Consider the following 57,671-nt stretch of genomic DNA (forward strand, 5'->3'; position numbering starts at 1 on the left):
CGAACAAATAGTAGGACTCGCTGCAGTTGCAGTTACTGTCGGAGATGGATTTACTGTTACAGTTACCTGCGCTGTTGATGTACATCCTGCAGCACTCGTTCCGGTAACGGTGTAAGTAGTAGTTGAAGCCGGTGTTACTGTTACTGTTGTTCCGCTAAGTGCACCCGGATTCCAGGTGTACGTTGATGCACCAGAACCTGTGAGCGTTGTTGAACTTCCGGAACAAATAGTAGGACTTGCTGCAGTTGCTGTAACTGTTGGTGTTGGATTTACTGTTATAGTTATTGTTGCAGTATTGGTACAGCCGGCTCCTAAAGTTCCGGTGACTGTATAAGTTGTAGTTGAGCCGGGAGTAACAATTACACTTGTACCCGATAAACTTCCCGGCATCCATGTATAGGTAGTTGCACCTGCTGCAGTAAGTGTTGTTGAAGTGCCGGAACAGATCGTAGAACTCGATGCGCTCACAGTTACGTTCGGAGCAGCAGCCACAGTTACAGTCACCGGAACTCTGAACCAACCCGGACATGTTCCAACCCAATACGTTGTTGTTGATCCTAAAACAGGAGTGGTATAAGTAGATCCGGTTCCAAGCGGCGCACCTCCAACAGAATTTGCATACCAGTCGATAACATATCCTGCAGGTGGAGTACCGGTAATTGTTGCTGTAAGAGTTGTTGAAGTTCCTGTACAAATAGTAATGTTTGAAACTGAAATATTAAAATTAGTTATAGATGCATTGTTGGTACCTGGACAACCTTTAGTTGCACCATTCGGTGTGAATTCTGTAAGTGAAGCTGAATTTGTAGTTCCGTTATTTCCTCCATTGGAATTTCTTGTTGGTGCACCGGATGAAACAGCAATGTATCCGCCGCCGCCGCCGCCGCCAGGGCCTTCCGCCTGTGCTGTAGAGCCAGGAAAATTGATGATCTGGTTTCCACCATTTCCGCCATTGGTATTTATGGTAAGCGTATTTGCTACACCGCCAACCGCGTTAAGAATTATTGTTCCTCCTGCTCCACCGCCACCCGCTCCATCAATTCCTGTAACAAATCCACTTCCGGTTGATGAATTGCCTCCTGCAAGTCCATTTGATTGTGCCGTTCCGCTTCCACTGATAGTTCCATAAACCATAAGATAACACAATCCACCGCCATCACTTCCATTTCCACCACCAGCATCATTCTGATCTCCTGCTCCACCTCCACCTCCAAGAAAAATTCTTCCACCGGTATAATCAAGTGGCCTTCCTCCTAAACCTGTTGCCTGGTGATTTCTACTATCGCCACCCCATGCAATATTTCCTGGCGGTGTGACCGTTGCATCCTGGTTTGAACTTGAAAAAGAATATCCTCCTCTTCCACCACCGGCAGAATTTACAGAAGTGCGAAGTGACATTGTATTAATTGGTGGTTCAAGATTCCATGCCGTGGTCCATCCTACTCCGCTGAGATCAGGAATTCCATTTCCGCTCCAGTAGGCAGTTCCACTTGTAGAATTCGGTGCATTGGCTCCTCCGCCTCCGCCCGCATTATGCGCACATGCTCCACCACCTCCATTCGCCGGCGCACCGCGACCATATCTTCCACCGAAAACTGTGTATTCAGATCCGTAACCTGCAACACCTTCTCCCTTTGCCGCCCCAAGCGTACTATCAGTAGTAGAACATGTATTTGATCCATTTGCAGCAGCATTATCACTTCCAAGATTTCCACCGCGAAAACCTTTTCCATCGAGATTTATTGATCCTCCTGCATTGATTGTAACATTTCCCTGCACTTCCACAGCGAGCACACCACCTATTGTTCCATTCCAGTCATCTGCGGTAAGTGTTCCGCCGGCATTAATAGTAAGAGTAGTATATCTCGGAACACGGATCACCATTGGCTTTCTTGCTGTTCCTCCATTCGGAATATATTGATTGGAAGTTCCGCAATCAATAACAATAGTGGTTGCATTAGGAACGGAAACTACCTGCCGCAATTCGTACAATCCGGTGGCATAATAATCCACTGCCGGATTCACAATTTTTCCCCACGTCGTATCTGCCCCTCCGGATAATTGTGAATTGTCTTTGATGATCGTACCCTGCACCTGGTAAAGCATAATGAGGTCACCGGGTTGCAGTGGCAATGCGAAACGTCCATTTGCATTGAGGGCGCTGTTCGCAACTGTAATGGAAGTGCTGCCAGCAGGAATGAGCGCTGTAATGGCAGTATATTCATTCACCACGGTATTAGCCGCGGCTACTGTTTTGGGCCCGTGTATTCCCTGCTGCGAAAAAAGTGCAACAGAAAAGAATGCCGATAATACAAGCAGGATTGATCGCGATCGCAACATTGGTTATTTTGTTTGGTGTGCCAGCAACGGGGAGACTGGTGTTGCTGGCTTGTGAGCGGACACTAAAATACTGTAATTCGTTCAAAAATCATAATGAAAATAGGGGCAATAAAAAAATCTTCTGTCGAATGCGATCAGTCTTTGAAGGGATTTCTCGGCGTCCATTCCGAGGGTTGGAGATAATCGATGAACGGACGGATGACCTGGTTGGAAAGTCCGTTGCGGTGGCGAATGTAACAGACAAGATCATGTGCTTTTGCGCCGACGGTGGTTTTCATTTCCGAGGCTGTTCTTCCTAAAAATAATTCGGGGGAATGTGAAGTGATGGATTCATTCACAAAATCATAAAGGATCCGTTGATAAAGATGAAGTTCGTGATTGAGTGAATAATCGATACCAATAAAATGTGCTTCAATATGATCGGGCGTGTGAAAGGAAGAACGGAACGCGATCCATTTCCCTTTAAACCGGTAACCATAAAAACTGAACTGCAATGGAAAATCTTTTTTCATCTGTGGAAAATAATTTTCGGTGAGCGCAGCAAGGCGGAATTTAGCACGCTCATGCAGGTTGAAATACAAGCGATGGAATTCAGTTTTATTTTTTTCGATTTCCGTCGCACTCAGTTCCACCACTTCTATCGCTGAAGAATCTTTCATCACATCTTTTGCACGCTTCCTGTATTTTTTCGAGAACGCATTCATGTAATCCCCGAACGAATTCCATTCCCGGTTTATATCGACGATCATTTCCGGCTCTACCAGGAAACGGTGATAGCGTTTGCTTACAAGATGATCTGAAATGATTTTTTCATCGCGCGAAAAATAATCCTTTACAAGAATGGAAGAGATCTTCGCCGGGTAACGGTCGTTCTTCGTGATGATCTTCACCGTTTCTGCCAGCGCGAAGTAAACTTTTTCTGCATCGGCGCCGCTTTTCATTGCCACGCCATATTCTCCGCTGATGAAATTATTTCCATTGATAAGAATGCGGAAACCTTTTTCTTCCTTCGTTCTTCTCAGCCATTCTCCCCAATGTTTGGTTATACGCGGCGCTTTTATTTCCCCGTTGAGCGGCTGCAGGATATGAGCGATCTCTTCCACATCAAGATGAATGACCTGGAAATAAAAAACAGCAATGGCCTTTTTATTTTCGCGGATCATCACATAATAAAATGAAAGACTGGCCGGAGCGGTTCGTTCAAACGTGGAAAGAAATCCGTACGACATGAAAAAATTATTCCCGCCAACAATCGAATTCCATTCTTCGGGATCAAGATCTTCCACAGAAGAAAACAACTGCGCTTCATTGTCATCCTTCAGGACGAAAGATCCTGCTGCGTTCCGCTTTATCGTAGCGCCGGAAATTTTCATAGGAATTTTCTGCAGAACGAGGTGCGACAAAACAGCGAGCCGGAATGCAGGACAGAGAAACATATACCGAGTAGTCGCCGCATCATTCCGATTATTTTAAAACAAATGTTATTTCGCGAGGATACCTATCATCTTCATCAGGTCGGCATCCGGTTCCTGCAGGTGTTTCACCGCTTCTGCGAATGGAGTGAAAACAATTTTCCGGTTCACGATCCCTGTCATTACATTATTTTTTCCGCGAAGCAGCGCTTCTACCGATGCATAGCCCATTCGGCTCGCGTTCACGCGGTCCATGCACGTGGGCGATCCCCCGCGCTGCACGTGCCCAAGTATGGTTACGCGCACATCCATCTGCGGGAATTCTTTTCTCACCACTTTTTCCATTTCGAAAGCGCCACCCGCTTCATCTCCTTCCGCAACAATGATGATCTTCGAACTTTTATCCTGCCTGCTTTTCCGCAAACGATCCATTACAAGTCCGGTATCATTTTTCGTTTCAGGAATAAGAATTCCTTCTGCACCCGCGCCGATCCCACTGTACAGGGCAATGAGTCCCGCATCGCGGCCCATCACTTCCACAATGAAAAGACGATTGTGAGATTCAGCGGTGTCACGAATTTTATCGACTGCTTCAATGACGGTGTTGATCGCCGTGTCGAAACCAATCGTGTAATCCGTTCCCAAAAGATCGTTATCAATTGTTCCCGGACAACCGACAAATGGAATTTTACAAATAGAAGATAATGCAAGTGCGCCCCGAAAAGTTCCATCGCCGCCAATGACCACCACACCTTCTATTCCGTGTTTCTCCAATTGAATTTTTGCAAGTTGCCTTCCCTCCCCGGTCATGAATCTTTTGCTTCTCGCCGTTTTCAAAATGGTTCCTCCGCGCTGAATGATGTTCGCAACCGAACGTGTATTCATCTGAATAAAATCTCCGTCTATCATTCCTTCGAAACCAAAACGGATCCCGAAAACATTCAGACCTTCCGCAACCGCTGTGCGCACCACCGCACGCGTGCACGCATTCATTCCGGGCGCATCACCGCCTGATGTGAGAACTGCTATTGTTTTCATTTAGGTACGAATTATGAATCGATTCGAATATACGAATAGGAAAGCGATAAAAAAGTTGCTGAAAAAAAAATTGAAAACACGGAAGCTGTAATTGGAAGAGGAAATATTTATTCCACCTTTTTCTCTGTGAATTCAACGAGTTTGGAAAATGTAACTCCAAGCGTTTTGGCAATTTGATTCAAGCGCGCAACACCCACACTGATCTTTCCTTTCTCAATTCTGTTGATGTTTGTACGATGCATTTCGCATTCAAAAGCCAATTGATCCTGTGAAATACCCTGCTCTTCCCTAAACTTGCGGATTTGTTTACCGAGATTTTTTAGAAATTTCTTGTCTGCTGGCTTCACAAACATGAAATTCAGTTTCTCTAATAAACAGATGTAGCATATTTGCTACTATAAAAATTTTAATATCTTAGCCGAAGAGTGAAATCATCAGAATGTCCCCCGTTCGGGTGATTTTGTCCATTTGAATAAAATGAAGACTCGGCAAAAGGGAAAAGACCCTTGACCGATTGCCGGGTTCTCTAAATAATTTATTAAGAGCGCATTTCATGAATACCGGGTCGCTGCAAGATTTAACGAATAATATTTCTACTCCACCTAATGGTGTAACCTTTTTATTTACGCTACGCAAAAAAACCTCGTTCATAATATAAAACTCAATGAATTAATTTCTGAATGCTCTCCAACTCTAAAAAAAACTCAAATGAAAAATAAATTTTTCCTTCTGTTAATTGCTGCTATTTTCCCGATAATCGGAAATGCGCAACCTGCCTCCTGTGTTTTAGGAATTTCAAATTCCGCATCCGCATGTCTCAACGCACCCGTGACATTCACGAATGGAACTGCACCAATCACGTGCTTTCCATGCTACATCTGGAATTTTCCCGGAGGCACTCCTTCCTCTTTCATTGGCACAAATCCTCCTCCGGTAACTTATAGCTCTCCCGGAACTTATACCGTTATTCTTTACGGCGCGAATGCCGGCTGCGTAATTACGGATTCTGCCAATGATGTTACTACATCAACTATAGTGATTGAAGATACGTTGCAACCGGTTTTATCGATAACACCAAATCCTGCCTGCCCCAATGTGACCCTCACATTTCTCAACAACACAGTTGGTGATAATAATGTGATTGGCGCGGGTATCACTTCCACAACCTGGGATTTTGGTGACAACACCACCATTAGTCACGCAGGATATCAACCGGCATTCTTTCATTCCTATTCTTCACCAGGAATTTATTTCGTCACCCTATGTGTTACAAATTCATGCGGTACTGAATGTGTAACTCAACAAGTGAAAATAGACAGCGCTTCAGCCCATTTTACGTGGGATGCGAATTGCCGCGTTCATTTTTATGCTGATACAACCTGCGCACAATCGATTACTTCTTATTCCTGGAATTTTGGCGACCCACAATCTGGCCCGAACAATACCTCTTCATCTGCAGATCCGTATCACACCTTCACGCTCAATAACCATACCTACATTGTTTCGCTTACAATTACAACCAGTTACAATACCACGACTACTTATTCTGCAACAGTAATTCAACCCGGCCCGCCTGATGCTACAATTTCCGGATTTCAAACCAACAATTGCGGAAGCGGTTTTATCACTTACAATTCTCCCTGCCAGAATGGAATTGTTTATACGTGGACAGCAACAGGAGGAACGCCTGTCTTGAGTACTGGCTGCACAACGAATATTGACTGGACAAATCCTGCAGGAGGAATGCTTGTGCTTTCCGCTTTTGATTCGCTCACTGATTGCACGGGACATGACACAATTATTATTCCTCCTTGTTGCGATACGGCATCTTCTTTCGCGTTGATTTCCATTACAAACCGTACCGCTTCTTCCGTTCTGGCCGATCCGGTATTTGCATCTTATTTAAATGGATCTGCTCTTACCAGTTCGGGAGAGATCATTGTAAATGGCGTTTTTACTATTGATGTTCCCTTCTCTTTTTTACTTTGCCCGCTAATTGAAATGGGGCCAAATGCCGTAATAAATATTTTGCCGGGACAAACATTGACAATTGATAACAGCCAAACCAACATCAAGTGCGGGTATATGTGGGATGGAATTTATATTAATGGAACACTGGCAACGCTAAACGTGGTGAACAATTCTGTTCTTGCACAGGCGCGAAATGCAGTTGTTTCTATTGGCGGAGGAAAATATTTCATTGAGAAATCTTCGCTGAAAAATAACTACAAGGATATTATTGTTCAATCTTTCGGAGGTTATCATCCCGGTGTAGTGCGCAATACAACATTCACCATGCAGGGAACTTTTCTTCCGGCTATTCCTGCTTTGCCCTTCGGCCAGGACAAAACTGTGTGCGGCATTGAAATTAACGATAACGCAAATATTATTATTGGCGACGCCTCATCTTCTACTTATCAGAATAATTTTAATAATATTCTTGTTGGCGTGCGTTCCAGGAGTTCCGCTACCGTCGTTCAGAACTGTAAATTTTCTAATTTAACTGCAACTACATTGGAGGTATTGAACGTTCCCAATGCGGGAACCGGTGTTGTTGCAACAGGAAGCAAAGCCACGTACTATCAACCCTCGATCCTTGTTGGAGGGGCAACGAACATTCAGCGTTGTGTTTTTTCCAATATGAGAATTGGTGTTGACGCGGGCAACGATCTTAATGTAAGTGTGCTTAACAATACGATAAGCAACATTAGAATTTACGGCGTAACCGTTCATCAGAATCCTCAGAGGGGAATCGCAATTGAGCGCAACACGATTTCCAACGCATCGGTGACTTACGGTTTCAATACTGCGATTCTCGTTCTTGAAACGCAGGATGCGTTTGTAAACATAGACCGGAATCTTATTTTGCAAAGCAATCTACTTGCGCAACAAAACGGAACCGGAATCCGTGTGGCGCTGGTCTCACCCGGCAATGTGCAGTTAAATATTACAAACAATAATTCCATTAACCGTGTGAGAACAGGAATATGGCTGCAGAATCTTGTGGGCAAGGATATGGTTTTTGTAAAATCAAACACCATCAACTTCAGCAAACCAAACGCTTCTTATACCACGGTGCATTACGGAATTCGACTCGAAGGTTGTGCAACTATTCGCTGCGACACAAACCTTGTTCAAAAGAGTGGCGCGAATCCGAATTTAGCTATGCTCCAGAATTTGCGTGGCATCAGTATTGAAAACAGTCCGGTAACAATTGCCACTGATAATATTTTCCGAAGAATGGGAAGTGGAATTTTTGGATGGGAAATTTCTTCTGCGAGTACGCTCGCGTGCAATACTCTGGATCATTGCTACAATGGAGTTTTCTTTACAGGAAGCGCATCGACAAGTTTTGCATGTGATATTGGTGATCAGATTGTTGATCCACTTCATGTGCCTTCTGCGACAGGAAATACTTGGATGGGCACAGTTTCCACTGGTGACGATGTTGCAGGTGCTGTATCTCCGGGAATTTTTTGGAGATACAACACTTCCACATCTCCCGGAATTAGCGCAGGTGGAGTTACTCCTCAATTAGTTTCCTACAATGCCTGCAATACATTCTTTGCTCCTTTAGCACAGGTACAGCGCGATCAGCAAGTGGGTGCGGCATTGAGATCAGCGGCACAGACAAATACAAGTTCGGAAACGCATTACCAGTTGCATCGCTACGCATACAGGAAGCTTTCTCAAACTCCGTCTTGGTTGTATTTAAATACAACTGACGATTCCATCTATCAGAATTTTTACAACAGCTATAACCCGACGAACATCGGTACGTTCCGGCAAATTGAAATTGCTGCTGATACCGGGAATTATCAATTCGTAAGTAGTGCAAGTAATTTTTTGATGAGTTCAAACCCGATTGAAGATAACTTGAAAACTGTTTATGGAATTTATTCTGCAACATGGATGCATGGAATCTATTCATTTTCATCAGCAGATTCTGCTACACTTTTGAATATCGCTTTGCAAGATCCCGTTGCAGGAGGAACAGCCGTGTACAGTGCAAGAGTAATGCTTGATCTGCCTGTTGATTATTATGGACTAAGTACACAGCGGACTGCAAATGCAGATCAGCAAAATCCTGTTCTGAGCGATGATCTGAAAATCTATCCGAACCCGACCAACGAAATCGTTAATCTGGAGTATGGAATAGATGACGGACAGAATGCACAGGTGGAGATTTTTGACCTTACAGGTAATCTACTCCTCAGCAAGCAACTTGCGCCGCAGCAGGAAGTATATATGATCTCAACAGCGGAATTGGAATCGGGGGTTTATATGATCCGACTTGTTGTCAATGGGGAGTCAACAAAGTGTAAACGGCTTATCATTGTGAAATAACTTAACTTTGAGAAAGACGTATAAATAAACAAGTTTCGGCATTTTTCCAGAACATGCTTTTCAAAATGAGAAACGTATTTTTTTTGTCCTTGTTCTCTATGTTTCCGATGATAGCAGGGGGGCAGATTAATCTTGTACCCAATCCAAGCCTTGAGGACACTTTTCGCTGCCCTTCAGATAGCAATGTAATAAAAACAAAAAAATGGTTTAATCCGACCAATTATGGCACCCCTGATTTTTTTTATGTTGCAAATCAAGGAAATTCTATTTGTCTTGACCAAGCTCCAGCTCATTGGGGGGGGGGGGGCTATAACAACGCTTGGGGAAATCAAACTCCTCATTCAGGTTTAGCTTATGCAGGTATGGCTGTTTCCCAAGGGTCTGAACTTATGGAATCACCTTTAAGCGATAGCATGATAGCAGGTAAAAAATACGCTGTAAGTTTTTACGTGTCGGTTGGAGATTTATGGGGAAGCGGACTTGATCTTATTGGTGTTTCATTTCTTCCCGATAGCACCGTTGATTATACTGGTGCGGGTACACTTCCGGCAACTTTAACAAATGATGCAGGAAATCAGTCTGGAAATATTATTACCGATACTTTAGGATGGTCGTTGGTTGCGGACACATTTGTAGCAAATGGCGGAGAAAAGTATTTCATTTTGGGAAACATAGACGTTGCAAACACTCAATATTACAATTCACCCAATCCAACGGCAGTTTATTTTTATTTTGATGACTTTGATATTCACTGTGTCGATTGTAGTACATCGGTTCCAGTTATTCCAGACTATCCTGAAATTTCTCTCACTCCGAATCCGTCGAACGGAGAATTTATTCTGAAAGGAAATTTTCCATTAGGAAGTAAAATCGAATTTTATAATTTGTTAGGCCAGCGGCTTTCTGAAATTGAAATTGCAGAGGGAAATCAATCGTTACCAATTTCATTGCAACTTGCGCAGGGAGTTTATTTTTATGAAATAACTACAGGAGAGAAAAAGATGAAGAGTGGCAAAATAGTTATCGCTAAATAAAAATTTTATTTTCCAGGTTACCATTGAAAAATAATTGCAGTTGTATTATAACATAACCTTACCATTGAAACTTTTTCATTTTTTCGTTTTTTATTCTTCCTTTCTCAACTTATGCACCTTCTTCGTTCCGGCATACATTTCATATTTCATAAGTTTACATTCGAGCGGGCCATTGAACAACGCGATCTTTCTCGACGGGCGGAGTCCGATCACTTTAAGCGCTTCCATATTTGACGTGATGAGCCATGCTTCGTAACCGGAATATTTTTTCTTGAACGTATCGCCGATCTGTTTGTAAAAAACATCGGAATCGTCTTTGTCCATTCGTTCTCCATAAGGTGGATTCATAATAAGAACACCTCTTCCTTCCGGCGGATCCCATTCGAAAAAATCGGCATTGAATGTTTTCACAATATCCTCCACTTTTGCGAGATGAATATTCTCACGCGCCTTCCGTAATGTAGTTCTTGAAATTTCTATCCCGATGATATCCTGGATTTCACTCGATATCCTGTCGATCGCACTGTCCGTAATTTTTTCCCACAACACGCTATCAAAGTCATTCCATTTTTCAAAACCGAATTGTTTTCTGAAATATCCCGGCGGAATATTATTCGCAAACAGCGCCGCTTCAATAGGAATAGTTCCTGATCCGCACATGGGATCGATGAGACGCGAACGTTTATCCCAACCGGTGAGCTGAATGATGCCTGCAGCAAGAACTTCATTCATGGGCGCGCGTCCCGTGTCCCCGCGATACCCGCGCTTGTGCAGGGAATACCCCGAACTGTCGAGCGAAACATTCACTTCTTCTTTCGACACATGAATATTTATTCTCAGCGTTGGAAATTCTGTATCGACAGAAGGGCGTTTCCCGAATTTATCGCGGAACTGATCGACGATCGCATCTTTTGTTTTCTGCGAAATGAAAAAAGAATGATTGAAAATTTCCGTGTTGAGTGTTGTGTCCACCGCAAGCGTATCATCGGCAGTAAGCCATTGCGTCCAGTCGATCGCTTTTATTCCGTCGTAAAAATCTTTTTCATTCAGCGCAGTGAAAGCGGCAACCGGCCGGAGAATGCGAAGCGCCGTACGCAGCAGGTAATTCGCTTTGTACATCGTTCCTTTATCGCCCACAAAACTCACGGCGCGTTTATGCGCTTGAATTTCCCGCGCACCGATGTGCAATAATTCTTTGCTGAGAATTTCTTCAAGTCCCTGCATGGTCTTTGCTACCATTCTGAATTCGCCGGAAGTTTCACTCATATTATTTTATCTTATTACCAGCCACGCCACTGCAACTCCAATGAGAATGGTGAGAAATTTCAGGAAATTGAAACGATGATTTTCTGTCGACTCAAAAAGAATGGTCGTGGAAATGTGAAGAAAAATTCCAACGACAACAGCTGTGATGATCGTGAAATACGGCGTCATTTCTCCCTGCAGTTGTGTGCCTATAAAATGACTTACGGTCATTCCGAAAGGCGTCATCAGCGAAAATATTCCGAGAAAAAAGTACGAAGTGGTTTTCGAGTGCCCGAGATGCATCAGTAATCCCATGAATGCAATGGCGATCGGAATATTGTGCAGCACAATTCCCGTGAGAAATGGTGTGAATATTTTTGATCCCGGCGTTTCTGCACCGAGCGGCATTCCTTCGAGAAAAGCATGCAAACACAAACCAATAATAATTCCGAATGGTATGCGCGCCTGAGCATGTTCGTGCGTGTGCCCGTCATCCGCATGCACATGTCCGTGCTCGATGCCTTCGGAAAAATATTCGAGCAGCAACTGGATGAGAAAACCGGCGAGGATCCACATACCGATACTTTTCATTTGCGAAGCGTACAATTCCGGGATCAAATGCAGCATACTTATCGCGAAAAGAAATGCGCCGCTGAATGCGAGCAGCAATCGCATGGCGTTGCGCGGGACTTTCATCACCAGCAAAACCGATCCGCTCAGCGTTACGGATAGAAAAGCAATAATTCCGCTTGTCAATAATGTGGTGTTCATTTTTTTACTGCAACAATAATTAAACGATCAGATGAAACTTCGTCGAAAGGGCCGAGCGTATAATTTCCGAATAATCTGTCAATGGAAAAGCGGGGCTCCATCATTTTCCGGAGATCATTCAGCGAAAATAACTTTACCATTTCATGAAAGTAATGCACTTTGCCATGCTCCGAGATCACTATTTCCTTGACCACCCTGTTTCCCTCTATCTTTTTTTTCCAGGTGATGTGGGCATCATTCTCCGTAAGCACGCCGGAACAATTCTGTTTGAGTTCAGCTTTCACTTTCAGCGCGTTGAAAAAATCAAGAACAAAAATTCCTTCTGCGGCGAGTGATCTGTACACCGCATCCACAACACGCCGGTTGTCGTTGTCATTCTCAAAATAGCCGAAACTTGTGAAAAGATTCATCACGCAATTAAAATAATCTTTGCGGAAAGTTTCGCGCATATCGTGTTTAAAAAAATGCAATTCTTTATTTTCCAATTTTTTTGCTTCAGAAATATTTTCACCGGAAAGATCTACGCCGGTTACATCATAACCAAGCCGGTTGAGCACTGATGCGTGCCTTCCTTTTCCGCAGGCAAGATCAAGGATTTTTGCATGTGGAGCCGGCTGAATTGTCCTGCATAATTCACCGATGAATTTCTCCGCTTCCTCCGCATCGCGGTGCTTGTAAAGCAGGTGATACCAGTGGCTGTCGAACCAGTTTTCGTACCAGTTGTTTTTTTCAGGCGAATTCACAGCGCGAATGTACGTAAGAGTCGGGAGTACCTCGTGGCAGGGAAGGCCGGCCATAGAAGCAGGAACTTTCTAACTTTATCTCCGCTTTATGATTCGATTTTTTCCGAAAAAATTTTTCCGTTTACTGATCACGGCATTTATTTATATGCAGTGCGGGATTTTTCTTGGCGCCCAGGATTACAAATTTTCCCATCTTACGCTCGAGAACGGACTTTCTCAATCGGTAGTGAACTGCATTCTCCAGGACTCTCGCGGGTTCATGTGGTTCGGCACGCAGGAAGGATTGAACCGTTACGACGGTTATAATTTTCTTGTTTACAAACGCGATCCCGACAATAAAAATTCGCTTTCGAATAATTTCATCTATTCCATTTGCGAATCTTCGAACGGGGTCATCTGGATCGGCACGAATGGCGGCGGGCTCGATGCATTCGATCCTTACACGGAAAAATTCACGCATTATGTGAATGACCCGAAGAATCAGAATTCACTGAGCAATGATATTGTTCACGTAATTCACGAAACGAAAGACGGAAAAATATGGGCCGGAACCGAGAATGGACTGAATGCTTTTGATCCTTCCACAAAAAAATTCACACGCTACTTTTCCAATTTTTCCGGTGAAGGAACCATCAGCTCCGATAAAATTTATGACCTCGCCGAAGATGAAAAAGGAAATCTCTGGATCGGTACTTACGGGAAAAATATTTCCATGTTCGATGCTTCTTCGAATAGATTTTACAATTATGATCTTTCTGATGATGCACTCGGAAAACTTTATTCGGGACACATTCTTCTTGATGACAAAAGAAAACAGCAATGCCGCCAGGTGCGAAGCATGCTCATGTATGATAAAAAACACATGTGGATAGGCACGAATGGCGGCGGCGTACAGATCTTCAATACAGAAACACATTCTTACGAAAAAGCACTGATCCCTGATGGAACGCCGTTTACCATCTCCACGCTCCGCGTTCTTTCGATGGCCGGTGATGGCAATGGAAATATCTGGCTTGGAGCTTATGATAGTGGTGTTGACGTGTTCAATAAAAGCGATGGAACTTTTCAGCATTACACACCGAATGAAAATGATTTTTTTGCAGTAAAATCTTCCACCATCAAATGTGTTTTTGAAGATCGCGACGGAAATATGTGGCTCGGCACAAGCGGCGAAGGGTTGAATGTTTATTTCCGTTCCACTTCGCAGATAGGCCATATCCGGAAATCAGAACGGCCCGGTGTCGGGAACAACACGCTCATGAGCAATAAAATTCAATGTGTGATGGAAGATTTCAGCGGATTGTTGTGGATCGGAACGAGCGAAGGCGGACTCACTACTCTCGACCGTGCGACGAATACTTACACGCAGCATCCTGAACTTTCTACTGCAACGAACAACAGTATTCTTTCATTGCTGCAGGCAAGCGACAGTACGATCTGGGTGGGAACTTATGGAGAAGGGCTCAATCATTATTTTCCGCGAACAAATAAGATCGTCTCTTATTCGCCGAAAAACCGGTTGCAGGAAGGATCCATTCTTTGCATCGCAGAAGAACCGGGAACCGGCGCGATATGGTTCGGAACTTTCGGTGCGGGAATTTATCGTCTCGATCCGAAAACAGATTCATTGCAGGAATTCACAGCAGAACATGATTCGCTGAGTGTCGATTATATTTTCGGTTTGTATTTCGATAAGCGCGGAGATCTATGGGTAGGCACGCGCGCAGGTGGTGTGATGGTGCGCCCGCGCGGAACAAATAAATTCATAAGCTACCAGCACGATGATAACGACCGGTCTTCCATTTCAAATAATATCGTTTACAATATTGCGGAAGATAATTCGGGCCACTTGTGGATGAGTACTGCGAATGGAATTGACGAATTCGATCCGGCCACAAAAAAATTCCGGACCTGGTATGAACGCGATGGTTTGCCGAGTGATAATATTTATGCAGTGGTCATTGATCCGAATGGAAATCTGTGGCTCAGCCACAATAAAGGCATCACTCGTTTTTCCCCTTCTAAAACCGGTGATGAAATGTTCCGCAATTTCGGCCCTGCTGCAGGAGTGCAGACCGCGGAATTCAATCAGGGCGCTTATTTTCAGAATAAGAAAGGAGAAATATTTTTTGGCGGACAGGGCGGATTGAATATCATTGATATCCGTACGGCTGATTCGAAATCTCCTCCGCCTCCCGTTTTTATTATTTCATACAAACGTTTCGGAAAAGAGATCCGTCTCGATACGGTGATCACCGATACTAAACTGATCAGCGTAGGATGGCGCGATAATAATTTTCAATTCGAACTTTCAGCTCTCGATTATGTGGATCCCACAAAAAATCTTTACCGGTATCGTCTTGAAGGAGCCGATGAAGAATGGTCGCCTGCCACTACAAATCGTTATGTGAGCTACACGAATCTTCCCGGGGGTGATTATGCGTTGTATGTGCGTGCGGCCGATAGCAATGGAAATTGGAGCAATGAAAAATTATTAGTGCGCATTCATGTAGAACCTCCTTTCTGGAAAACTAATTGGTTTTACACTTTATGCGTTTTAGTTATCATCACTGGATTTTTCGGATTTGTACGTTACCGGACAGCCGCTATCAAAAAAGAGAACAGGATACTCGAAACAAAAGTGGCGGAGCGCACGCAGGAACTTGCACAGAAAAATGCAGACATCACTGCAAGTATTCAATACGCAAGAAGAATCCAGTCGGCCATGTTGCCCGATCTTAATCTTATCTACTCGCATTTCCCGGAAAGTTTTGTAGTGTATAAACCAAAAGATATTGTGAGCGGAGATTTTTACTGGTTCGGTGAGCGAAAAGGAAAATGTGTTATGGCTGTTGCCGATTGCACCGGTCACGGAGTTCCGGGTGCGCTCATGAGTATGATAGGCCACGATCTGCTTAACCAGATCGTTCTTGAAAAAGGAATCGATGATCCGGGAACAATTCTCGACCGGCTGAATGAAGGCGTAAGGGCAGCATTGAAACAAGACCAGCATGACCAGGATACGGCAGACGGAATGGACATTGCTGTTTGCGTTATCGACAGATCGAAACATGAAGTGAATTTTGCCGGTGCGCTTAGGCCGCTTATTGTTATACGCAACGGATTGCTCAGTAAAATTGACAGTGACCGTTTTCCTATTGGGGGAACGCACGACACGCGTGATAAAAAATTCACCACGCATCGTTTTAAATTTGACAAAGGAGATACGATCTATATGTTCTCCGATGGATTCGCAGATCAGTTCGGGGGCGAACGCGGAAAAAAATTCATGATGAAACGGCTCCTTGAAAAACTGGTGGAAGTACATGTGTTGCCTATGACCGAACAAGCGTCGCTGATTGAAAATACTTTTGACAAATGGAAAGAAGGATTTCAGCAGGTGGATGATGTTCTCATTGCAGGAATCCGCATCTGACGACCTCGTTTCGGCGCGTAAGATTGATCAAAACCTTTTCATAAAATAAGCGTAAAACGCTTAGCTTTGCATTAAACCTTCTGACAACCGGCATTGTCTTAAGTTCAACTCACAAAACCCGTTCACATGAAACGATTTTTCACACCAGTACTTGTCGTATCAACTGTACTCGCAGTTGGAACAACGCTCTTCATCAACGGATGTAAAAAAACTCCGGTTGATACCGAAACCACTTCTGCAACTGACAATAACATTTGCGAAGGAGAATTCATGCGCATGCTCCCTGCTGTGAATAAAATAACTATAGATGAACCTGGCATGCACCGCGTGATACAGGGCGCTTACGCTCAATCTTCCTGCCCTACTGTAACCGTGGATACCAACAATGGAGCATGGCCGCGCTACATGACCATTGATTACGGAACGGGTTGTACAGATACGGTTGACGGAAAGATCCGCAAAGGAAAAATAAGAATGACCTTGTCTGATCCGTGGGATTACGTAGGAGCTATTGCTACTATGTCGCTCGATACTTTCTTTGTTGGTGCAATACAATATCAGGGAACTATCACGCTTACACGTACAGGTGTCAACTCCTGGCACAAAGTTGTTACCAATGGAAAATGCACGAAAGGAACCGACTGGACCATTCTTTTTGATTGCGATAGGAATATTACGTTCAGCTCGGGATCAACTGTTTCCACCGATCCGCAGATCATTACCATCACAGGATCTAATCACGGAACAGACCGCAATGGAAAAACATGGACTTCCACAATTACAAGTCCCATTGTGCGTGACCTGAGTTGTAGCTGGATCACCAAGGGAACTTTCGAATTGACTCCCGACGGAAAATCAACGCGAACAGTTGATTTCGGAAACGGCACCTGCGACAATAAAGGCACGATAAGCATAGACGGAAATACATTTGAATTCACTATGAACTGATCAGAAAAATCAGGAAAGGCGGCTTCTTACCCATAGCCGCTTTTTCTAACGATGATGAATACAAACACACACGCTCCCACTCTTACTCTTGCTTCCCTTAGAGGATTTGGTTTTTCCAAAACTCCCCCTATATTTGTCTTACCTGCCCCGCTGAAGCAAAGCGAAGGCAAAATTGTAACCCGAGAAATCTCGTACCATTTATGATGGTAGACATTTACGATTTTTACGATAAGATGGAGCGTAATAATATCATGCTCTCCTTCAAGGGCGATATTACCTCGGAGTTGCTTACTTCTATCCTGCAAATCATGGAATCCAAACTTGATACCATGCAGGAAGAACCCAAGATCAAGAAGAAAGTTTACAATGTGCTCGTTGAATGCCTGCAGAATCTTTATCACCACATGGATGAAATTCCGCGTTCACTCAACGGCACTTCAGTTACAACAGGCGACGGAGAAAATATCCGCTCTGCGATCTTCATGATCGGTAAGATCGATAATCAATACAACATCATTACCGGAAATTATATTCTCGGCGATAACGTAGAAAAACTGAAATCAAGACTCGACGAGATCAACCGGCTTTCCAAAGAAGAACTCAAAGATTATTACAAAGCAGTACTGAATAACGGAGAAATGTCAGACAAAGGTGGCGGCGGATTGGGAATGATCGATATTGCACGCAAGACCGGTCAGAAACTTAATTATCATTTCATGCCGGTGGATGACACCTATTCTTTCTTCAGCCTGAATATTAAAATCGCACAATAACACACATCATCAATAATTACACTTATGGAACGCATAGTCATCGAAGGCACCCCAAAAACACCGACCATCACTTTTGATATGTCGGCTGGAACTCTTGAAATCCGCGGACGCTCTATTCCGGAAAACTCCATCGAGTTTTACAAACCACTTGTAGAACAACTGGAACGCTATGCCGGCAAACCCCAGTCGAATACGAACGTGAATATTCAACTCGAATATTTCAATACAAGTTCTTCAAAATGTATTCTTGATGTTTTCAAGAAACTCGAAGCGATCCACAAAGGTGGAAGCGCTATCATCATCAACTGGTATTATGAACAGGATGACGAGGATATGCTCGAAGCCGGCGAAGATTACCAGGCCATTATCAGCGTTCCTTTTAAAATGATAGAAGTGGCGGAATAAATTTTTCGCTCTCGTAAATACAAACGGGCATTTCGGAAGAGATGCCCGTTTTTTTTATCCATTCTGAAATGATGCTGATTTTTTTCAGAAAAAAACTGACCGTGATAATTTTTTCCCCGGAAACTTTTGCATCGAAAACCTTTTTTCATAACTTTCATTCACACCCAAACCCACTTCCCATGAAAAAATTCTACGCACTTCTTTTTTTCTCGACCCTCATTTCTCTTGCGTATGCGCAGGGCACCTGGTTGCAGAAACTTGATTATGCAGGAGGCGGCCGCTATGGCGCTGCTGCTTTTTCCATTGGCAATATGGGATATGTAGGCACAGGATATGACGGCGTAACGTATCACCAGGATTTCTGGAAATACAACCAGGCGACAGATGCATGGACACAAATTGCAAGTTTGCCCGCAGCCGGGAGATTCGGTGGTGTTGCTTTTTCCATTGGTGCAAATGGCTATTTCGGCACAGGATACGACGGAACTTATTACAAAGATTTCTGGAAATACGATACCACGGCAAACAACTGGTCGGCAAAAGCGAATTTCTCCGGAACTGCACGCTACATGTGCGTTGGATTTTCCATTGGTGCAAACGGATACATCGGAACTGGAAATGACGGCGTAGTGAAGCAGGATTTTTATAAATACGATACACTCGCGGATGCATGGACACCGAAAGCGAATTTTGGAGGAACAGCGCGATATGGTGCTGCAGGTTTTGCAATTGGTGGTAAAGGATATATCGGAACCGGTTTCGATGGCATCGTACCATTCACGCAGGATTTCTGGCGATATGATCCTGTTGCTGATTCCTGGTCGCCGCGTGCGACATTTGCCGGCGTCGCGAGATTTTATGCAACAGGTTTTTCTGTTGGTGCGCTCGGTTATATCGGAACAGGATTTGCGATGTCGGGTGACCGGCAGGATTTTTATGAATATCATCCTTCTACCGATTCATGGATGACGATGACAAATTTCCCCGGCTTACCTCGCCATTTGCCGGCCGGTTTTGGAACAACATCGAAAGGATACATCTGCACAGGATGGAACAGCACAGTTTATTTCCAGGATCACTATCAATTTACTCCCGACAGTTTGCCGCTGGCAATAAATTCAAATGAAAATAATTTCACAATGAATGTTTCGCCGGTTCCTGCGAACGAAAAAATTACGGTGAATATTTCCGGATCTTTTTTCAATGGCGCTTCTGCAAACAAAGGCGAAATTCTCATCTATGATCCGTGCGGAAAAGTGATCCTGCGTTCTGCTGTTCACGGAGAGAGAACGGAAATGGATATGACACAACTTCAGAATGGAATTTATTTCGTGCGCGTGGAAACAAGCGCATACGCATGCGAAGAAAAAATAATGGTCTGTCATTAGGGATTATTTTCTTACAGAATTATTTTTTTCAGTTTCTGATTCTGCGACAACCATCCTCTCGCTAATTCATCCACATCCGGAAAATAATTTGCGCGTTTGATCCGTGAACGCAATTCTTCGGAAGAAGAGATTGTATCACTCTTGTCAAAATATCCATAACCGGCATAACGCCCTTTCTCGAAAAGAATAATGGAATTTTCCTCTTCGGTGCGGCCTTTGTCAATGAGAACGTAGTCTGTTTTTTCTTTCCGGTACTCATCAAGTATCCTCTGCGCACGAAGGTTGTATTCCTGCACAACTTCATCATTGGTACAGATTCCGTAACATTTCTTAACGTGCCGCTGAAAACATTCGCCGCCGGTTTCGTTGAGCCCGCAATGGTTGAGACAGAGCGAATGTTCATCGATCCACTCATTCAGTTTTTCCCGTGCGGAAGTATAGGTGGTGTAACTCAGCAGCGGATCATTCGCTTCATCGCAGGGGACAATTTTAAAATTGATCACGTTTTTTTTATCAATGAAATGATCGATGGAATGTGTGAATACATCTCTCCGGCGCGCCCGGTTATGTTTCGGCTTGTGTTTTTTTATTTCTTCCGATTCAAGCAAAAGGGCGATCAACTCGCTTCCTGTTTTCACAAAATCCACATCCATCAATTCGTTTTTCAATTGGTCCGATTTTGTTTGTTTGTTATTGAAATGGCCGATGGCGCGCGTGCGCATGTTTGTGCTTTTGCCAATGTAAATGATTTCTTTTTCTTTATTGAGAAAATAATACACGCCGCATTCTTCAGGAAGTTTTTTCAGCACGTACAACCTGATCTTATCGACCTTCGACGTATTGATCTCGTGAATATCCTGCCTCCTGTAGGTGGGGTGTTCCGATTTTTTCTGCAGGAGAATATCAAAAAGTTTTGCAGTGGCTTCGGCATCTCCCATTGCACGATGGCGGTCACCGGTGGCAATTTCAATTCCAAGTGATTCACATAATTTTCCGAGCGAATAAGAAATTCTTTTCGGCAAAAGTTTCCGGCTGAGTTTTACCGTGCACAGTTTTTCTCGTTTCCATTTGTAACCGAGCGAACTGAATTCCCGCTGAATGAAATTATAATCGAAATTCACATTGTGCGCTATGAATATTTTTCCTTCCGTCATCTCCACGATCTTCTTCGCTACTTCGTAAAACTTCGGCGCACCCTCTACCATTTTATTCGTGATGCGTGTCATGCGCGTTATAAATTCGGGGATCCTGCATTCGGGATTGATGAGTGTGGAATATTTTTCAGTCACCGTTAATCCATCGTGAACAAGAATAGCGATCTCGGTGATGCGATCCCGGTCGTGACGGCCTCCTGTAGTTTCTATATCTACGATTGCGAACATTTGAGATTGGAGGGTGGAGAGTGGAGTCCGGAGAACATAAACAAAGATACGCTACCCTGAAATTCCCCCAGCTCTCCTCCTTCCGCTCTCCAATGAAATCCGTACTTTTATCATCTCAAAAAAAAGTTAGTGGCAAAACATTCCTCTAAAGCGATCCGCAAGATCTTCGAAAGTTTTTCTCAACTCCGCGTACTCATCATTGGCGATGTGATGATCGACAATTATGTGTGGGGAAAAGTTTCCCGCATTTCCCCGGAAGCCCCGGTACCGGTCGTGTCTGTGATCCGTAAAGAGCAGCGGCTTGGTGGCGCTGCGAATGTGGCGCTGAATGTTCAGGCATTGGGAGCCCTACCCATTCTTTGTTCGGTGATCGGTGTGGATCGTGAAGGAACTCTTTTTCTTGATCTGATGATGAAAGAAAAACTGGCGCCGAAAGGAATTCTGAAAAGCCGTGAACGGATCACCACGGAAAAAACCAGGGTCATCGGGAATAATCATCATTTACTCCGCGTGGATGAAGAGATCGATTCTGATATTACTCCGCATGAAACGAGTTTATTCCTGCAGCGCATTGCTTACCTGCTCGACACACAGAAGATAGACGTGATCATATTTGAAGATTATGACAAAGGATTGATCACTGAACCCCTCATCCGCGATGTGGTGAATCGTGCAAGAAAGAAAAAAGTTCCCGTGGTGGTCGATCCGAAGAAAAAACATTTCATGAATTATCAGGGTGTAACTTTATTCAAACCAAACCTGAAAGAACTTAAAGAAGGATTGAAGATCGATTTCAACCAGAGGAGCGAGAAAGAACTGACGAAGGCGGTGGATCTTCTGAAGACAAAATTGAAAATAGAACTTGCGCTGATCACGCTTTCGGATCACGGAATTTATGTTCATGGCCGCCATGTGAAAAAATTATTACCTGCACACCTGCGTAACATCGCAGACGTATCGGGCGCGGGCGACACGGTGGTGAGCGTGGCAGCGATGTGTCTTGCTGCAGGATTGAAACCGGAAATGATCGCAGAGATCTCCAACATTGCAGGCGGGCTCGTGTGCGAGAGCGTGGGTGTGGTTCCTATAGACAAGGAGCAGTTGATCGAAGAGGTGATCACTTTACTCGCAAAATAATTTTTTCAGAAATGCCCGGACTAATATTTGATTCGCCGGTAGGAACAATAGAAATTGTGGGTGATGAACAATTCATTCACGAAGTAGAATTCCGCGATGAAGCAAAAAATCCGGAAAGTGAAATTCCCCCTTTACTTTTAAAAGCGAAGAAGCAACTGGAAGAATATTTCTCGGGAGAAAGAAAGATTTTTGATCTGCCGCTGAAGCAGGAAGGAACAGAATTTCAGCAGAAAGTATGGAATGAATTGTGCAGAATTCCATTCGGAAAAACAATTTCCTATCTCGATCTCGCTAAAAATCTCGGCGATGAAAAAGTAATTCGTGCGGCCGGAACTGCCAATGGAAAAAATAAAATTGCGATCATCGTTCCCTGTCATCGCGTGATAGGCAGCGACGCAAGTCTAACGGGTTATGCCGGGGGGCTGCATCGGAAAGAATGGCTGCTTCGTCATGAAAAAAGTTTGCCTGGAATGGAACAACTGGAACTTTTCCGTTAACGAACTTCGTTCGGTTGCCATTGGCTAATGACATTTTTTTTAACTTGACATAATGAAATTTCCTGCCGCAATTTTTATTCTTACTATCACACTTTGTATTTCATCGTGGACGTGCAGGCATACTGAAAAATTTCCACCGCCAAATAAAGGAACAGGTTCTATTTCAGTTTCAGGAATCCTTCTTGTAAAAAGCGATTATTGCGGGGGAGCAAGGCCATCGGACGACCTGCTGAATGCGCCGGCGCAACCAACTGCGGGAATAAAATTGTATGTGAAAACAGGAAGTTCTAATTCTGATAAATGTTCTATTGTTGATTCTGTAATTTCTGATACCGCCGGAAAATTCCAGATTGATCTTGCTCCTGGAAATTATTGTTTTGTTGAAGCGTGGAAAAAAGAAAAGTACTCGACGCCGAAGAATGATCAGAATTCAACTTACGATACGGCCTGCTACCGGAAGCGATATGAAGAGTGCGATTATTCCATTGAACTGAATAAACCGGTAGGCGACGCACAAATTATTTTGCAGCATCATTGTCCGTGGACTACACCGTGTGTGAGTTATTTTGGGCCGCTTCCGCCGGCCGCAAATCCACGTGGAAGAAGAGCGCCGCATAATGAATAGGAGAACGAATTTCAATTCATCAACTTCCACAATTCATCTTTCAACTGTTGAATATTTTTTCCGGTCGCCGAAGAAAAAATAACATAAGGGATATTTAATTTCTTTATTTTTTTGTCCATTTCTTTTTTCACCGCAGCAAACAATTCTTCATCGAGCAGATCGGCTTTTGAAATTCCGAGAATTCTTTTTTTATGCATGAGCTCCGGGTTGTATTCATCCAGTTCATTCATAAGAATGTTGTACTCTTTCACAATATCATTCGCATCAGATGGAACCATAAACAGCAAAATAGAATTCCTTTCGATGTGTCGGAGAAAACGCAATCCCAATCCTTTTCCTTCGTGCGCACCTTCGATGATGCCGGGAATATCGGCCATGATGAAAGAACGATCCTCACGATATTTTACAATTCCGAGATTCGGAACGAGTGTTGTGAATGGATAATCGGCGATCTCCGGTTTTGCTGCAGAGACAACAGAAAGCAAAGTGGATTTTCCTGCATTGGGAAAACCAACCAATCCCACATCAGCAAGCAATTTCAATTCGAGCACTTTCCATTCTTCTCTTCCCGCTTCACCCGGCTGCGCAAATCGCGGAGTTTGTCGCGTGGATGTTGCAAAAAAAGTATTTCCCTTCCCTCCTCTTCCGCCTGCAACAGAAATATATTCTTCTCCGTCTTCATTTATCTCGCGCAGCATTTCCCCGCTCTCCCCATCACGCACCACTGTTCCCAGCGGAACTTCTATCACTTCATCTTTTCCTTCCGCTCCAGTCATATTCGACCGCCCGCCTTTCTCACCATCTTCGGCGATCACATGCTTGCGATATTTCAAATGAAGCAACGTCCACAATTGTTTATTTCCGCGAATGATCACATGTCCGCCACGGCCTCCGTCTCCCCCATCGGGCCCTCCTTTCGCAGTCTGGGCTGTGCGCAATAAATGCACCGACCCACCGCCGCCTTTTCCGGAACGGCAACAGATCTTTACATAATCGACAAAATTTGAATCAGCCATGGTACGAAATACAAATATTTACGAATCTACGAATACGAATCATTGCAGAATAACCCAGAAATTCCAAGTAAAATAGTTTCTTCCTGCATTATTATTTTAATCCATCGATCTCTTTACAAAGTGCGTTGAAGATATCTTCAATATTTCCTGCACCAACCACTTTTTTCAGCCGGCCCGTTTTTTCATAATACGGAAGTACGTGAATGGTCTTTGTGAAATATTCCGTGATCCTCTTGTTCAGTTTTTCATCTTCATCGTCGGCGCGATTGGAAATTAATTTTCTTTTTGCAATGCGATCGCGGATCTCTTTTTCAGAAACTTCGAGAGAAATAACAGCGTGAATTGCAGTTTTACTTTCTTTCATAAAATCGTCGAGCGCCTGCGCCTGCGCTACTGTGCGCGGAAAACCATCGAAGAGAAACCCTTTTGCCTGGGGATTTTTATCAATTTCCTGTTTGAGCATTTCAATGGTAATGGAATCGGGAACCAATTCTCCGTTGTTCATGATCTCTTTCACGCGTTTTCCGAGATCGGTATTATTGGCAGTGTGCCGGCGGAAAATATCGCCGGTGGAAATGTGTGCGAATCCGTAACGTGCAATTAATTTTTCCGATTGAGTGCCCTTGCCTGCACCCGGCGGACCGAAGAGTACAATGTTGCGCATAATTTCTGTTTTATTTTTTTCAAAGCGGGTTATGCTGTTTTTTTATTACGTAAATATCGCGGAGATTTCTTCCGAGCCCGTTATAGTCGAGCCCATATCCCACAATGAAATCGTTCGGGATTTCCAGACCGATGTATTCGACGGGAATATTTTTTTTGTACACGCCGGGTTTGAAAAGAAGTGTGGCCACTTTCACTGACGAAGGTTGTTGTGCAATTATTTTTTCGAAAATTTTCGTGATCGTATTTCCCGTATCAATGATGTCTTCCACAATAACCACATCCCTGCCGGAAATATTCTCATTCAACCCGATCAGTTCCGTAACGTTCCCGCTACTGGTTCCGGAATAAGAAGCCATTTTCACGAATGAAACTTCACAGTCGAAAGAAAAATTACGAAGAAGATCGGCAGCAAAAAGGAAAGAGCCATTGAGAACGACAATGAAGAGCGGTTTCTTTCCGGAATAACTGCGTTCCACTTTTGCTGCAACATCGCGCACCGCCGACAGAATTTTCTCTTCTGAAAGATAGGGTACGAACTCTTTATCACCGAGCTGAATGGAAGACATAAACGAGGTGCAAAAATAGGCAAATTGGCCATTGGTAAATAGTCATTAGTTGCCGGTTGCTGATCAAATATTATTTTCCAATGACAAATGACAATTGGGCAATGAAATCTTACTCACATCAGAAGCCGGAAAATTTCATTCTTACAAAATTTCAGAATATGAACCGGAAAATTGTTCAAAACTAAAAGTGCAAATCATTAACAATCCCTGTTCAAAAGACGTTTACATTTATAAATAGCTGGAAGCCGTTGAAGCGATCGGTATTTTTCTACTTTTGATGCCCTCCCGAAAAAATAACTGTTGACCCTGAGAAGATGAGTACCGAACAGAAAAAAAATTCCCCCAGCACACGTCCTGCGCACCTCTCACAGGTAACCCAGCAATTGTACGAGCTCGGAAAACTTCCCCCACAGGCAGTTGATCTCGAAGAAGCCGTGCTCGGCGCGCTCATGCTCGAAAAAGATGCGCTCACTGCAGTGGTCGATATCCTGCAGCCGAAAAGTTTTTACAAAGAAGCCAACGGAAGAATTTTCGCTGCCATTCAAAATCTTTTTCAGCGGTCGGAACCTATCGATATTCTTACGGTAACGCAGGAACTGAAACGTACCGGCGAACTCGAGATCGTGGGCGGCGCTTATTACATTTCTCAACTCACGAGCCGCGTTGCTTCTTCCTCCAATGTAGAATTCCATGCGCGGATAGTTTCCCAGAAGTTTATTCAGCGCGAACTCATCAATATTTCCAGCGACACGATCAAAGCCGCTTACGAAGACACCACCGATGTATTCGATCTTCTCGATAAAGCAGAAGCGAATTTATTTTCTGTCGTGGAAGGAAACATCCGCAAGAATTATGACCCGATGAGTACGCTCATCAACCAGGCGATGAAACAGATCGAGACCGCGCGCGAGCAGAAGAGCGGTGTGAATGGTGTGCCGAGCGGATTCACTGAACTCGACCGGTTGACTTCCGGCTGGCAGAATTCGGATCTCGTGATCATCGCAGCTCGTCCTGCAATGGGAAAAACTGCATTTGTACTTTCACTTTCGCGAAATGCAGCCGTTGATTTTAATCGCCCTGTCGCTGTGTTCTCTCTTGAAATGGCTTCGGTGCAATTGGTTCAGCGTTTGATCTCCAGCGAATCGGAATTGCCTGCAGAAAAATTGCGGAAAGGAAATCTTGAAGAACACGAGTTTCAGCAAATGCATACGAAGATCGGAAAGCTCTCGGCCGCGCCGTTGTTCATTGACGATACTCCTGCACTTTCTATTTTCGAATTGCGTGCAAAATGCCGGCGACTGAAACAGAAACATGATATTCAAATGGTGGTGGTGGATTATCTCCAGCTCATGACCGCAGGTTCTGATAATTCGCGCAATGGAAACCGCGAGCAGGAGATCAGTATGATCTCACGTTCATTGAAAAGTATTGCGAAAGAACTGAACATTCCCATCATCGCGCTTTCTCAATTGAGCCGTGCAGTAGAAACACGTGGTGGCGATAAAAAACCGCAGCTCTCCGATCTTCGTGAATCCGGTGCGATCGAGCAGGATGCCGACATGGTACTTTTCATTCACCGCCCGGAATATTACGGACTTGATGTTACTGCAGAAGGAAACAGCACGGCTGGAATGGCGGAAATTATTATTGCAAAACACCGTAACGGTGCAGTGGGAAGTGTGACGCTGCGTTTCGTGGATCGCCTTGCAAAATTCATGGACGTTGCCAATGATTTCGGCGGACAGAACAGCGCGGAAGGAAATGCAACTTATAATCCTGCAGCGGGAATAAATCCATCGGAAGATTTCGGTAATGGAAATATTATCCGCGGATCGAAGCTGAATGACATTGAAGAAGATCCTTTCTGATCATTCACATTAATTTCCCGCCGATTCATTCCTGAATTTTACCGGCATCGTCATTTGCAGTCTTACTGCTCTTCCATTCATTTTTGCCGGACTCCATTTTCCGCTCGTCAATGCAATGAGACGCATGGCTTCCTTATCAAAATCGGGTGCATTCGGAATGGGTTTTGCAATTTTAATATTGGAAACCGTTCCGTCTTTTTCGACTATGAACTGAACCCACACTGTTCCCTGCTTTTCTTCATAACCTTTCGGATATTTAAGATTGTTATTCATGAATTTGTAAAATTCGCCTGTTCCTCCTGCAAACTCCGGCATCTGTTCAGCGAAAGTAAAAGCTTCCTCCGTATCGTTTCTTTGTTCAACAATAACATTATTATTTTCCCCATCCCGGTTCATTAAATCTGTATTTACGGAATCCACTTCTATTGGCGGAGGCGGTTCATCCTGATTCGTAATTTCAGGAGTAATAAAAACAATATTGCCGGAGACTTTCGTGCGATCGGGGTGATAATAGGCAGGGTTGTCATAAACTTCGCCCGGTTTGTTTCCGTCCACGATCTCGTTGTAAGCTTTGCTTCCTTCTTTCAATGGCCTTCCTTTGTAGTCGAATGCTTTGGGTTGTGCTACAACACTACCACCATCCAGTTCGAGCACGAGCATCACTTTCCCATTCATGTACCATTTCGTATAAATGCCGTCCATTTTTCCGCCGTTATAGGTGGTCTCTGATTTCACTTTCCCATTCGGATAAAAGGTCTGCCATTTGGAATTCTTCGCTTCAAAATGATATTCACCGGTGAGCATTAAAATCCCATTCTCATCGTATTCCGAGTACTGAGAAAATTGTTCTTCGCGCACGAAGCCGGGATAGTACCGGTATACACGTTCATTCGAGATCTTCCCGTTCTTTTGATAATAGATTATTGTGTCGGGTCCGTATGCGCCGAAATATTCGTGCGTGAGAAGAGTTCCATAAATATCAAACTGATCATCGGCGCCGAAACGTTTTCCGTTCTTCCAGTGCATCTCGCGCAGAATTTTTCCATCGTCATAATAAACACATTTTCCATTCAGGAGCCCGTTGGAATATTCTTCCACAGAAATAAGCTGCCCTTCACTATTCCAGGAAATAGCTTCTCCTTCCGGGTTTCCATTGTGATAATGCGCCTGTTCACGCTTCACACAGTTTGAATATTTTGTCAATTCACTGAGCATTCCATTTGCATATTCATCAATTTCCGATGCACAGGTATCGCCGGCTGCCGGCTGTTGCGGGTAGATCCTCCACGTTCCATCGCGTTGTCCATTGGCATAATATTCAAAATGGTTTGGGCGGCCATCATTATTCCAAGTCCAGACATAGGAAGGTTTGCCGCTGAAATAAAAAGATCTCATGAAAATTTTTCCATTCTCATAATAATAGATCTGCGCGCCATCGAGTTGGTTATCCTGGTAAATATTATTGGCCTTGATCTTTCCACTCTCGTAATAAGTGGTCCAGAGTCCTTCTAATTTTCCATCAACGTATCTTCCGGCAGAAAAAATATTTTGGTCCTGGTAATATTCGGTGCACATTCCATTTTCCACTCCGCTTCTGAAAGTTTTTGTTGATTCGAGTTTCCCGTCTTTATCATAAAAATTCCATTCGCCTTCTTTTTTATGATTCTTCACTTTCCCTTTTGCCTTCACCGTTTTATTGTTGTCGTAATACAATGTGACCTTTCCTCTTTTCTTTTTTATTTCCTGCGAAAAACAATTCGCACAAATAAAAAAGCACAACATCACCACACCAAAAAATTTCAATGCCCTGGTTATTCTCATTGGGGAAATATTATTTCGTGGTATGAACAGTCTCATCTTCACAATCGGAGCGCGTGGAGGTAAACAGCGACGGATACTTTTTCTTCATTTTCAAATACAGTTCGCAATCGCCGTGATCGTTGATCATGCTTGCCGCTTCCTCTTTGTATTTTCCATCCATACTTTTTTCTGCTTTTGCCAGTACCGTTTCCTGATCGGCTGCGGTGAGATATTCGAAATAAGAACTAAGTAAATTCGGTTGCTGAGAATCATTCTCCATTTCCGGCCAGGTTTTTATCATCAGTGAGGCCGCGTAATTTTTCATAGTTGAATTATTGGCCTTCAAACCAAGATCAAAAATATTTTGAGCAGTGAGTATCTCCGGTTCTTTACCCGAATGATTTCCCTGGAGGAATTGAATGGTGAACAACTGATCGAGATAATCCAGGATTTCAGGAGCAGGAGCTTTATACCAGGCCGTATCGAACCGCTCAATGAATTTGTAGAACATTTTTTCATTATGAAAACACAAGCGGCACATCACGCTGTCGAGCGGAGAATAAAGTTGCGTTGAATTTGCATTACGGGCAAGAGCAATCAATGTGTTGTAAGTATCCACCGCATAAGAGGTGGTATCGCCGGAATAAGCGTTCTCTTCCATATCGCGTGCAAGAACGCGAACGCGGTCGGCCACTTTCGTTTTCCACGAAGCATCAAGATCTTTCCACACCGATTGTTCGGAAAGCGAATTGATATAAAAAGTGGAATTACGATAAGCACCGTAAGTTCCGAGTGCAAACTGGTCCATTTCATTGGTATGTTTAAGCGAAAGCAATGCATCAAAAACATATTCCTGATTTTCAATGGAAACCGTGTCCATGAAAAAACGTGCAGCAATATCTTTCAGCGCAGGAATTTTTGTCCAATCAGGATCTTTTCCCGCATTCACATCTGCAGTGAAAAGATCATCGTAATAACCGGTATGAAACATTTTTCCGCCCTCCACCCGGTGAATAACGCGAATGATCTTTCCTTTTTCAGTGATGCGTGTGTAGAGTAAATTTTTTCCGTCAGGTGAACTTTCCAGATCGATATTATCAACGATCTTCTGCAATTCATTTTTAGAAAGCATATCGGGGAATTCTTCCATTCCATCTGCAAGAAAAATATTTCCGTTCGACTCGATGGTCACTGCATTGCTGATATTTTTATTGACATACGGAATGAAAATAGGTGCGTGTCCGCCTCCTGCTACGCCTGCGTCCCACTCGCGCGAACTGCTGGCACGGATCGTATATTCATTCCCCGCTACGGTAATTTTTTTCGATGACTCGATCTCTTTATTGCCGCAGGAATCGCAAAAAAAGAAAACGAGCAGAACGCCGGTTATGGCAACGGGGAAACGGAGGAATTTCATACTGTTAAATTTAGAGATAAACCGTCAATGTTGAAAGCGATTTGAAAAATTGGCACAAAATTCATGGCAAACAATTAACAGGAAAACGTTGACAGCTATTCAAAACGTTGCCCGGTTGTGAGTTGAGTTGCCTTAATTTTATTCCGGTGAAAAAAATCTTTCTTCTTTTCTTATTTCCTTTCCCGCTTACGGCGCAAAGCGATTATCCGCAGAATTATTTCCGTAATCCGCTCGACATTCCCATTATGCTTGCCGGAAATTTCGGTGAGTTGCGCGAAAATCATTTTCATACAGGAATAGATATTACCACGCACGGTGTGGAAGGGCTTCCGGTACACGCTGCAGCCGACGGATATGTTTCAAGAATAAAAGTGGGTCCGTTCGGTTATGGAAAAGTAATTTACATCACGCACCCGAACGGCTACGTGAGCGTGTACGGGCACCTGAGCGAATTCAATGACGCCATAGGAACGTACGTTGGAAAAGAGCAATACAAAGACGAATCGTTTGAAGTGGAATTGCAATTGCAGCCGGATGAAATAAAAGTAAAAAAGGGAGATGTGATCGCGTACAGCGGCAATACAGGAAATTCCGGCGGGCCCCATCTGCACTTTGAGATCCGTGATGAAAAAACAGAAGATGCGCTGAATCCGTTGCTCTTCGGTTTGCCGGTGAAAGATGATGTGGCTCCTGTTCCTGTAACGTTATTGGTTTGTCCTGCTGAGCCGGGCGCGAGTGTGAATGGAAAAAATGAAGCTGTAAAATTTGCGTTGAAAATTTCAGGAGGAAAATATATTCTTGCAAATGCAACCGATAGTATAGTCGTTCACGGCAAAATTGGTTTTGCAATTGAGGGCTATGATAAAGAAACTGTTTCGAACGGAAAGAACGGCGTTTATTCGATAGAACTGGATGAAGAAAAAAAAATGATCTACAAGCATCATCTCGAGCGTTTGCCTTTCGATGATCTGCGTTACATCAATGCATTCATTGATTATGATGAATATGAAGAACACAGCCATTTTTACCAATGCAGTTTTGTTTTGCCGAATAATATTCTTCCGATCTACGACAGCGTGGTAAATAACGGTTATGTAAATTTCAATTCCGATTCGAAGATCAGTTTCCGTTATTTGCTCGGTGATGCTTTTGCCAATAAAGCAATTTTCGATTTCAAAGTGAAGTCGCTGGCGCGCTCTCCCGTTCCCGCGCGTATGGGCCTGACTCCGTACGTGCACGTGCTCCTGTGGGACACCACAAATCTCATTGACGAATCTTCATTTCAACTGAGTACTCCTTCGCGCGCATTTTATGAGAATGAAGAATTGATTTTCAATATTGCCCTGGAAAAAAAAGGATTTGCATCTTCTGTTTCATTCCCCGAAAATATTCCGGTACAGCAATCCTGTTCTTTCACGCTCTACGCCGATATACCGGAAAATATGCGTGCAAAATCTTTTATTGTTCAGAAAACAAAATCGGGGCATTACAGTTACATCGGCGGCAGTTGGAGCGGGAATGGAATAACAGCCGATATAAAATCGTTTGGCACTTTCATGATCATGAGTGATACAACGGCTCCTTCCATTCACACTTCGAACTTCGATATGAAAACAAAACAGGAAGATCTTTCATCATTGAGCTCAATGAAATTCACGATCGGCGATAATCTTTCGGGAATAAAAAGTTACCGCGCAACGATAGACGGTAAATGGGTACTGATGCAATATGAACCGAAGAAAAAAATGATCTGGTACACATTTGATGAACATTGTGGAAAAGGAGAACATGATCTTGTGCTGGTAGTAACGGATAAATGCGGGAACAGTTCTACTTACACAAAACATTTCACACGTTAGCAGAGTACGAAATACGAAAGTGTACTAAAAGGGTAATGGTGAAAACAGATTTCGTATTCATCTGCATTTGGTAACTTTTTTCCGAACGCGTTCGGGATTTCGTATTTCGTACTCTACTTAAGGAATTCTATCCACGCATCAGGATAAGCTTTGCGTGCGTCGAGTACCAGTTTTTCAGAAGCTGACTGATCGCCAGGATGTGCGATCACACAATAAGTAAATCCGTTATTCTTATTGAAAATGAGCATGATCTTCGGGTAAGCATGCGATGCTATCAATTTATTTTTCATTCTCCTCGCATAATCTGCATTCTTGAATGAACCGACTACCACGTAATAACCCGGTTCTACCGGATTGCCATCTTCCCCTAAATAATTTGCAATAGAATCATTTCGCATTACAATGTCCTTTTTATCGCCCACCATTTCACTTCCTTTCTTTATTTTATGCATCAAAGCCGTGTCGGAGAAAAATTCCACATCCATTACGTGCGTAGTGTAAGTCTGTATTTGCGTCGCGTCAAAAGTCTTGCTGTATTCTTCCTGCTCACTCACCTGGAAAAATAATTTGTAATTCTCTCCTGATGGAAGATTGATGGAATAACGCCCGTTGAGAGTACTCGCAGAATAATCACCTTGTATATCCTGCTTGTCCACGTAAGTTACTGTCACCATTGCGCCGACAGGTTTTCCATCGAGCGTAACGAGTCCTTGAATGGTCAATTGATCTTTTGCAGGAACGCCGGGATCTGCAAAATAAAGATCCATCATTCCCATTCCTCCTTTACGATTGGAAGCAAACACTGCGTGATAGCCGTCCTTTGTTGGCTGATAAAAAATATCGTCTGCCGTACTGTTGACCGGCGCGCCCATATTCTGAGCGAGTTCCCATGATAACATATCCCCACCGAGTGTAGAAAAGAAAATATCATAACCACCCATGCTGTTATGTCCGCGTGAAGCATAATACAACATGGAACCATCCGGAAGAATGTACGGCGCGTCATCATCAAAAGCAGTATTCACATTTGCGCCGAGGTTCTGCACATTTGTCCACACACTATCGCCCATCAATTCTGCTTTGTAAATATCTTTCCCGCCGAAACCACCGGGACGATCGCTTGCAAAATAAATTGTATGGCCATCAGCAGAAATAGAAACACTTCCTTCCCAATAACCGCCGCTGTTCACATCACCTTTCAGTTTTTGCGGATCGGACCACTCTCTTCCGTTTCTTTTAGACCAATAAATATCTCCGCCATCATCGCTGGAACTTCTGAAAATAAAAAGTGTAGTTCCATCCGGAGAAACTGCTGTAGCTGCATCGTGCGAAGCGGTATTGATATTTTCATTGAGTCCCTGCGGTGCGTACCATGATCCATGAGAAACAGTGGACTGAACAATGTCTTCGAAATAATATCCTGCTGAATCGTTGCTTTCAAAGTAAAGATGTTTTCCGCCCGTGCATCCCGGCCCTTTGTAAGTATAAATGAGCGTGGAATCGTTATCAAGATAAACGGGAGCATATTCATCGTAGGAAGTATTCAGAGGAGCGCCGCAATTGGTAACATGATTATTGGTGGGCTTTCCATTCAATTCTTTTGCAGCAGAACAATTAACTATGTATTGCTGGAGACGCGCTTTAAGATCAGGATCTTTTTCTTTTGCGATCTGAAGGTTGAACTGGAGCGATGCATCATCATACTGATCGTTCAAAAGATAAGCGCGCCCGAGAAAAAAATTCACATTGGGGATCGTTGGATCTTTATCGTAAGCACTTTTAAGGAGTGTCAATGCAGTTTCGGCATCACCCGTGTAGATCGCGCATACGCCCGCACGATACTGGTAAACGATCACATCCTTATGTGCATCTTTCAGGATCGTGTAGTAGGAATAGGCCTGCTCGTATTCGCGCTGAGAAAAAAGCTGATCGGCATGACTGATCAGCATTTTGTCGGCTGGCGATTGCGCAAAACTTCCGAGTGTGTTCAACAAGACAATCGAAGCACACCAAATAAATTTTTTATTCGCTGAAAGAATATTCACAAATTTCTTTTTATTATTTCCACGGTGACTTTCAATCATATTTTCCACGCTGATGCCCGCTGCTGGAATCTCCACCTGATTTGAATTCACCGAATTTATAACCGAGCATGAATTCATGGCTGATACCGGCTGAAGTTTTAAGCGGGGTGATGATAATATCGTATGCATATCCTGCACTGAGATTACCGAAGAGTTTTACTCTTGCCTCAACACCAACTGCATAATTGCTGCGATAAGAAACTCCAACCCATACCATACTTTTCCAACTGGCGAGCGCATTCACATCATACTGGAATGGCGTATGCGGCATGAATCGCACCATCACCATGGGTTCAAGAGCGAGTTGCATGTCTTCATTGAAAACCCATTTGTAATTCACGGTTCCCACGTAATGGCGATTCAACTGGTAATAGGAAGTGGTGGAATAATCAGTGTAAGAAACATGTTGTCCGAATAATTGCGGAACAGAAATCCCCACCCGCAATTCTTTCCAGTTGTAACTCACTCCCAAATTTGCATCGAGCGCACTTTTGCGCATCACCTGCGAGAACATCATCGGATCGCCCTGGTCTTTCACTATTGCTTTTGAAAAATCGATCCGGTTATCAAGGAATCCAAGTGTGAGCCCGAAACGGATCTGCTGATCATCATTTATTTTCAAACGATAAGCGTACGACGCATAAATTCCGAGACGCTCATTGATATCCTGCGCATCATTGAAAATATTCAGGCCGAGTCCTACATTCTTCGCATCCATAAATCCATCCACCGTGAATGCATTTGTTACCGGTCCGCCCGGCATTCCTGTCCACTGGCTACGGTGAACAAGAAACGCATTCGTTTCACCGGTTACGCCGGTGGTTGCAGGATTGTAGAGAAAAGTATTGTAATAATACTGGCTATACAATGGAAGCTGCTGTGCATTGCCGGTTTCAACCAGGGCAACTGCTGCGATCATAGAAAGAATTAACTTTTTCATAGTCGTTATGTTTTTATCCTGTGTTGAAATTATTTTCCGCTAACTAATGTGACTGCTCCTTTGAACGTTTCACCCGTGTCGGTGAATTCGAGCACGTAGTAATAAGTTCCGTCGGGTAACTGCGCACCGTTGTAAGTTCCGTTCCATCCGTTGTTGTATGCTTCCTGCTCATAAACTTTCATTCCGTTACGGTTGTAGATCGTTACTTTATTCTCCGGGTAATATTCTATGTTCTGAATATTCCATACATCATTGAATCCATCACCATTGATCGTAACAAGATTTGAAATGATCACATTGTAATCTTTCAGGAATGTAACTTTCACTGCATCGGTATCAGAACATCCGTTGAGATCTGTTACTGTAAGTGTGTAAGTCACCGTGTATGGAGGAGTGCAATTCGGATTCATCACATTCGGATCACTCAAACCAACTGTTGGTTGCCAGGAATAAACCAACCCGCCTGTTCCATTCAACATAATAGAAGATCCTGCACTCACAGAAGTATCGGGCCCGGCAGAAGCAACAGGACTTGGAAGAACACTGATCATTGAAGAATCCATTGCAGCGCAACCGGATGTTGTATCAGTAACAGTGACCACATAATTTCCTGCATTCATTGCGTAGATAGCATTCACAGAATCGCCCGTACTCCACATATAATGATTCTGTGGCGCCGAAGGAACACTCAGTTGAACACTATCACCTGAACAAAGTACGAGACTCCCCCCGGCGGTGATCGTTGCATTCGGAAGCGGATTCACGATAGCCATTCCCAACGCTGTATCAGAACAGTTGTGATCAGACATAACGATGAGCATTACGTTGAATGTATCGGCAGTTGCGTAAGTGTAATTCGGACTTGTTGCAATGGAAGCTCCATTCGAATCACCGAAATCCCAATTGTGGAATTGCAATCCACCGGTTGCAATAGTGGTTGTATCGGTAAATTGTGTAGGTGTTCCGAAGCAAACAGTTGGCGAAGTAAATCCGGCTACTGGTTTCGGATAAACCAAAATTGTTCCGATCGTTGAAGTATCGAGCGGACAAACGCCGCTTGCAACGAGAACATGATAATAAGTTGTATCAAGCGGATCGCTCCAGTTTACAGAAGGAGTATTGAAAGGAATCGGTGACCACGTGATTCCGTCGGAAGAAGTTTCCCATCCCAAAATCGATCCGGTGTAACCGGTGAGTGTAAGAACTCCGTTACCAGTTCCTTCGCAGGTAGCAGTACTTCCGGTAATTGTTCCTGGAACAGTCATTGGACTTACCGTGATCGTATCACTCATCGATGTATCAGAAGGGCAAACACCATTTGCAACACGTGCACGATATTCTGTTGTACTCATAAGATTAAGATAACCCTGCATTGTTGTAGTATTGGAAATATTGATCCATGTAACACCGCCGTCTGTTGAATATTCCCATCCGACCACATTACCGGTCTCGCCACTCAATGTAAGTGTACCGCTATTGTTTCCACCGCAAACTGCTGCGTTGGCCGAAACAGAACCACCTACCGATGGTGCATCAACAGTAATAGTGACGCCGGTAGAAGTATCAGTAGGGCAAACTCCGCTGTTCACGATGACACGATACAATGTTGTGTCAATTAAGTTGAGATAATTATTGGTATTGGATGTGTTTGCAATAGCCGACCAGGTAACGCCGTTGTCAATAGAAGATTCCCATTGCGTAATAGAGCCACTGTAGCCAACAAGAGTGAGTGTTCCGCTGTTACTGCCGCCGCATACGGTTGTGTTGGAATACAACGTCCCGCCAACGGCCTGTGCATTGATACTGATGACCGACTGGGTCGAATAAGCCTGCGAGCAAACACCACTCTTCACCAGTGCGCGATAAATAGTTGGTGTGGTAAGATTCACGTAGTTCTGCGTGTTGGTAGTATTTGAAATGATGATCCACGTTACACCACCGTCAGTTGAATATTCCCATTGCACAACACCGCCCGTATATCCACCAAGCGTCAACGTTCCTGCTCCGAGTCCGCTGCATACTGTATCCGCAGCCGGAGAAATGGTTCCTCCTACTGTAACAGGATCTACAACTACTGTATCGGGAATTGCAGTATCAGCTGGACAAACACCGCTCTGAACAATGACATGATAATAGGTTGTATCGAGGAGATTGAGATAATTATTTGTGGCAGTAGTATTCGCAATGACGGTCCATATAACATTATCAACAGAAGATTCCCATTGTACAATAGAACCTGATTGTCCTGAAAGTGTAAGTGTGCCGCTGTTGCCGGAAGCACAAACTGTAGTTCCTCCTGAGACACTTCCTCCAACGGAATTCGGATTAACGGTAACCGTTGCTGTGGCCGAATAAGCAGCAGCGCAACCTCCATTCTGCACGAGCGCACGATACATGGTGGTCGTGATAAGATTGAGGTAATTATTCGTGGTGGTGGTATTCGCAATGATCGTCCATGTTACACCTCCATCTGTAGAGAATTCCCATTGAATAATCGCACCATTATTTCCGCTGAGCGTTAATGTTCCTCCATTGACACCGGTACAAACCTGGGAAGCTGCAGGAGCAATACTTCCCCCGGTGGAAACCGAAGTAACATTAATTGTATCATTCGCAGAATACACAACAGCACAAGGGCTGCTCTGCACGCGCACGCGATAAAGACGAGTTGAAACAAGATTCAGATAATTCTGCGTGGTGGTAACGTTGGCAATATTCGTCCAGGTTATTCCCATATCAATGGAATATTCCCAGCGGATTACTGCTCCAACTTTTCCGGAAAGCGTAATTGTTCCTGCATTGCTTCCGCTGCAAACTGTGGTAGAAACCGGAGCGAGCGTTCCGCCAACAGTTGCCGGACTTACAGTGATGGTAACTGTGGTCGAATACACCGCTGCGCAAGAACCATTCTGCACGAGCACCCGATATTTTGTAGTTATGACAAGATTCGTGTAAGTATAGGAAGTGGTAATATTCGCAATGTTGGTCCACGTAACTCCTCCATCAATTGATTGTTCCCAATGCTGAACGGCACCTGTTTTTCCGGAGAGTGTGAGTGTTCCGCTATTTATTCCTGTACAAACTGTGGCGTTGCTTGAAAGAGTTCCGCCAACAGATGCATTATCAATGGTCATGGAAGCTATTGTTGAATTTGCTGTTGCACATGCTCCATTCTGCACAACCGCACGATATAGAGTCGGTACCACCAGATTTAAATACGATTGAGAAGTTGTAGTATTTGAAATATTGATCCATGTAGCGCCTCCATCAGTAGAATATTCCCAGCGCAGAACACTTCCGGTATTGCCGGCAAGAGTAAGCGTACCTGCATTTCCTGAAATACAAACATTGGTTCCGCCGGAAACTGTTCCTCCGACTGACGGTGCGGTATTGGTAACACTGTAACCATTGAAAGCATCATTCGATGCATTAATGTCTCCGGCCAGCGCAACGGAAGCATTAAAAACATAAACGCCCGGAACAGAAAGATTCGCCTGCGTAGCAAAGGTGTAAGTGTAAGTGGAATTCTGCAGGAGAATAGCTGCGAGCGTTATTGTTTCCGTTACCGGTGGGCCGGCATTGATGTTATAGGAAACATTGAAAATGGTTCCCGCCGGCAGATCGTTTCCAAAATTGAAGATCTTGATCGTTACATTTTCAGTTGCTGAAAGTGCACATCCGCTAACCGGTGCAGTGATATTGGTCACTGACAGATCATTCTGCGAATACGCAGAAGAGAATAATGCCAGGAAAGTGACGAGAGTCAGGATTCTTTTCATAAGATTTTTTTTTGTTCGGTTTTCAGAAATTTCTTTTTTGTCGGGGAGAAATTCTGTTTTGCCTTCTGATAATAGAGGGAGAAGGTTTGAGGTCAAATATAGACCATACGAACCGCAGAAACTGAATAATCATATAAGGAGATTTAGGTGTTAGAACACCTGTGGCTTTATACCTCAAATGTGACTAAAAAGTTTCAATTATAAGACGAGTAATGCAAAATAAATTATCGGCTTATAACCAGTTTCCGGCAGGTGCAACTTTCCTTCGACGAAATGATAACCAGGTAAGTTCCTTGTTCCATTTCAGAAGCATTATAATCGAAGCGAAAAGTTCCATTCCCATCGGTAATTTTTGTGTTTCGTAAAATCGGCCTGCCTTCTATATCATAGATGCAGATTTCGATCTTATCGTTGCTTGCGGATTGCCCGGTGATCATAAAATTTTCGTTGGCCGGAACAGGATAAATATTCCAGAAAGAATTATTCATGGCAGCAACCGGTATCCCCACCTGAAAAACATTATTTCTCAAACTATCCTGGTAAACCACATTCGTTACTACCTCCGCGTTATTCACAAGATCAGCATCCACTTCGAGTACAGGAATTTTCATTCCAGTCGCCAGCCATTTATATTCTGCGTGAATGGGACGTGCAATCATGTAACCCGTCACACTATCGGTAGCAATGCTGTCGGTGGTGGTCACAACAGAAACTTCACGCACACACTGGAAAGTTCCGAATGGCGTGATCAACGTTCCCCATCCATCTGCATTATTCGTGCGGTGAATCGTTTCGTCAATGAAAAATAATCCAAAACTCTGCGCATTGAATGACCAGTGTGCATCTGAAGTGTCGGTATTGGAATAATTCAATGGGAAACGATAAATGTAATCGGGATTCGAATACACAATGGGAACAGAAAAATTTCCGAGCGGTGCATAGCTGAATGAAAATCCTACTTCGCGAAAAGAGGACGAACTTTTTTTATACTGATCGGTAAGATCCGAAGGAACATTACCAATGAAAGCAAGCGAATCGGGAGAAGGATTGACATGAGAAACCGTAGCAATGAAAGCAAACGGAATAGCCGTTGGAGTAATGTACCGCAATTCCTGCTGGGCAATTGGCAGGAGTGAAGAAAAATCCCAGGTGTATGCCGGCCCGCTCGAATTGTAATCATTGCTCCCCACTCCGGCAGCATAACTCACGCGAATTGAATCGCCGGGCGATGGCATGTCGTTTTGTGTAATGGTGATCTGGGAAAAAAGTGAAGGTGAAAGTGAGAATGAAAGTGCCGCGAAGAGTAATGCTTTTCTCATTGGGGTGGAAAATAGTGTAGCGAAGATAGCAAATTGGGAAGGATTACAGATTTGTCGGAATACAGATTACAAATCTGTAGGGAAATACGGATTGTAATGTAACAGGAAAACGATCGTCCTATATAAATTTGTAACTTTAAGAAACGGATACATTATAGAGACATGAAAACATTTTTTCTGCTGTTTCTTTCTTTTTGCGTAGTGATAAAAATTCATGCGCAGGTGAACGGAATTGTTCCTGAAGATTCTATTTACACTCCGAAACCATTTATTATAGTGAAACAATCCGTAACCGATTCATCCGGAAAATCCTGTGCGTTCCTATACACCAGGATGGATTATTTCCCGAGAACGCGGATCTATTCATTTGTAATTATCGATAAGAAGAAGAAAATACTCATGTATAATTTTCGCCCGGTTTCCAAAAAGGACATGATCAAACAGAAACCGGATCGCGATTCAAGAAAACTGATCTCGAAATACGGATTGGCAGATTCTGTTTACAAAATAGATCAGCATGCTTATGATTCGCTTTACACTTACTACCCTCTTCCATCAGATACGATCATGGTGAAAAATGTAAAAGTTCTCGACGGAACCGGAATAATAAATACTTCCGCTTCGGATGTTTATCAATACAGAGGCGATGTAAAGGATGGTTGCGAAATTGAGTATTACAACATGACGGAATTGAAAGGAGTTGTCGTCAGGAAAAATTTCCGGATGAGATCGTACGGGAATTGGAAGAACGGAGAGAAAAACGGAAAGTGGTTTTATTATGCGAAGGATGGGTCGGTCAATCAAATTGAGAAGTGGAAGAATGGAAAATTGAAACGGGTACGGAATACAAAATAGATTTCAAATGAATTCACTAACAGAATACACCAGTTATCAACAGTTTTTCTTTTCACACACTTTCCCTTCGTAAATTTCACTCTGAAAAGAAGGGCCGATTTCTCCCATTCAAAATTTATCATTCATCATTTATCATTCACGAAGTGCAATGAACTTCAATCATCTCCACGTACACACGCAATTCTCACTGCTCGACGGTGCAGCGAATATTTCTGAACTCTACAAAAAAGCAGTGGGCGATAATATGCGCGGCATTGCCATCACCGATCATGGAAATATGTTCGGCGTTTTTAAATTCGTTGCAGAAGCAGGAAAATACAACACGCCGGAAAATCCAAATAAAATAAAACCTATTGTGGGTTGTGAATTTTATCTCGTGGAGAACCGCGAAAGAAAACAATTCACGCGCGAAGAAAGAGATATGCGCTATCACCAGCTTTTTCTTGCGAAAAATTCGGAAGGTTATAAAAATCTTGTCAAACTGTGTTCGCTCGGTTACGTGGAAGGTTTGTATGGAAAATATCCGCGCATCGACAAAGAACTTATTTTAAACTATCACAAAGGTTTAATTGCAACCACCTGCTGCCTCGCTGCAGAAGTTCCGCGCGCCATTATCCGCAAGAGTGAAGCGGAAGCAGAAAAAGTTTTCAAATGGTGGCTCGATCTTTTTGGTGAAGATTATTACATCGAATTGCAGCGCCACGATATTCCGGAGCAGAACCAGGTGAATGAAGTGTTGCTGAAATGGGCGGTGAAATACAACGTAAAAGTGATCGCATCCAACGATTCTCATTATGTGAATGTGGATGACGCCAATGCCCACGATATTCTGCTCTGCATCAACACCGGCGAAAAACAAAGTACGCCCACCGCAAAAGAATTCAATGATGATGATACTGCGGCCAAAGGAAAACGTTTTGCATTCTGGAACGATCAGTTCTATTTCAAAACAACGGAAGAAATGTCTTCACTCTTCAGTGATGTTCCGCAGGCGATCGACAACACGAACGAGATCGTTGATAAAATAGAACCGCTGAAATTAAAACGCGATATCCTTCTTCCCCATTACAAAATTCCGGAAGGATTCACCACCCAGGACGATTATTTAAAACATCTCACCTTCGAAGGAGCAAAAAGAAAATACAAAGACGGCATCACCGCCAAGATCGAAGAACGCATCAACTTCGAATTATTTACCATACGCACCATGGGATTCGCCGGGTATTTTCTCGTCGTGCAGGATTTCATCAATGAAGGAAAAAATATCGGTGTGCTCATTGGCCCCGGCCGTGGATCGGCAGCAGGATCGGTGGTCGCGTATTGCACCGGCATCACCAACATCGATCCGATCAAATACAATTTGCTCTTCGAAAGATTTTTAAATCCCGATCGTAAATCAATGCCCGATATCGATACGGATTTTGATGATGAAGGCCGGCAGAAAGTGATCGATTACGTGGTGGGAAAATATGGAAGGAACCAGGTTGCGCAAATTGTCACTTACGGAACTATGGCAGCGAAAATGTCGATCAAGGATGTTGCGCGCGTACTCGATCTCCCGCTCGACCAGGCGAACGCGCTCGCGAAACTCGTGCCCGAGCGCCCGGGAATAGAACTCGATCGCGTGGTGAATGCGCCGCTCGAAGGAGAAAATTCTCTTCGTGATAAAGAACAACTTGGCGGCGATGATCTTGAGAGTGTGAAAAAATTGCGCGCCATTGCAAAAGGAAAAGATAAACAGGCAGATGTGATCCGCGAAGCGCTCATTCTCGAAGGATCTGTTCGCGGAACAGGAATTCACGCTGCGGGAATTATCATCGCGCCGAATGATCTTACTGAAATTATTCCGGTCGCCACTTCGAAGGATACGAATCTCCTCATCACGCAGTACGATGGAAAAGTGATCGAAGATGCAGGAATGCTCAAAATGGATTTTCTCGGTTTGAAAACGCTTACCATTATCCGCGATGCGCTGCGCCTCATCAAACAGAATCACGATCTCGATATCATCATTGACGAAATTCCGCTTAACGATAAAAAAACTTTCGAACTCTACCAGCGCTCAGAAACGAACGGAACTTTCCAGTTTGAGTCGCCGGGCATGCAGAAATATCTTAAGGAACTGAAACCCGATAAACTGGAAGATCTCATTGCGATGAATGCACTTTATCGGCCCGGCCCAATCGAGTACATTCCTAAATTCATTACGCGCAAGCACGGGCGCGAACCCATCACGTACGATCTTCCCGAGATGAAAGAATTTCTCGAAGACACTTACGGAATTACTGTTTACCAGGAACAGGTGATGTTGCTTTCCCAGAAACTTGCAGGATTCACCAAGGGTGATGCCGATGTTCTGCGCAAAGCAATGGGGAAAAAAGACAAAGCCACGCTCGACAAGATGAAAAGTAAATTCATCAGCGGAACAACAGAAAAAGGTTTTGACCAGAAGATCTGCGAAAAGATCTGGGTGGACTGGGAAGCTTTCGCACAATACGCATTCAATAAATCGCATTCCACTTGTTACGCATTCGTCGCTTACCAGACCGCATATTTAAAAGCGCATTACCCGGCAGAATACATGGCGAGCGTGCTCACGCACAATCTCGGCAACATCGACAAGATCACTTTCTTCATGGAAGAATCGAAGCGCATGGGAATTCCTGTTCTTGGCCCCGATGTAAATGAATCGGAAATAAAATTCGCGGTGAATAAAGCCGGGCAGATCCGTTTCGGAATGGGTGCGATAAAAGGAGTTGGAGAAGGCGCTGCGAATGCGATCATCGACGAAAGAAAAGCGAATGGCCCTTACCAAACGGTGTTCGATCTCGTGCGCAGAATAAATTCACGCGCTGCAAATAAAAAAACTTTTGAGAATCTCGTGTACGCAGGCGCGCTCGACTCGTTCACCGAAATGCATCGCGCTGTTTATTTTAAAACGGAAAATGAGAATGGTTCTACGTTCCTCGAAAAAATTCTCCGTTATGGACAAGCGCACCAGGAAGGAAAAAATTCTTCGCAGGTTTCTCTTTTCGATTCTGCCGATGAAGGAATTGAAATGCCCGAACCGAAAATTCCTATTGTTGAACCCTGGATCCCATTGGCAAAACTGAAAGCGGAAAAAGAAATTATCGGAATTTATTTATCCGGCCACCCGCTCGATGATTACAAAGTGGAGATGAAACATTTCTGCAAACATCCGCTCTCGGTGCTCAAAGATATGCCGCGGCTGAAAGGGCATGAATTTGTTACCGGGGGAATGATCACATCAGTGCAGCACAAATTCACCAAGACCGGGAAACCATTCGGAACTTTTATTCTCGAAGATTACAACGACTCGCACGAGTTCGCATTGTTCGGCGACGATTATTTAAAATTCAAATCCTTCATTCTCACCGACGGATTTTTCGTGCTCCTGCGCGGGCGCGTACAGGAACGATACAACAATGCCGATTTTCTCGAGACAAAAGTGTTGTCGATGGAACTGCTCAGTGAAATGCTGGAGAAAAGAGTCAAACAATTCACGATACAACTTCCGCTTCCGGTTGTGAATGAAGAACTCATTGGGCGCGTGAAAGAAATTGTCGCCAAATATCCCGGTAATTCTTTTTTGAGATTCACGGTGTATGACACGGCAGCAAATATGGAACTGGAAATGCCTTCGAAAAAAATAAGAGTGAAACCCGGCGCGGAACTTTTCAGCGAACTGGAGAGTAGCGTTCCGGAGGCGATGTGGAAGTTGAATTGAAATTTCCGTCCCGATAGTTATCCGGGCAAATCCCAATAATATTATTTCACTTCTTATTTTTTGAAATTTATTTTTTTCTTTTTTTAATTGATATGACCCGCCACTACGATCTCCAGCCGCTTGAAGATGATTACCGGAAACTCACTGCGCTCAATGAAAAAGAGTCGGCCGCACGCATGCATAACGTGCTGGAGAGTGTGCGCTACGAGTTACGCATGGGTGCGGAAATAATTTTCGAATACCGCGATGGAATGGAAACTCCGATGATCATGCGCATCATCAAAAACGAAAAAGATCTTGACCGCTGGATAGAAACGAGGTTTGCACGATTAGCGGAGTTTATCTGATTTTTTTTCAGGAGCGCAACACTGGTTCTTTTTATTTCCTTTCGTCCCGCTGCTTCGCACTGCATGGCAGTGGCGAGCATCGGGGCTGAAAATTTCCGTCCGGTGCATTTTATTGCCACATTTTTCATTTTCCAAAACAGATTCTATTAAACAAAAAAAAGTCGCAATAGAATTGCGACTTTTCGTGGTCCTGTAGGGATTCGAACCCCAAACCTTCTGATCCGTAATCAGATGCTCTATCCAGTTGAGCTACAGAACCAATTATTTTCAATTTTTCATTGGGAAAATTCCCAAAACGTTGATCTCCCGCCTTGCGGGACAGGCTCCGTCAGATGTTCTTTCCATTCGATCTGCAGAACCAATTATTTTCAATTTTTCATTGGGAAAATTCCCAAAAATTTGATCTCCCTCTTTGCGGGACGGGCTCCGTCAGATGTTCTTTACATTCGATCTGCAGAACCAATTATGAGGCGCAAAGGTAACTATTTTAATAAAATCAGGAATCGCGTCTAATCTCATTCTTATTGAAAGATAACTTTGGCGCATGTTCTCTCATCTGAAAATTTACGGGAAGATAGAACGGCCGCTGAAGCTGCTGATCACCGCAGAATTTTTTATTCAGTTAGTGAACGCAACATTCATGAACCTGCAGACACTTTATATGACTGCAGAACATTACAACAAAACAGACATTGCAGATTTTATTTCCTGGCGATTTGCCGGCGTACTCGCACTCACCATTCCACTCGGACTTTTCATTCGCGGAAAAAAAGTAAAACACTTTTTTTTCATTTCTTCCATCGGCGTTCCGCTTTTCGCTTCTATGATCGTGTACGCGGTACACACGCACAACAGTACCTTCCTCATCGTTTCTCAATTGCTGTGGGGCGCTTCGTTCACGTTCATGCAGATCCCGGTTCTTCCTTTCATTCTCCGTCATGCCTCGCTTGAAACGCAGACTCCGGCCATTTCGCTCAGTTATTCAACGTGGAGTTTTGCGGGAATACTCAGCGCGATCCTGGTTTACATTTTCAGCGCGATCAACCCGGATTTTTTCAGTGAAGGTGTGATGTTGTTTGGAATCTCAATTTTTTCTTTCGCCGGTTGCATTTGCCTGCTCAAAATGGACATCGAAGAAAAACCGGCGGTGGTAAGTGAAGAAAAAACGGCGATGAATCCGCAAGACTGGAAACTGATCGGCTATGCAACTATTCCGGCGCTCATCATTGCCACCGGCGCCGGGCTCACGATTCCATTCATCAATCTTTTTTTCAAATCGGTTTACGGGATGGAAACAAAGATTATTTCCTTCTGGAATTTCATCGCCGCATTTTTTGTTGCATTCGTTGCGCTGCTTGTTCCGCGCATCAAAGAAACGATCGGTTACCGAATTGCAATTCCAACCACGCAATTTTTCGCAGTACTCGCATTGATCCTTCTTGCAACGACAGAACTTTACAGTCATATTCCGATTGCGGTGGCCATTGCCGTAGGCAGCTATGTACTTCGCCAGCCACTGATGAATCTTGCGGGGCCAATGACCTCGGAGATCGCTTTGAAATTTGTAGGAAAAAAAAACCGGGAATTCACCAGCGCTATCATGGCTGCGATCTGGTCGGGAAGTTGGTTTCTCGGGATACGTTTTATTTTCGGAACACTTTCTAAAAGGGGCTGGCCGTTCGTGAATATTTTTCTGACTACCGCTGCTCTCTATCTTTTCGGAATTCTCCTTTACATTTTTCTCATCCGCGCTTATGGAAAACGAAAAGAAAAAGGATTGATCGAAGAATGAATTTTCAGAAATTTTCCTTAACAACGAAAAATTCAGGAATAATTTAATTCGTGTTTTGTGAATTCAACTCTTTGCTATTTTTGCGGCGGAGAGATGGCAGAGTGGTCGATCGCGGCGGTCTTGAAAACCGTTAGGTGTAATAGCCTCGGGGGTTCGAATCCCTCTCTCTCCGCAATGAATCAAAAAACCTCGCCCCAATTACTCCGGGCGGGGTTTTGTTTTACCGGATCAGTTAATTCAAACCCACATCCCGATCACGCAAACATCATCCACCCGTTCGACTGCGCTCAGGGTGGATATTCCCTTATGAAATACTCTTAAGAATAATATTGGTCTATACTTTCACACCGATCAGTAATACATCATCCACCTGCTCGTAGTGTCTTTTCCATTCTGTGAATTTCTTTTCGAGAACTTTCCGTTGTTCCTCCAGAGGAAGCTCACTGCATTCTACAAGTAATTGCTGAAGTTGTTTGTATTTGATCTTTTTTCCTTTGGGCCCGCCAAACTGGTCGGCATATCCATCGGTAAAAGTATAAATGAGATCGCCCGGCTCCAGCGGAATTTCATGATTTGTAAATGCCTGCAATTCGCCGGTATGTTTTCCTGCCGGAAAATGATCAGGGTTATACTCGACCAGTTTATTATTCCTGACAATATAAATTGCATTATTCGCACCCGCATATTCCATCGACATCCGGATAAGGTCCATGGAGCAAATGGAAATATCGAGCCCGTCGTTCGATTCTTCTTCCGCGTCTTCGGGGTTCAGCGAACGAATGATCTCCTCGCGCAGCATATCGAGGATCTGTGAAGGTGATTTTATTTTTTTCTCCACCACAATTTCATTCAGCAATGAAATACCGATCATGCTCATGAGCGCTCCGGGAACACCATGCCCTGTGCAATCGGCCGTAGCGAGTGTGATCTTTCCACTGCGTGATGCGAACATCCAGTAAAAATCGCCGCTCACAATATCTTTTGGCAGGTAAAGAATAAAATAATCCGGCAGATGTTTTTTCATGTACCCTTCGGAAGTGAGCATGGCACGCTGAATTCTCCGCGCATAATTTATACTATCGGTAATGCTTTTATTTTTTTCATCGACGATCGCTTTCTGAGTTTCCACTTCATGAATTTGTTCAGCGATAATATTTTTTTGTTTACGCGTTACAGAAAAACGATTATAAAGGAAAACAGAAAATAAAAGCACGATGGCGAGTCCGCCGAACAAACCGTAACGCAGCATTTTTTCATTGCGGATCTGCACATCCTTCACTCGTTTTTCTTCTGTATTCCTCACACTATCGGCTGCCGCTTTTTTTTCGAATTCAAATTTCACCTGCTTGCGCGCAATTTCTTTTTGCTTTTCTACATCGGCAGCACTATCAAGAACAACCACGTAACGTTTGTAGGCAACGAACGCATCATTCGTCCTGTTTTCTTTTTCATACAATTGACTGAGTGAAAGCAAAGCGTCCGATTCAATATGCCCGGCTTTTATTTCACCCGACTTTACCAAGGCAGTTTGCAGATTTTTTTCCGCCTCATCAAGCTTCGCAGTCGACATTTCTATGTTGCCTATATTAAGAAGTGAATTTGCAATTCCGTATTTGTCGCCTATTTCTTCCACCAGTTCTAAATTTTTCTGCTGGCATTCGAGTGCTTTGGAATATTTTTCTGCGACCGTCACACCGAGATAAGCGCTTTGCGAATCGGGAATGTTGGTGTAAATGTTGCCGATGTTTCCCCACGCAGTTGCAATTCCCTGCTTGTCGTTTATTTTTTCCCTGATCGCAAGACTGCGCTGCTGGTAATCGAGCGCCTTGAGAATTTTATTTCGCTGATCGAGTTTCATTGCCGCACACAAAGAATCCGGGAGATACTGGTAAACAAGTCCGAGATTTCCATACTCCACTGCAATTCCTCTTTGATTTTTTAGCGAATCATAAAGGTGAAGACTGCGTGAATAATAATCCATGGCCCGCGAACAATCATCAGTATTCAAATAAATATTTCCGATCTTATTCAACGTTCCTGCTTCACCGGGCCGGTCACGCGTTTCCTCTCTTATTTTCAGACTTTGTAACTGGTAATCGATCGCGCGCGGATAATCTGACAGGCGGAAATAATTATTTCCCAAATTGGCGAGCGCATCCGCTTCACCGAGACTATCGCCAATGCTGCGTGAAATGACCAGCGCTTTATTATGCGCCTCAATTGCTTCCGTGTATTTACCCAGTGTTTCAAGATTTACACCGAGTGCATTCAATCCACGCGCTTCACATACAGGAATTTTTTTCTTCACCGCTTCATTCAGAACACGGTTCGAATAAATACAACCGCTGTCGGGATCGGTTTGCTGCAATTGCTGTGCGAAATTTCCGAGTGCAGCAAGCCGTAAAGTATCGTTGAGTGAAGAATTATTGTAGATGGTGTAAAGTGAATCGCGGGAACGAGGAAGCTGATACCTGAGAGAACCGCTTTTTTTAATCGTATCGGAATTTAATTTTCCATGGTCGCCTGCACACGCGGATAAAAACCATATTCCTGTAAAAAAAAGAAAAGTCCGCACTGAATTCTTCATAGGGAGAAAGTGACCTTCGGGAGTTTTTTGAAAAGTACAAAAAAATCGAGCGTTCTCACCTTCGCGTTCATCCAAAAGACAGCGAATAAAAGACAAAGAAAAATCAGTATCCGTTTCATCAGGGATGCAAATGAAATTTACAACGCAACGGAATTTGCTTTCAACAGAAAAATTTGTCAGGTAATGTGATGAGCGTAGTGCTGCTCGTAAATATCGAGCGCATCAAGGAAATGCTGTTTTGTCATTGGCTTTGTAAGATAGCCGATCACTCCGGGCACCGAAAAAGCGCGGCGTTCATCTTCTTCCCTGTGCGACACAGTAAGAATAATAATGGCGGGAGATTTTCCTTTTTCGAAATGCAATGCACTGAAGTGATCCAGTATTTCCCATCCGCTCATATCGGGCAAATTCAGATCAATGATCATGATCTCAGGATAAGTGTTGTTTTTTTTACATCGCTCAAGGTAATCAAGAGCGTCATTGCCGTCTTCCGCAGTTATGATGTGATTGGCAATGCAAATATCTTCCAGTATCTTTTCATTATACGTATTGGTCATAAAATTATCTTCCACCAATAATATGGAATGTAGTTTTCTGTTCATGGCGCATGGTTTTTGAGGTTTGCGGGCAATAAAAAAAGGCGTCATCCCCAATTGTATCTAAGTTCCGATAATCAAAAAATAATTTTATTTCTTTTTCGATGGTTGGGAATATTTCAGGGATGGTTTGAAACTTTCATGTTCCCGGGCAATGAAAACCTGGTTGAAGCCAGGAGGCGGTTCATTGCGCCAATTTTCGTAACTTTATATATTGAAGTTCCAGAATGATATCCATCCCCTCGCTGGCAGAAGTTAACTCAAATCAATTTTCATGAAGCGCCTCCTTCTTTTACTGGTTATCCTGGTCAACACTTCTCTTGTAAGGTCGAACGAACTCACCGCCAATCTCGGTTGGTGCGCATTTTCCACTCCCGATAGTAAAAGTTACGTGGAAACTTATCTTTCCTTCATTGGCAATTCGCTGGTGTATGTGAAAAATGCCAATGGAAAATTCCAGGCATCCATTGATGTGACGATGATCTTCACGATGGATGATTCCATTAAAGCTGCAAAAAGATATACGCTGAACAGCCCGGAAACGTCAGACACTTCTAAAGTCGCCAACTTTCTCGACCTGCAGCGCATTCCATTGCCAATGGGATTTTACACCATGCAACTTGTGCTTGCCGATCTGAATCGTAAACCGCAACGGCCCATCACGAACTGGAAATCGGTGATCGTTGACATTGAAAAAGATTCTGTTTCACTTTCAGGTTTGGAATTCCTCGATTCCTACAGCGCAACTACATCGAACAACGCACTTTCTAAAAGCGGTTACGATCTTGTTCCCTACGTTTCCACTTTTCTTCCTTCGAATATGACCGATCTGAATTTCTACGGGGAAATTTACAACACGTCGAAGGTGATGAAGCCCGATGAAAAATTCGTGGTCTTCTATTACATCGAATCGTCAATGAATACGCGCATGAATGATTACAATGCGTTCGTAAAACTTGCACCGCAGAAAATAAATTCGCTGCTCTACTCTTTCAAGATCGGATCGCTTCCTTCGGGTTCTTATCATCTCGTTGTGGAAGTGCGCAATTCTTCCAATCGTTTACTGTGCCTTCGAAGTGTTCCATTCGAGCGTTTCAATCCCGGTGTCAGTTATCAATTGGCTGATGTGAAAGGATTGGATGTGAGCACCACATTCGCCGGCAAGATCACGAATGCCGATACGCTGAGCGATTATATCCGTTCGCTTCGCCCGATAAGCAGCGATGCCGAAGCGGAATTTGCGGAGAACAGGATCAAGGCCGGTGATGTTACGCTGATGCAGCAATATCTTTATAATTTCTGGCTCGCGCGTAATGAAACCGATCCCGAAGCAGAATGGCATAAGTACAATGCGGAAGTTCAGAAAGTGAATCATGAATTCGGAACGCAGATCATGAAAGGATACCAGACCGATCGCGGAAGAGTTTATCTGCAATATGGCCCTCCCGATCAGCGCGTGGTAGTAGTGAATGAACCGAGTTCTTATCCTTACGAAATCTGGCAGTATTATCACATCGATGGTTCACACAATTACACGAATGTGAATCAACCCGGAAATACACAGCAGACCAATAAAAAATTTGTGTTCGCGGATTTCGATCTTGCTACCAACAATTATATGCTCATTCATTCCGATGCGCGCGGCGAAGTGCGTGATGACGGATGGAAAACACGTTTGCTGAAACGCGATAATGCGATTCACAACATTGACAACACTGATGTGAATCCGCAATACGGTGGAAATTCTTCCGACTGGTACACGGATCCCCATTAAATTTCAAAAATTCCATTATTCAGATTTATTCCGTTAATAATTGAATCTTTGAATCATTAGATCTCCTATGGCGAAAGTTGCTGTTGTCATTCTCAACTGGAACGGAAAAGATCTTCTTGAAAAATTTCTTCCTGCTGTTCTGAAATTTTCTCCTTCCTGGGCAGAGATCATTGTCGCGGATAATGCTTCTTCTGATGATTCGGTGAAGTGGCTTCGTGAAAATCATTCTTCGGTACGAATTATTCAGAATGAAATGAACGGCGGTTACGCGAAAGGATACAACGATGCGCTGAAAAAAACCGATGCCGAATTTTATGTGTTGCTGAATTCAGATGTGGAAGTAACAGAAGGATGGATCGGGAATGTGATCGCGCTGATGGAAAAAGAGGAGAAGATAGGCGCATGTCAGCCCAGTATCCGGTCGTATCATGAAAAAGAAAAATTCGAATATGCAGGAGCGGCGGGCGGTTTCATTGACAAATGGGGCTATCCTTTCTGCCGCGGAAGAGTTTTTGATACGTACGAAAAAGATTCCGGGCAATACAATGACGACTGCGAAGTTTTCTGGGCAACCGGCGCTTGTCTTTTTGTTCGCTCGAAAGCTTATCACGAAATGGGCGGATTCGATGAGGATTTTTTTGCACACATGGAAGAGATCGATCTGTGCTGGCGAATGCGCAACCGCGGATGGAGCGTAATGTATTGCGGAAGCTCGGTCGTTTTTCATATTGGCGGAGGAACACTTGCCAAACAGAGTCCGAAAAAAACTTTTCTGAATTTCAGGAATAATCTTGTTTTACTCTGCAAGAATCACGCGCCCGGGTATTTCTGGCTGAAAATTTTTCTGCGCATGTGTCTCGATGGAATAGCGAGCGTTAAATTCTTTTTCTCCGGCGACTTCGCACACGCGTGGGCAGTTCAGCGCGCGCACATGAGTTTTTATGCGCATATAGGGAGAACATTGCGGAAAAGAAAAACCGAGAAAAAAAATATCCGCCATTATGCAACGGCCTGCATTTATGAAAAAACGCTCGTGATGGAATATTTTTTTCGTGGCAAGAAAAAATTCAGCGACCTGGATAAAAATAAGTTCAGCAAGTAAAAAGGAAAAAAATAAAATTTCAAATCCCATAACCCTCAAACCGAAATCAACAATCTAAAATCAACAATCAACAATTTTAAAGAGAACCCAATACCTTAAGTAATTCTCCCGCCTGCTCTTCCCTGCTGAATTTTTTTATCGCTTCATGATCTGCACCGCTTGTTTTTCCTTTCAGTTTCCACTCTGAATATTTTTCAAGGATGAATTTTTTCATTCCGTTCTCATTTTCATAATCAAAAGTCATTCCAGCGCCACAGGATGAAATTATTCCTGCCGCGTCTCCGTCTTCCGGGCCAATACACAGAATTGTTTTTTGTGTGGCAAGATATTCGAATAATTTTCCCGTGAGAATTCCTTTGTTTCCTTTTGCATCCGGGATTACGAGCAATAAAAGATCGCCGCTGCACATCTGCTTCACGGCTTCATGATGCGGTACGTGCGGAAGGAATTTTACTTTTTCCTTCGCTGCATTTTGAATTGCAGTTTTAATTCCGCCCGGAAAACTTCCCGTGATGTGAAGCATCATTTCAGGGCATTCTCCTTCGAGCGATCTCACTGCCGAAAGAAATTTTTCAATCCGGTAATCATCAGTAAGTGTTCCCGTATAGGAAATTATAAAATGTGAATTCTGCTGTTGCTTTTGATTTTTAAAATCTTCGGCGTCGAAACCATTAGGGATCACAAAAAATTTATCCGGGTTCAATTCCTTTGATTTAGAAATTAATTTTTTTCGGATCTCTTCACTCACCGTTACCACGGCATCTGCCTGTTCCAGAACTTCACGTTCCATTTCCGCATCGCGTTTTCTCGAGTAATCCGTGAGATAAAGTTTATCGTAATAATAAATATCGGTCCACTGATCGCGCAGGTCGGCGAGCCATTTTATCCCGAATTTTTTTTTCAGTTTCAATCCTGTCAATTGCGTGGAATGCGGCGGACTTGTTGTGATAACGGCGTCTATCTTTTCTTCTTCAATGATCCTGCAACATTCTGCAAAAGCATATTTGTTCCAGCCCACACGCGCGTCCGGGAGAAACGCATTGCCGCGGATGAAACGTGTTACCTTCTGCGAGAATTTAAGTTGCCGTTTATCTTCATTGGCAAAACCACCGAAAGGAATTTGTTTTTTCCCTGTAATGGTCTTATAAATTCCGTAGGGCTCGAAAGTGGAAGTATGAAAAACTTTTACCGAAGGATCCACATCATGCTGCAGTGTTTCATCAAGCAAAGCATACGAAGCTTTCTTCGGATCCACGGTCACCACAAAAACTTTCACTCCTTTTTTTGCGAAGTAGCGGCTGAGCTTCACCCAACGCTGAACGCCGGCACCTCCACTCGGCGGCCAGTAATAAGTGATAATTAAAATCCGGTTCATGCTGCGGCTGCGGCCTCGTTCTTCTTACGCACACCCATGTAGATGCATCCACCGGCGAAGATCAGCAACAGGAATGATCCTGCAAGCGCCAGTTTCTCACCTGTGAAATAAAATGAAGGTTCGAATTTGAATTCGATCTTGTGATCGCCGGCAGGAATTTTCATTGTGCGCAGAACAAAATCGGCGCGCTGATGAGACACCGGCTTTCCATCGATGAATGCATCCCATCCTTTATCGTAATAGATCTCAGAAAAAACAGCGAGTCCTTCCGAGGAAGAATGAGAATTATATTTCAGATCGTTCGGCGCATAATCGGTGAGCGTGATCTTCGCTGTAGAATCATTCGCAGGTGTAATACTTCCGATCTCCGGTTGAAACGATTTATCGATCACGGCTGTTTTCTTCGGATCGATCTTGCTGATCGAAGTGAGTTCTTCATCGGCATCCTTCGCCCATTTTATTTCCTTAACGAACCACGCACTTCCGCATGCATTGGAATTGGTAGTAACGCCACCACGCGGATCGTAAATGAAATATTTTGTGTTGAGCATATTCAGCGCATTTGTTTTTTTCAACGCCGCCTGCGTTGCCGAATCGCCCGCGCCATAACTTTCACGAACAGATTTTTCTTCGTTCTCCATTACATTCTCATACAATTCCTGGATACGTTTCAGTTTAGCGCCGTGATAACCACCAACCGATTTATGATAAAAAGAAGTTGTCGCATCCTGCCAGGTAGAGACCGTGAGATTCATTACGCGATAATCTTTGTCGGGATCTTTGAGGATAAGAGAATCGGCCCTGGTTTTTTTCACAATGGCAGAAGAGTTTTTTACTTCCTGAAAATCAGATTCAGGCATATATCTTTTTCCAACAGCGAACATATCGACGAGAACAAGAACGGAAAGCGCACCGGCAAGCATGGGAAGAGAAAAAGGTTTGCGCACGTAAAACCAGAGCAATCCTGCGGCAAGCAAAATAAAAAAGAAACTTCTTGCTGCATCTGATTTTGCAATTTCCATTCGCACCGTCGTGAGCTGATCGATGTATGCATCCGCTGCACTCTGGTCGCCTCCTTCTTTAATGATCTCTTCTGAAATTCCTTTCGACTCATTTTCACCTACAAGTTGTGCGCCCGACGGGCCCGATGCATACGTGAGCAGGCTCAATCCCCCGGTGATCGCAAATGCGATATAGAGAAATTTTATTTTCAATTTGATGGCCGCCGGATCTTTCACGATCTCTTTTACCGCAAGCATTGCCAATAACGGAATGGTGAGTTGCGCGATCACGAGGATCATGTACACCGAACGGAATTTATTGTAACCGGGAACATGATAGAAAAAGAAATCTGTGAGCCCCTGAAAATTATGTCCCCATGCAAGGAGAATGCAGAGAATAGTGGCGCCAAACAGCGACCATTTTATTTTGTCTCTCACGATGAACATGGCGAGTACTGCAAGAAAACACATAATGCTTCCTACATAAACCGGCCCGCTTGTGAAGGGTTGTTCACCGAAGTAGGCATAACTGTCGCCAAGACTTTTCCTGTAATTTTTATCGGCCGCATCCAGCGCATCCGGATCATAATCTTTTATTTTTTCCGAAGCGCCTCCGTAATAATTCGGAATAAGCAGCGTCATCGTTTCTGCTTTTCCATAGCACCACTGCGTTGCATATTCTATCGGCAATCCGTTTGTTTTAGTTTGATCTTTATTGTCGATGGTAATGTCTGATTTTCCCCGCGTGGAATATTTTCCATATTCTTCAGTGAGATAAAGACTCGTGAGATTAGGAAGTACCGCAATGAAAGCAGCAGCAAGAAGAAGTCCGAGCGATTTAAAAAGATAATTCAGTTTTTTATCGCGATACAAACGGATCGCTTCACCTCCGGCAATGAAAACAAGTGCGATCAATAAATAATATGTGACCTGCAGGTGATTGGCATACAATTCAAGCGCGAGTGCGATCGCGGTGAGTCCCGCGCCCAGCCACATGCGCCCACGCAACGTGATGATCACACCCATGACCACCGAAGGCATATACGCGACCGCGAGCGCCTGCGTGTTGTGCCCGGCGGTGATGATCACAATTTCGTACGCCGATAATCCGTACGCAAAAGATCCGGCGATACTCAGCCATGGATCCACTTTCATCACGAGCAATAAAAAATAAAAACAGATCATGCCGATGAAAATGATCGGCGCTGGAGATTTTAAAATTCCCATCAGGATCTTATTTCCGTATTGCACCCAATTGTTAGGATACAAAGTGGAGATCTGGTAAGCCGGCATTCCACCGAACATGCTATTAGTCCAGAGTGGTTCCTGCCCGTTGTGCGTTTTTCTGTATTGCGTAATTTCTTCGGATGCGCCTTTGAATCGGTCAATATCACCCTGGCTCAATTGTTTTCCGCCGAATACAAGCGGAGAAAAAAAGAAAGCCGTGATAGCAAGAAAAATTATGATCGCGGATACGACCGGGATGTAGCGTTTGGAATCCATAAGAAGTCTGATTTTTATCCCGAAGTGACGGGATGGCAAAGTTATCAAATTACCAATAGGAATCGGGCAGTTGGAGTAGAATGGAATTGCGTTCTCCGAATGCAGATTCCCAAAAATTCTAAGAGGCTGTCTAAATGATTAAAAAAAGTGAAACCC

General features: G+C 43.7%; 39 protein-coding genes and 2 tRNA genes. 19 read left to right on the forward strand and 22 right to left on the reverse strand.

Translation table 11 applies throughout. The features are described 5' to 3' along the window. From HY064_04680 to HY064_04695, 4 genes are all read right to left on the reverse strand, one after another. A partial coding sequence (locus HY064_04680) for a hypothetical protein (GenBank protein ID MBI3509936.1) occupies positions 1 to 2,340 on the reverse strand: 2,340 nt, incomplete at its 3' end. A gap of 134 nt (positions 2,341 to 2,474) precedes the next feature. Then, positions 2,475 to 3,776, reverse strand: coding sequence for a GNAT family N-acetyltransferase (locus HY064_04685; GenBank protein ID MBI3509937.1), 1,302 nt, complete (start codon positions 3,774 to 3,776; stop codon positions 2,475 to 2,477). A gap of 45 nt (positions 3,777 to 3,821) precedes the next feature. Then, positions 3,822 to 4,790: a 6-phosphofructokinase gene (gene pfkA, locus HY064_04690; protein MBI3509938.1), complete on the reverse strand. Its 969-nt coding sequence runs from the start codon at positions 4,788 to 4,790 to the stop codon at positions 3,822 to 3,824. Between the two features lie 107 nt (positions 4,791 to 4,897). After that, positions 4,898 to 5,137 carry a helix-turn-helix transcriptional regulator gene (locus HY064_04695; protein MBI3509939.1) on the reverse strand — a complete coding sequence of 80 codons (240 nt, stop codon included), beginning with the start codon at positions 5,135 to 5,137 and terminating at the stop codon, positions 4,898 to 4,900. A gap of 361 nt (positions 5,138 to 5,498) precedes the next feature. Between HY064_04695 and HY064_04700 the strand changes: the two genes are divergently transcribed. Both HY064_04700 and HY064_04705 read left to right on the forward strand, forming a co-directional pair. Continuing rightward, entirely contained in the window at positions 5,499 to 9,137 is a 3,639-nt protein-coding gene (locus HY064_04700; protein MBI3509940.1) for a PKD domain-containing protein, read from the forward strand. Between the two features lie 65 nt (positions 9,138 to 9,202). Continuing rightward, a complete protein-coding gene (locus tag HY064_04705) occupies positions 9,203 to 10,171 on the forward strand; it encodes a T9SS type A sorting domain-containing protein (protein ID MBI3509941.1) in 969 nt (322 codons plus the stop codon). A 90-nt stretch (positions 10,172 to 10,261) separates the two neighbouring features. On the opposite strand, the gene HY064_04710 is transcribed toward HY064_04705, so the two are convergent. From HY064_04710 to HY064_04720, 3 genes are read right to left on the reverse strand one after another with little or no spacing between them, the layout of a single operon-like run. After that, positions 10,262 to 11,437 carry a class I SAM-dependent RNA methyltransferase gene (locus HY064_04710; protein MBI3509942.1) on the reverse strand — a complete coding sequence of 392 codons (1,176 nt, stop codon included), beginning with the start codon at positions 11,435 to 11,437 and terminating at the stop codon, positions 10,262 to 10,264. Positions 11,438 to 11,443: 6 nt separating this feature from the next. Further along, positions 11,444 to 12,187 carry a ZIP family metal transporter gene (locus tag HY064_04715; GenBank protein MBI3509943.1) on the reverse strand — a complete coding sequence of 248 codons (744 nt, stop codon included), beginning with the start codon at positions 12,185 to 12,187 and terminating at the stop codon, positions 11,444 to 11,446. After that, on the reverse strand, positions 12,184 to 12,984 hold the full coding sequence (locus HY064_04720) for a class I SAM-dependent methyltransferase (GenBank protein MBI3509944.1): 801 nt from the start codon (positions 12,982 to 12,984) through the stop codon (positions 12,184 to 12,186). The genes HY064_04715 and HY064_04720 overlap by 4 nt, the downstream gene beginning before the upstream one ends. Before the next feature lie 34 nt (positions 12,985 to 13,018). On the opposite strand from HY064_04720, the gene HY064_04725 reads away from it, so the two are divergent. The 5 genes from HY064_04725 to HY064_04745 all read left to right on the forward strand — a co-directional run bounded on the left by HY064_04725 (position 13,019) and on the right by HY064_04745 (position 19,880). Beyond that, positions 13,019 to 16,366, forward strand: coding sequence for a SpoIIE family protein phosphatase (locus HY064_04725; protein ID MBI3509945.1), 3,348 nt, complete (start codon positions 13,019 to 13,021; stop codon positions 16,364 to 16,366). Positions 16,367 to 16,492: 126 nt separating this feature from the next. Continuing rightward, positions 16,493 to 17,314 (forward strand): hypothetical protein, encoded by an 822-nt coding sequence (locus HY064_04730; GenBank protein ID MBI3509946.1) that lies wholly within the window; start codon positions 16,493 to 16,495, stop codon positions 17,312 to 17,314. Between the two features lie 203 nt (positions 17,315 to 17,517). Continuing rightward, positions 17,518 to 18,087: a hypothetical protein gene (locus HY064_04735; protein ID MBI3509947.1), complete on the forward strand. Its 570-nt coding sequence runs from the start codon at positions 17,518 to 17,520 to the stop codon at positions 18,085 to 18,087. 24 nt (positions 18,088 to 18,111) lie between these two features. Next, positions 18,112 to 18,492, forward strand: a complete 381-nt coding sequence (locus HY064_04740) for a DUF1987 domain-containing protein (protein ID MBI3509948.1) — start codon at positions 18,112 to 18,114, stop codon at positions 18,490 to 18,492. 179 nt (positions 18,493 to 18,671) lie between these two features. After that, positions 18,672 to 19,880, forward strand: coding sequence for a T9SS type A sorting domain-containing protein (locus HY064_04745; GenBank protein MBI3509949.1), 1,209 nt, complete (start codon positions 18,672 to 18,674; stop codon positions 19,878 to 19,880). Positions 19,881 to 19,891: 11 nt separating this feature from the next. On the opposite strand, the gene HY064_04750 is transcribed toward HY064_04745, so the two are convergent. After that, complete coding sequence (locus tag HY064_04750) at positions 19,892 to 21,262, reverse strand: GIY-YIG nuclease family protein (GenBank protein MBI3509950.1); 1,371 nt, start codon at positions 21,260 to 21,262, stop codon at positions 19,892 to 19,894. Between the two features lie 153 nt (positions 21,263 to 21,415). Here HY064_04750 and HY064_04755 point away from each other — a divergent pair, with 153 nt between their 5' ends. From HY064_04755 to HY064_04765, 3 genes are read left to right on the forward strand one after another with little or no spacing between them, the layout of a single operon-like run. Further along, on the forward strand, positions 21,416 to 22,399 hold the full coding sequence (locus tag HY064_04755) for a D-glycero-beta-D-manno-heptose-7-phosphate kinase (GenBank protein MBI3509951.1): 984 nt from the start codon (positions 21,416 to 21,418) through the stop codon (positions 22,397 to 22,399). A gap of 11 nt (positions 22,400 to 22,410) precedes the next feature. Further along, positions 22,411 to 22,896: a methylated-DNA--[protein]-cysteine S-methyltransferase gene (locus HY064_04760; GenBank protein MBI3509952.1), complete on the forward strand. Its 486-nt coding sequence runs from the start codon at positions 22,411 to 22,413 to the stop codon at positions 22,894 to 22,896. A gap of 52 nt (positions 22,897 to 22,948) precedes the next feature. Then, the gene (locus tag HY064_04765) at positions 22,949 to 23,521 is read left to right on the forward strand and encodes a prealbumin-like fold domain-containing protein (protein MBI3509953.1); all 573 of its coding nucleotides are present in this window, start codon (positions 22,949 to 22,951) and stop codon (positions 23,519 to 23,521) included. A gap of 11 nt (positions 23,522 to 23,532) precedes the next feature. Here HY064_04765 and obgE read toward each other — a convergent pair whose 3' ends face one another. The 3 genes from obgE to hpt form a co-directional block, all read right to left on the reverse strand. Beyond that, positions 23,533 to 24,537, reverse strand: coding sequence for a GTPase ObgE (gene obgE, locus HY064_04770; GenBank protein ID MBI3509954.1), 1,005 nt, complete (start codon positions 24,535 to 24,537; stop codon positions 23,533 to 23,535). Between the two features lie 91 nt (positions 24,538 to 24,628). Then, positions 24,629 to 25,201 (reverse strand): adenylate kinase, encoded by a 573-nt coding sequence (locus HY064_04775; GenBank protein MBI3509955.1) that lies wholly within the window; start codon positions 25,199 to 25,201, stop codon positions 24,629 to 24,631. A 19-nt stretch (positions 25,202 to 25,220) separates the two neighbouring features. Continuing rightward, positions 25,221 to 25,769, reverse strand: coding sequence for a hypoxanthine phosphoribosyltransferase (hpt, locus tag HY064_04780; GenBank protein MBI3509956.1), 549 nt, complete (start codon positions 25,767 to 25,769; stop codon positions 25,221 to 25,223). Positions 25,770 to 26,083: 314 nt separating this feature from the next. On the opposite strand from hpt, the gene dnaB reads away from it, so the two are divergent. After that, a complete protein-coding gene (gene dnaB, locus HY064_04785) occupies positions 26,084 to 27,637 on the forward strand; it encodes a replicative DNA helicase (protein ID MBI3509957.1) in 1,554 nt (517 codons plus the stop codon). A 9-nt stretch (positions 27,638 to 27,646) separates the two neighbouring features. Here dnaB and HY064_04790 read toward each other — a convergent pair whose 3' ends face one another. Beyond that, positions 27,647 to 29,458 (reverse strand): TonB family protein, encoded by a 1,812-nt coding sequence (locus HY064_04790; protein MBI3509958.1) that lies wholly within the window; start codon positions 29,456 to 29,458, stop codon positions 27,647 to 27,649. A gap of 10 nt (positions 29,459 to 29,468) precedes the next feature. Further along, the gene (locus HY064_04795) at positions 29,469 to 30,854 is read right to left on the reverse strand and encodes a hypothetical protein (GenBank protein ID MBI3509959.1); all 1,386 of its coding nucleotides are present in this window, start codon (positions 30,852 to 30,854) and stop codon (positions 29,469 to 29,471) included. Positions 30,855 to 31,000: 146 nt separating this feature from the next. Between HY064_04795 and HY064_04800 the strand changes: the two genes are divergently transcribed. Continuing rightward, positions 31,001 to 32,713 (forward strand): M23 family metallopeptidase, encoded by a 1,713-nt coding sequence (locus HY064_04800; protein ID MBI3509960.1) that lies wholly within the window; start codon positions 31,001 to 31,003, stop codon positions 32,711 to 32,713. Between the two features lie 113 nt (positions 32,714 to 32,826). Here HY064_04800 and HY064_04805 read toward each other — a convergent pair whose 3' ends face one another. The 4 genes from HY064_04805 to HY064_04820 all read right to left on the reverse strand — a co-directional run bounded on the left by HY064_04805 (position 32,827) and on the right by HY064_04820 (position 40,835). Continuing rightward, a complete protein-coding gene (locus HY064_04805; protein ID MBI3509961.1) occupies positions 32,827 to 34,833 on the reverse strand; it encodes a PD40 domain-containing protein in 2,007 nt (668 codons plus the stop codon). Beyond that, the gene (locus HY064_04810) at positions 34,790 to 35,737 is read right to left on the reverse strand and encodes a type IX secretion system membrane protein PorP/SprF (protein MBI3509962.1); all 948 of its coding nucleotides are present in this window, start codon (positions 35,735 to 35,737) and stop codon (positions 34,790 to 34,792) included. The genes HY064_04805 and HY064_04810 overlap by 44 nt, the downstream gene beginning before the upstream one ends. A gap of 29 nt (positions 35,738 to 35,766) precedes the next feature. Beyond that, positions 35,767 to 39,516, reverse strand: coding sequence for a gliding motility-associated C-terminal domain-containing protein (locus HY064_04815; GenBank protein MBI3509963.1), 3,750 nt, complete (start codon positions 39,514 to 39,516; stop codon positions 35,767 to 35,769). A gap of 224 nt (positions 39,517 to 39,740) precedes the next feature. After that, positions 39,741 to 40,835 (reverse strand): T9SS type A sorting domain-containing protein, encoded by a 1,095-nt coding sequence (locus tag HY064_04820; protein ID MBI3509964.1) that lies wholly within the window; start codon positions 40,833 to 40,835, stop codon positions 39,741 to 39,743. 162 nt (positions 40,836 to 40,997) lie between these two features. Here HY064_04820 and HY064_04825 point away from each other — a divergent pair, with 162 nt between their 5' ends. From HY064_04825 to HY064_04835, 3 genes are all read left to right on the forward strand, one after another. After that, entirely contained in the window at positions 40,998 to 41,690 is a 693-nt protein-coding gene (locus tag HY064_04825; GenBank protein MBI3509965.1) for a hypothetical protein, read from the forward strand. Positions 41,691 to 41,838: 148 nt separating this feature from the next. Next, complete coding sequence (dnaE, locus tag HY064_04830; GenBank protein MBI3509966.1) at positions 41,839 to 45,438, forward strand: DNA polymerase III subunit alpha; 3,600 nt, start codon at positions 41,839 to 41,841, stop codon at positions 45,436 to 45,438. A 92-nt stretch (positions 45,439 to 45,530) separates the two neighbouring features. Continuing rightward, the gene (locus HY064_04835; protein MBI3509967.1) at positions 45,531 to 45,785 is read left to right on the forward strand and encodes a hypothetical protein; all 255 of its coding nucleotides are present in this window, start codon (positions 45,531 to 45,533) and stop codon (positions 45,783 to 45,785) included. Positions 45,786 to 45,970: 185 nt separating this feature from the next. Here HY064_04835 and HY064_04840 read toward each other — a convergent pair. Beyond that, a tRNA-Arg gene (locus tag HY064_04840) sits at positions 45,971 to 46,044 on the reverse strand. Between the two features lie 285 nt (positions 46,045 to 46,329). Here HY064_04840 and HY064_04845 point away from each other — a divergent pair. Both HY064_04845 and HY064_04850 read left to right on the forward strand, forming a co-directional pair. After that, entirely contained in the window at positions 46,330 to 47,577 is a 1,248-nt protein-coding gene (locus HY064_04845; protein ID MBI3509968.1) for an MFS transporter, read from the forward strand. A gap of 87 nt (positions 47,578 to 47,664) precedes the next feature. Next, a tRNA-Ser gene (locus HY064_04850) sits at positions 47,665 to 47,749 on the forward strand. Positions 47,750 to 47,911: 162 nt separating this feature from the next. On the opposite strand, the gene HY064_04855 is transcribed toward HY064_04850, so the two are convergent. Together HY064_04855 and HY064_04860 are read right to left on the reverse strand one after the other, a co-directional pair. Then, positions 47,912 to 50,164 (reverse strand): tetratricopeptide repeat protein, encoded by a 2,253-nt coding sequence (locus HY064_04855; GenBank protein MBI3509969.1) that lies wholly within the window; start codon positions 50,162 to 50,164, stop codon positions 47,912 to 47,914. A 176-nt stretch (positions 50,165 to 50,340) separates the two neighbouring features. Next, positions 50,341 to 50,766, reverse strand: a complete 426-nt coding sequence (locus tag HY064_04860; protein MBI3509970.1) for a response regulator — start codon at positions 50,764 to 50,766, stop codon at positions 50,341 to 50,343. 268 nt (positions 50,767 to 51,034) lie between these two features. On the opposite strand from HY064_04860, the gene HY064_04865 reads away from it, so the two are divergent. Then, positions 51,035 to 52,534 carry a GWxTD domain-containing protein gene (locus HY064_04865; protein ID MBI3509971.1) on the forward strand — a complete coding sequence of 500 codons (1,500 nt, stop codon included), beginning with the start codon at positions 51,035 to 51,037 and terminating at the stop codon, positions 52,532 to 52,534. A gap of 67 nt (positions 52,535 to 52,601) precedes the next feature. Beyond that, a complete protein-coding gene (locus tag HY064_04870) occupies positions 52,602 to 53,636 on the forward strand; it encodes a glycosyltransferase family 2 protein (GenBank protein MBI3509972.1) in 1,035 nt (344 codons plus the stop codon). A 76-nt stretch (positions 53,637 to 53,712) separates the two neighbouring features. Here HY064_04870 and HY064_04875 read toward each other — a convergent pair whose 3' ends face one another. Both HY064_04875 and HY064_04880 read right to left on the reverse strand, forming a co-directional pair. Beyond that, positions 53,713 to 55,011 (reverse strand): glycosyltransferase family 4 protein, encoded by a 1,299-nt coding sequence (locus HY064_04875; protein ID MBI3509973.1) that lies wholly within the window; start codon positions 55,009 to 55,011, stop codon positions 53,713 to 53,715. Continuing rightward, positions 55,008 to 57,515 carry a YfhO family protein gene (locus tag HY064_04880; GenBank protein MBI3509974.1) on the reverse strand — a complete coding sequence of 836 codons (2,508 nt, stop codon included), beginning with the start codon at positions 57,513 to 57,515 and terminating at the stop codon, positions 55,008 to 55,010. The genes HY064_04875 and HY064_04880 overlap by 4 nt, the downstream gene beginning before the upstream one ends. Between the last annotated feature and the right edge of the window lie 156 nt (positions 57,516 to 57,671).

Source organism: Bacteroidota bacterium (assembly GCA_016194975.1).
Lineage (GTDB): Bacteria > Bacteroidota > Bacteroidia > Palsa-965 > Palsa-965.

What these genes read in the sequence shown, in the direction of transcription:
- HY064_04775 (MBI3509955.1), bottom strand. Translation starts at nt 25,201, where the DNA reads ATGCGCAACATTGTACTCTTCGGTCCGCCGGGTGCAGGCAAGGGCACT.
- dnaB (MBI3509957.1), top strand. Translation starts at nt 26,084, where the DNA reads ATGAGTACCGAACAGAAAAAAAATTCCCCCAGCACACGTCCTGCGCAC.
- HY064_04835 (MBI3509967.1), top strand. Translation starts at nt 45,531, where the DNA reads ATGACCCGCCACTACGATCTCCAGCCGCTTGAAGATGATTACCGGAAA.
- HY064_04820 (MBI3509964.1), bottom strand. Translation starts at nt 40,835, where the DNA reads ATGAGAAAAGCATTACTCTTCGCGGCACTTTCATTCTCACTTTCACCT.
- HY064_04810 (MBI3509962.1), bottom strand. Translation starts at nt 35,737, where the DNA reads ATGAAAAAGTTAATTCTTTCTATGATCGCAGCAGTTGCCCTGGTTGAA.
- HY064_04880 (MBI3509974.1), bottom strand. Translation starts at nt 57,515, where the DNA reads ATGGATTCCAAACGCTACATCCCGGTCGTATCCGCGATCATAATTTTT.
- hpt (MBI3509956.1), bottom strand. Translation starts at nt 25,769, where the DNA reads ATGTCTTCCATTCAGCTCGGTGATAAAGAGTTCGTACCCTATCTTTCA.
- HY064_04705 (MBI3509941.1), top strand. Translation starts at nt 9,203, where the DNA reads ATGAGAAACGTATTTTTTTTGTCCTTGTTCTCTATGTTTCCGATGATA.
- dnaE (MBI3509966.1), top strand. Translation starts at nt 41,839, where the DNA reads ATGAACTTCAATCATCTCCACGTACACACGCAATTCTCACTGCTCGAC.
- HY064_04760 (MBI3509952.1), top strand. Translation starts at nt 22,411, where the DNA reads ATGCCCGGACTAATATTTGATTCGCCGGTAGGAACAATAGAAATTGTG.
- HY064_04790 (MBI3509958.1), bottom strand. Translation starts at nt 29,458, where the DNA reads ATGAGAATAACCAGGGCATTGAAATTTTTTGGTGTGGTGATGTTGTGC.
- HY064_04845 (MBI3509968.1), top strand. Translation starts at nt 46,330, where the DNA reads ATGTTCTCTCATCTGAAAATTTACGGGAAGATAGAACGGCCGCTGAAG.
- HY064_04685 (MBI3509937.1), bottom strand. Translation starts at nt 3,776, where the DNA reads ATGTTTCTCTGTCCTGCATTCCGGCTCGCTGTTTTGTCGCACCTCGTT.
- HY064_04740 (MBI3509948.1), top strand. Translation starts at nt 18,112, where the DNA reads ATGGAACGCATAGTCATCGAAGGCACCCCAAAAACACCGACCATCACT.
- HY064_04855 (MBI3509969.1), bottom strand. Translation starts at nt 50,164, where the DNA reads ATGAAGAATTCAGTGCGGACTTTTCTTTTTTTTACAGGAATATGGTTT.
- HY064_04765 (MBI3509953.1), top strand. Translation starts at nt 22,949, where the DNA reads ATGAAATTTCCTGCCGCAATTTTTATTCTTACTATCACACTTTGTATT.
- HY064_04710 (MBI3509942.1), bottom strand. Translation starts at nt 11,437, where the DNA reads ATGAGTGAAACTTCCGGCGAATTCAGAATGGTAGCAAAGACCATGCAG.
- HY064_04860 (MBI3509970.1), bottom strand. Translation starts at nt 50,766, where the DNA reads ATGAACAGAAAACTACATTCCATATTATTGGTGGAAGATAATTTTATG.
- HY064_04825 (MBI3509965.1), top strand. Translation starts at nt 40,998, where the DNA reads ATGAAAACATTTTTTCTGCTGTTTCTTTCTTTTTGCGTAGTGATAAAA.
- HY064_04745 (MBI3509949.1), top strand. Translation starts at nt 18,672, where the DNA reads ATGAAAAAATTCTACGCACTTCTTTTTTTCTCGACCCTCATTTCTCTT.
- obgE (MBI3509954.1), bottom strand. Translation starts at nt 24,537, where the DNA reads ATGGCTGATTCAAATTTTGTCGATTATGTAAAGATCTGTTGCCGTTCC.
- HY064_04875 (MBI3509973.1), bottom strand. Translation starts at nt 55,011, where the DNA reads ATGAACCGGATTTTAATTATCACTTATTACTGGCCGCCGAGTGGAGGT.
- pfkA (MBI3509938.1), bottom strand. Translation starts at nt 4,790, where the DNA reads ATGAAAACAATAGCAGTTCTCACATCAGGCGGTGATGCGCCCGGAATG.
- HY064_04730 (MBI3509946.1), top strand. Translation starts at nt 16,493, where the DNA reads ATGAAACGATTTTTCACACCAGTACTTGTCGTATCAACTGTACTCGCA.
- HY064_04815 (MBI3509963.1), bottom strand. Translation starts at nt 39,516, where the DNA reads ATGAAAAGAATCCTGACTCTCGTCACTTTCCTGGCATTATTCTCTTCT.
- HY064_04725 (MBI3509945.1), top strand. Translation starts at nt 13,019, where the DNA reads ATGATTCGATTTTTTCCGAAAAAATTTTTCCGTTTACTGATCACGGCA.
- HY064_04720 (MBI3509944.1), bottom strand. Translation starts at nt 12,984, where the DNA reads ATGGCCGGCCTTCCCTGCCACGAGGTACTCCCGACTCTTACGTACATT.
- HY064_04715 (MBI3509943.1), bottom strand. Translation starts at nt 12,187, where the DNA reads ATGAACACCACATTATTGACAAGCGGAATTATTGCTTTTCTATCCGTA.
- HY064_04750 (MBI3509950.1), bottom strand. Translation starts at nt 21,262, where the DNA reads ATGTTCGCAATCGTAGATATAGAAACTACAGGAGGCCGTCACGACCGG.
- HY064_04795 (MBI3509959.1), bottom strand. Translation starts at nt 30,854, where the DNA reads ATGAAATTCCTCCGTTTCCCCGTTGCCATAACCGGCGTTCTGCTCGTT.
- HY064_04865 (MBI3509971.1), top strand. Translation starts at nt 51,035, where the DNA reads ATGAAGCGCCTCCTTCTTTTACTGGTTATCCTGGTCAACACTTCTCTT.
- HY064_04870 (MBI3509972.1), top strand. Translation starts at nt 52,602, where the DNA reads ATGGCGAAAGTTGCTGTTGTCATTCTCAACTGGAACGGAAAAGATCTT.
- HY064_04735 (MBI3509947.1), top strand. Translation starts at nt 17,518, where the DNA reads ATGGTAGACATTTACGATTTTTACGATAAGATGGAGCGTAATAATATC.
- HY064_04700 (MBI3509940.1), top strand. Translation starts at nt 5,499, where the DNA reads ATGAAAAATAAATTTTTCCTTCTGTTAATTGCTGCTATTTTCCCGATA.